This window comes from Terrimonas sp. (genome assembly GCF_003075435.1).
Taxonomy (GTDB): Bacteria; Bacteroidota; Bacteroidia; order Chitinophagales; family Chitinophagaceae; genus Agriterribacter.
This window is the reverse complement of record NZ_QCZJ01000019.1, coordinates 1-57,671: the sequence shown is the minus strand read 5'-3', so window position 1 is coordinate 57,671 and position 57,671 is coordinate 1. Positions and strand designations below refer to the sequence as shown.

Genomic DNA, 57,671 nt, shown 5'->3' with positions numbered 1-57,671 from the left:
GATGAGCTTTGTATAGTACGGTCTATGTACACAGAAGCGATTAATCACGATCCTGCATTAACTTTCTTACAAACCGGCTCACAGCAGGGTAACCGCCCGAGTATGGGTGCATGGCTGAGCTATGGTTTAGGTAATGAAAATAAAAACCTGCCTGCATTTACGGTATTGCTTTCACGCGGTATTGGCAATGGTCAGGGTGTGTATTCCAAATTATGGTCTAACGGCTTCCTGGATTCCGTTCACCAGGGCGTGCAGTTCAGTAAGGGTGAGGATCCTGTATTGTATCTGAAAGATCCGGACGGAATGAGCAGAAAAGATCGTAGGGAAATGCTGGATAATCTTTCTGAGTTAAATGAACTTTCATATAAAGAATTTGGTGATCCTGAAATTGCAACGCGCATCAAGCAATATGAAATGGCATACCGTATGCAAACCGCGGTGCCTGAAGTAATGGATTTATCAAAAGAGCCTGATGATATTGTGAAATTATACGGTCCGGATTGTTTGGTGCCCGGCACTTATGCAGCTAACTGTTTGCTGGCGCGCAAGCTTTCTGAAAATGGTGTGCGTTTTGTGCAGTTATATCACCAGGGCTGGGATCAGCATGGTAATCTACCGTTTGAAATTGCCAAACAGGCCAAGGATGTTGACCAGGCTTCAGCCGCATTGGTAATAGATTTAAAGCAACGTGGTTTGCTTGACGAAACACTGGTAATATGGGGCGGAGAATTTGGGCGTACCAGCTATACCCAGGGTAGACTTACAGAAGATAATTATGGACGCGACCATCACCCAAGATGTTTTACCGTATGGATGGCAGGCGGTGGTATAAAGCCCGGGATGGTATACGGTGAAACGGATGAGCTTGGTTACAATATTGCGAGAGACCCTGTGCATGTGCACGATTTCCAGGCAACAGTATTAAATCAATTAGGACTTGACCACGAAAAACTCATCTTCAAACACCTGGGGCGTCGTTATCGTTTAACAGATGTATCAGGTAAAGTAATAAAAGATCTTATTGCATAAACGATAGCACCATTTAATGAATACTAAACTCAGGGCCTTTGCAGAACAGGTATTAGTTGTACTTAATGTATTTATTCTCTTTTTGCTCATATTCCTCCATAAGCTTACTGTGCCATATTGGTTGCAGCCTGCAGGAAGAATGCATCCGTTAGTACTGCATTTCCCGATCGTGCTTTTAATGCTGGCAATAGGCATGGAAGTATATCGTATTGCTAACCGGAATACAAATCTCACTTCATTTTATAAAAATTTTTCAGGAGGCTTACTGCTCGCAGGTATTTTATTTACAGGCATAACTGTAATAATGGGCTTGTTTTTATCCCGTGAGGAAGGATATGGAGGTGATACACTGGAGTGGCATAAGTGGACCGGCGCAGCTGTTTTTTTTATTGCGTCTGTTATTTACTGGGTACGGAATAAACTTTGGTATTCTGTTACCGCTTCGTGGTTTTTTGCTGTACTAATGATGCTCACATTAATTGTTACCGGGCATTATGGCGCTACGCTTACGCACGGTGAAGATTTTATTATGCAGCCTATTTATGCCAATATAAAAAAACCTTCCGTTCCTATTGAGCAGGCAATAGTATATGAGCATGTAGTGCAGCCAATACTCGAAAACAAATGTGTAAGCTGTCATAACCCCAATAAATTAAAAGGTGAATTGGCGCTCACAGATTCTATAGCTTTAGCTAAAGGAGGAAAGACGGGTAAGCTTTTTGTGCCAGGCAATCCCGATATCAGTTTGCTGCTTGAACGTGTGCATTTGCCGCTGGAAGAAGAAAAGCATATGCCGCCCGAAGGCAAGCCCCAGCTTACCAGGGAGGAGATAACGTTGCTGACTTTATGGATAAGGGGAGATGCAAAATTTTCTCAGAAAGTCATAGACATCGCCGAGGGCGATTCATTACGCATACTGGCAACAGCCATACTGAAGCCGGAAGACAAAGACGAAAAATATGATTTCTCTGCTGCAGACGAAACAACGGTGGCAAAGCTCAACAATGATTACCGTACTATTGCGCCGGTGGCAAAGGGCTCACCTGCATTGGATGTAAGTATATATAATCGTGATTTGTACAGTACAAAGCAACTGGATGAACTGGATGCTATTAAGAAGCAGGTAGTATCTGTAAGCCTGAATAAACTACCTGTTAAAGATGAAGATTTGAAAAGTGTAAGCAGGTTTGAAAATTTAAGAAGGCTTGACCTGAATTTTACTGATGTAACAGAAAAAGGACTGGATGCTTTAACCGCTTTAAAACATTTGCATACACTTTCACTTTCAGGTACAAAGCTTTCTTTTGCGGGGTTAAAAGATAAAATAGCCAATCTTAAAAGTTTGAAAACATTATCTGTATGGAATACAGGGCTTACGCCGGAGGACGTAGCTCAGTTGAAAAATGCATATAGGGGCATAAGTTTTATTGAAGGGTTTAAGGATGATGGAAAGGATACGTTGAAATTAAATCCCCCGCAGGTAAAGAATGATGAAATGGTTTTCGCCAGCGCAATACCTGTACAATTGTTTCATCCTGTGCGTGGCGTTCAGATACGGTTCACATTAGATGGCACAGAACCTGATAGTATACATTCACCTGTTTTTGATAATACTACTATTATTGATAAAAAAACTACGGTTAAGGCCAAAGCCTTTAAAGATGGCTGGTACAGCAGTGATGCGGTAACCTTTGATTTTTTAAAAAATTCATTTGTGCCGGATAGTGTTGTATTACTACAGCCACTTAATAGTGTGCATCAGGCCGAGGGGGCAAAAACATTTTTCAATAAAAAGCTTGGTGCTATTGGTGCCAATAACCCGGCATGGGCAAACTTCTGGGCAGGTGTTAGAAAAAATGATATGGAACTGGTAGCCATGTTTAATCAGCCGGTAACCATCTCTTCCTATGGTTTGCACTATATGCTTGAAACAACTACCGGTATTTATCCGCCTGGGCTTGTTGAAGTTTGGGGTGGAGAAAATGAAAGCAGGGTGAAGTTACTTACTACCATAAAACCGGTAATGCCGGAACCAGGCGGTAAACCAACACTCGAAACTTTAGAAGCTTCTTTTAAGCCTCAATCAGTTTCCTGTCTTAAAATAATTGTAAAACCCCATGTAGAAAAAGACCGGAGGTTTTTGGTGCTGATAGATGAGATGTTTTTGAATTAGATTTTGAGAAATCGGAACCTCCTTTAACGAACATAAAAGTTAGTTTCTTCAATTGCTTTTGCTCTCTTCACCATTTTCCTCCAACTACTGTTATCGTTCAGCGAAACCCATCTTCGCTCTTCACTTCTATAGTGCCAATCTTTATCCTTTTGGTAAAATATTTTTAAATCTAGTCCTTCAACAATTTTTAATATTTCGTTGTCATGATAATTCAGTTCATCAAAATCAGTATATGCCAATTGAGCCATTTCAGAATAAAGCTCATTTAGTTCGAGCAGCTTATTATTTAAACCCGCCTCAAGCTCATCAACATTCAGCCCGATTTTTTTTGCCTCTTTTATCGTGATGGGATAAGAGTGAGAGGGGTAATTAGAATTGAGTGCATTACTGATTTTTTCTGCTTTTTTTAGATCCCTCATATGATAGGACAATATATCAGTTGTTAATTTAATTGAAAGTGAAGTCACTCTGTCAACAGATCCTATAACTAACGGATGAATATACTTATAGATATCCGCATAAGGATTTATATCAGAAACCTGTTTATTTGAATTCCACAAATTTATTACCCGCACAAGTTCATTTTGACTAACGCTTACCCGGTCGTTATCCTTATCAACAGGAGACAAATCGTGTGTTATAGATGTGTCAATTGCCGATAAATAGGCAAGAGGTCCCATCTTTATAGAGTCTGCACCAAGAACCAGCATGGTTGCAGCAGATGCACAATCCAGCGGCACAAGTGCAACTATGTTTTTATAAAATTTTCTCAAAAGGTTCACAATCCTTAACGATGCTTCTCCAGACCCACCATCGCTTTTTACATATAGGTAAAGTGTATTTTTCCTGTTTTTATTTTTACATACTTCATAAAAAGGAATAGTATCGTCACCTATAATTCTGCTATTTGATGAAATCCAGTAAGCAAGAAAGTCTCCATCAAGATTTTGAGAAATTGACCTGATAAGATTTTGAGTTTCATTAAAAAGCTTAGGCGGTGTCTTAATAGATTTCTTGCTTGCCATAAGAATTATCGCTTTTATATATTACACTATCTCTTTCACTACATTCTCTACCATCTTCGGTTTGCCCAGCGTATAGTAATGCAGAATAGGCACTCCTGATTTTTTTAATTCAACAGATTGCTGCTTCAGCCATTCTGTGCCTACCAGCTCTACATCTGCATCGGTTTTGCATTTCAGTATTTCAATGCTCAGGTCTGTAGGTATATCTACATTGAATGTGCGGGGTATTACGCTCAGTTGTTTTTTGGAAGAAATAGGTTTGAGCCCTGGAATAATAGGAACGTTAATGCTATTGGCGCGGCAGTTATCTACAAAATCAAAAAATTTTTTATTATCGAAGAACATTTGAGTAACAATATATTCTGCCCCCGCATCTACTTTAGCCTTAAGGTAACTAAGGTCAGTTGCAAGGTTTGGCGCTTCAAAATGTTTTTCAGGGTAGCCGGCAACACCCATACAAAAATTAGTACGGAACCCATTCCGGATATTATCTTCAAGATAGATGCCATTGTTGAGGTTAGCGGTTTGTTTTAAAAGGTCAATCGCGTAACGGTGACCTTCAGGTTCTGGCTCAAAAAAAGCCTCATTTTTGGCGGCATCCCCACGGAGCAATAACACATTGTCTATACCAAGAAAATACAGGTCAATCAGCGCATCTTCCGTTTCGCGAATGGTAAAACCTCCACAAATAAGGTGAGGCACCGCATCAACCTTATAATGGTTCATGATAGCTGCACATATGCCAACAGTACCGGGTCTTTTTCTTATCTCAACCTTTTCAAAATTTCCATCAGCCTTCTTTTTAAAAATATGTTCGGCCCTGTGATAAGTAACATTTATAAATGAAGGTTTGAATTCCATTAAAGGATCAAGATGATCATAAATAGAATTAATGGTTTTCCCTTTTAAAGGAGGAAGTATTTCAAATGATACTAATGTTTTTTTAGCCTGTTTTATATGATCTGTAACTTTCATTGCCTTAGTTTCAAATAATTTGCAAACATAATTCAATCGGGGCATACCAAAAATACCTGTTAAAACAGCCCGGCAGATATTACCAATGCTTTCTATACTGTATTTTTGCGCAAATCGTTACTCTTGAGCTTAACTATACACACAAGTAATCTGGTAAAGCAATACAGCAGCCGCACTGTTGTAAATCATGTATCTGTTGAAGTAAAGCAGGGCGAAATAGTAGGATTGCTTGGTCCTAATGGCGCCGGCAAAACCACTACTTTTTATATGGTGGTGGGGCTGATCAAGCCCGATGAAGGAGAGGTTTTTCTGGACGATAAGAATATTACAAAGCTTCCGATGTATAAAAGAGCGCAGATGGGTATTGGTTACCTGCCGCAGGAGGCTTCTGTTTTCAGGAAACTTACTGTAGAGGATAATATTTCCGCAGTGCTTGAAATAACCAGTCTCAGCAAAGCGCAGCAAAAAGAAAAGCTGGAAGCATTGCTGGATGAATTCCGTTTACATCATGTACGTAAGAACAATGGAGACTCCTTAAGTGGTGGTGAAAGAAGAAGAACAGAAATTGCCCGCGCCTTAGCTGTTGATCCCAAATTTATTTTGCTGGATGAGCCTTTTGCGGGTGTTGACCCGATTGCGGTAGAAGATATTCAATCTGTTGTGGCAAGGCTAAAATATAAGAACATTGGCATTTTGATTACCGACCATAATGTAAATGAAACGCTCTCTATTTGCGACAGGGCATATCTCCTGATTGATGGCAAAATATTTAAACACGGTACAGCTGAAGAACTTGCGGCAGACGACCAGGTTAAACGGCTCTATCTCGGCAGAAATTTTGAGCTTAAGCGCAAAGACTACCTGCATGAAGAAGCAATGAAAGGGATGAGCGAAATTCCTTCGATGGATAAAGAAATATAGCCTTTTATACCCTGGATTCCGGCGTTTTGCGTGTACGGTATAATTCAGTATTACAACCTTTAAGGAGTTGAGAAACAATAAGACCAATTAGGCGGTATCCTTAAATTGCTTAATAGGTGTGCAGAATGTGTCCGGACTAACTTCGATCGCCCTCATTTCACTTAATTTCTTTATTTTGCCGCTGCACAATGGGCATATTAAGTACAACAATATCACAACTTGCACGCATGCGCTTATGGCGCATTGAAGCGTGGATAGAAAATCCTGTAGCCTCTCAGAGGGAAGTGTTGCAGGACCTGGTTACTTCAGCGCAATACACGGAATTTGGCAGAAAATATAATTTCTCTTCATTATTCTCTACCCGCGATTTTAAAAAAGAAATCCCGATTCATGAATATGACGACCTGAAGCCTTATATACAAAGGATGATGAACGGTGAAGAGAATATTTTATGGAATACCCCTATACAGTGGTATGCAAAAAGCAGTGGTACAACCAGTGATAAAAGTAAGTTTATACCTGTAAGTAAGGAGAGCCTTGAAGAGTGCCATTACAAAGGCGCAAAGGATACCCTTACGATGTATTACAATTTTAACCCCGATTCGGAATTACTAACCGGTAAAGGGCTTGTAATAGGCGGAAGTCATACCATTAACCAGATTAATGACGATGTGCACTTTGGCGATTTAAGTGCTGTATTGCTGCAGAATTCCCCTGTATGGGGGCAGTGGATAAGAACGCCGGAACTGTCAATAGCGCTTATGGATGAGTGGGAGTCTAAAATAGAAAGGCTGGCAGAAAGCACCATCAGGGAAAATGTGACTTCTATATCCGGCGTACCTACCTGGACGCTGGTGTTGTTTAAAAGAATTCTTGAGATAACAGGTAAAAAAAACATGGCTGAAGTTTGGCCGTCGCTGGAATTATATATTCATGGCGGCGTTTCGTTTACCCCTTATCGTGAGCAATTCAGAAAGCTGATTGGTAAAGACATTTATTATATAGATTCTTATAATGCCAGTGAAGGTTTTTTTGCGGCACAGGATAATCCGGGAGCTGAGGGCATGCTGCTTTTCGTTGATCATGGCATATTCATGGAGTTTATGCCTTTTGAAGAATATGGTAAGAAAGATCCGCAGACCATTGGATTAAAAGATGTGGAGATCGGCAAAAATTACGCTCCTGTAATCAGTACCAATGGCGGGCTTTGGCGTTACCTGCTTGGTGATACCATCCAGTTTACCAGCCTGCGCCCATTTCGTATAAAGGTGAGCGGAAGGTTAAAACATTTTATTAACGCGTTTGGAGAAGAAGTGATTGTGGATAATACCGACAAAGCTGTTTCAATAGCCTGTAAAACAACCGGCGCAATTGTGAATGACTATACCGCTGCTCCTGTATATTTCGGAGAAGAATCAAACGGCGCGCATGAATGGCTGATTGAATTTGAGAAACAACCTGATGATGTTAATGTATTCTCAGCCGAACTGGATAAAGCATTACAATCTATTAACAGCGATTATGAAGCAAAACGTCATAAAAATATCGCGTTAAGACAACCTATAGTTCATGTGATGGACAAAGGGTTTTTTAATGACTGGTTAAAAAGCAAAGGAAAACTCGGCGGGCAGCATAAGGTGCCCAGGTTGAGCAATGAACGTAATTTTATAGAGGAAATGCTTCAATTCAAACCATGATATGTCAATAGCCAAAAGAATAAAACGCCTTAAGCTGGTTCATTGGTTATACAACCTCAGGCATTTTAAAGCGTTAAAGCATAACAGGAAAGCATACCGTAAATATGGCATTCATAAGCCTCTGTTTGCTTCTATTTCCAGTAAAGATTTTCCCGATAAAACTTCGAAAGCCTGGCTTGACCTTGAAGACTCTGCTGCCGCAGCTCCGTTAAAAAAAGCATTTTCATCCTTTACACCGGATATACAGGCAAAAATAAAAAATTGGTCGGCTAAAGGTTATCTTATAATAGAGGGATTATTGAAAGATGATGAGGTTGACGCGATAAATGCAGAGATAGCAGGCTTACAGCAATCAGGCAAAATAAAATTTACCAACGGCAACAAATTAATGTTTGCCAACAGGATATCATCCCTTATACAAAGTATCACCACGCATCCTCAAATTAAATCGATACTTGACTTTCTTTTAAATAAAAATGTCGTTCCCTTTCAAACCATCAATTTTATTAATGGCAGTGAGCAAAGGGCACATTCAGACAGCATTCACATGACCACTTACCCGCTGGGCTATCTGATAGCAGCCTGGATAGCGCTGGAAGATATTACACCAGATAATGGACCACTGTTTTATTATCCCGGCAGCCATAAGCTTCCTTTTTTATTAAACAGTGACTATAACAACACATCTTCATTATTAACTTTGGGAAATAAAAAATACAGCGATTATGAAGATGTGCTGGAAGATGTGCTGAATGAAAATCATTTTGAAGCAAAAACCTTTCTTGCCAAAAAAGGAGATGTATTGATATGGCATGCCAATCTTGTACATGGTGGAGCACCGATACTCAATAAAGCGTTAACCAGGAAGAGCATGGTTATTCATTATTACGCGGATGATGTAATAAAGTATCACGAAATAACCGAACGCCCCTCCTTACTGAAAGAGCATTGATCAAGTTCTTTATTTATCTTGCAAATAATATCATACTTAAAACCAGAATATAATTCATGAAATTGCTGAATAATAAAGTTGCCATTGTAACCGGCGGCTCAAGAGGAATAGGCGAAGCTATAGCATTGAAACTTGCGGAACACGGAGCAAATATCGCATTTACCTATGTAAGTGACGGCAGTGCGGCCAAAGCTGCTGCTCTTGAAGAAAAACTAAAAGCGTTTGGTGTTAAGGCCAAAGCTTATCAAAGCAATGCCGGCGATTTTGCACAATGCGAAGCATTAGTGAACGATGTGGTTAAGGAGTTTGGTACGGTTGATATTTGTATAAACAATGCAGGCATTTCTAAAGATAACCTCCTGCTTCGTCTTACAAGCGAGCAATGGGATGATGTAATAAATACCAATCTTAAAAGCGTATACAATATGACCAAACAGGTTATACGCCCGATGATGAAAGCGAAATCCGGCAGTATAATAAATATGAGCTCCATCATTGGTATTATAGGTAATGCAGGGCAAAGCAGCTATGCGGCAAGTAAAGCCGGTATTATAGGCTTTACAAAAAGTATAGCTAAAGAATTAGGTAGCAGAAATATACGCTGTAATGCCATTGCACCTGGCTTTATTGAAACCGATATGACCGGCTATCTTAAAGAAGGAGATACGGCTGATAAATACAAGGCGGATATTCCGCTGGGTCGTTTTGGGTCAGGGGAGAACATTGCAGATACGGTTTTATTCCTTGCCTGTGATTGGAGTAGTTATATTACCGGGCAGACCCTAAGCGTTTGCGGGGGATTAAATATGTAATTTTCACTGGTTTATATTTCAGGAAAGCCACATCGTACTGATGTGGCTTTTGGCTTTTAGATATTAATTTTCTGTTATGCAACTTACCGGTTTAAATTTCCGTCCTTAAGAACTATTAACTCAACCCTGCATTTTTATTAATACTTAAACAAATACTTATGAGATTTTATTTTTTGCAGGCTGAAGAGCTCGTAAACAAAGGAACAAACGTTGCTTCCAAATTTATTGATTCTGCAATTACATATGCCCCCAAGGTAATTGGTGCCATCGTATTTTATATAATAGGAAGCTGGATAATTGGCCGCCTGGGCATTTTATTGAAAAAATCCTTAAGTGCAAGAAAATTTGATCCATCATTACAAACATTTCTTGTTTCATTTTTTAAAATTCTTTGTCTTGTTCTACTCATCATTACCATATTTGGTATTCTTGGTGTAGATACTTCTTCTTTTGCTGCACTTATAGTTGGTGCCGGTGTAGCCATTGGTTCAGCATTAAATGGTACGCTTGGTAATTTTGCAGGCGGAGTAATGATGCTGATATTTAAGCCTTTTAAAATAGGTGATATTATCGAAGCGCAGGGTATAGCAGGTACTGTTACAGAGCAGGGCGTTTTTAATACTACTTTGCTTACTCCTGATAATAAAACGGTTATTTTACCCAACGGGCCACTTTCAACCGGTGTTATCACAAACTTCAATACACATGGTAATCTGCGTGTTGACATCAGCATGGCGGTTGCACCGGAGGTGTCAATTGATAAAGCCCGCGCAGTAGCAATCCAGGCTATGTTATCTCATCCCAAAGTATTAAAAGATCCTTCACCTGAGGTAAGCGTGATGAAAGTTGGTGATGGGATGACAACATTAGCTATCCGCCCCTATACAACACAAACTGATTACTGGGATGTTTTCTTCGGGGTGCAGGAAGCAGTAAAAACTGCGTTTGATTTGAATGGTATTGCGGGGCCAATCCCACATAGGGTAATAATTCAAAAATAACAAATAACGCTTATATTAAATCTAAAAGGCTGCCCCAGGCAGCCTTTTAGATTTAATATCCCGGTTTAATTTGGCCGGGATATTCAGCTATGATATCTCTTATCCTTTTGCAAATCTTTCTTCTACTTTTTTCCAATCAATCACATTCCAGATTGCAGCAAGATAATCCGGGCGCTTATTTTGGTATTTCAGGTAATAAGCATGTTCCCAAACATCCACACCTAAAAGTGGGCTTCCTTTTACCTCAGCAACATCCATTAAGGGATTATCCTGGTTAGGGGTGCTTGTTACTTCTAATTTACCATCTTTTAAAATCAGCCATGCCCAGCCACTGCCAAAGCGTGTTGCGCCTGCGGTATTTAATTTTGTTTTGAATTCATCAAAGCTGCCGAAAGCGCTGTTTATAGCTTCAGCCAGCTTGCCTGAAGGGGCGCCGCCATTTTTAGAAAGCGTTTCCCAAAAGAAGGTGTGATTCCAGTGACCACCGCCGTTGTTGCGAACAGCCGGGCTGATGGAACCTGCACTCTTTACCAGTTCTTCAAGCGATTTATCTTCATTGGGTGTGCCCGCAATTGCTTTATTGAGATTGTCAACATAAGCCTGGTGATGCTTGTCATGATGTATCTGCATTGTGAGGGTATCAATATAGGGCTCTAATGCATCATATGCATAAGGCAAAGCCGGTAATGTAAAAGCCATGATCTATAGTTTTAATTGTGAAATAAAATATTATCGGGAATAGCAAATGTACAGAGTAATATAATTTTTCTTTTGTTTTAATATTTTATGCTTGTTTTTTGTAGGTAAATCAAATCATAAATAATGCCGTAATATTCTTTTTTAAAACACCATTAAATTTCTTTGTTTTTTACAATCAAAATTCCCTATTTTTGCCGCCCTTATTGATAAGGAACTACAATCCTCCTTAGCTCAGTTGGTTAGAGCATCTGACTGTTAATCAGAGGGTCTCAGGTTCAAGTCCTGAAGGGGGAGCTTAAAAATCAACAACTTACAAAGTCGCCATTGGCGGCTTTTTCATTTTTGCCAGTAATTTGCCAGTAGCTGGGGCAATCTTGAAACAAAGAACAGTTTATATTTTAAAGTTACTTCAATTTATGCTGACTATATCCTCCTTTATTTATCAACTTTCACTTAAAAGTATAACTGAATAAAGAAGGTAAATGAATTTCGGTCGGACAATCTGCCGAAAACATCGGAAACCCATGTCCGGTTTTTAGAAGATTCAATCCGTTAGCAGCCAGAAAACCGGCTTTGGACTCATCACGCAGAAAGCATGCATTTAAACCGGAATATAATATACCACAATGGATTGGAGACGGCCGGCCTTCTGCCTGATACCGCCGGGATATTATACAGACCATAATATTTATGCGAAAGAGCAATTACAAAATCTACATTGACCTGATTTTTAAGACAAAGGCTGATATATAATAGTCTATTTGCTTTGTGAGTTCATGCCTCAACATATTTGTGTTTAATGCACCTTTATATTGACTGATCAGCTTTTCGGCAATATGAGTTAGTTGTTTTTTTAATTCCTGCATGTACCGGCCTTGCATTTGCTGAAAAACATTTTCATCCCATTGCCTGTTTAATCTTTTGGCATGCCGTACAAAGTTTTCAGCAATAGCCTGAAATAAGCCTGACGCCTCGCTCCTGAATTGTGATACAACGATTTCAATATCTTTTTCCATTCCTGCATATTTAAACGCGGTAACAAACTGCATTAATGCTCATGCCCGCTCCTACGGAAGCAAAAACAATATTATCTCCCGCTAATATTTCATGCCCGGCAATGCCTCCTTTGCGAACCATATGATACAAGGTAGGTACTGTAGCTACAGAACTATTGCCTAACCACTGAATGTTCATGGGCATAATATTTTGAGGAGATGATAGCCCGTATGATTCAAATAATCTTTTTACAATCTCTTCATCCATTTTTTCATTAGCCTGGTGTATAAATATCTTCTTTATCTGGCTGATAGCTATTCCACATTCTTCTATGCAGCGTCTTATGGCCGCGGGAACATGTGTCAATGCATATTCATACACTTTTCTTCCCTTCATTTTCATGAACAGCCTGTTGCCATTACGGGCGTTGTATGATTTGCCCATGCTGATATAGTTCAACTCATCGCCGCTATGTGTTTGAGCGCAGGTACCAAGCACGCCGGAACCCTCTTCACCTGTTTCAAGATATTCGAGCACACAGGCTCCGGCCCCGTCGGAAAAAATCATACTGTCCCTGTCGCAGGGATCAACAATACGCGACAGTGTTTCTGCTCCGATTATCAATACTTTTTTAGCCATGCCAGCTTTAAAGTACGCTTCAGACTGGATCAATGCCTGTATCCAGCCCGGGCAGCCAAAAAGAATATCATAAGCAATGCATTGCGGATTACGGATGGCGAGCCGGTGCTTTACCTTGCCAGCCAGCGACGGCACGTTCTGAGATTGGATATTCTGGTAAACAATATCACCAAAATTATGCGCAACAATTACCTGGTCTAATGTTTCAGGATCAATGCCGCTATCCTTTAATGCCTGCATTCCGGCAAAAGCTGCAATATCTGATGTGTTCAAATACTCCGGTATATAACGTCTCTCCCGAATACCTGTAATCTTCTGAAATTTTTCAACAATAATGGTTGGTTCATCTGCTATGGGCAAACCCTTGTCATCGTAGAACAAATTACTTAAAAAGTGTTCATTAGAGCGAAGCACTTCAGGAATATATGATCCGGTGCCTGTAATAACTGATTTCATCATAGTGTGCAAATAATTTAGCAGCGTATTGATTGAGTTGAATTTAATTTTACTATAAGGGGAATTTAAATTTCTTTTGTTTTTTGATGCCACTTCTTCGAATCCTAAAGTCAGTTTTTATAGATAGAGGCTACAGGCTTACGGTTTACCAGGCGGATCACATGCAGCCAATGAAGTAATTTTATAACCGGGTATACAGGATCAATTTCATGCCATTTTCTTCCAAAATTAACAGCAGAAGGGTTTTTATGATGATTGTTGTGATACGATTCTCCCAGCATAAAAATATCAATTGAGCAGAGATTGCGAGATGAGTTTTTAAGCCTGAAATTTATGTATCCGTATTTATGCGCATACCAGTTGATAATCGCTCCATGAAATGCTCCCATGATGAATACGATGGGTAGCAAAAAGAAGGTCCACCAAAATGAAGGCAGCAATATAAATACTGCAATGTAAATGAGCGCCCACAGGATTCTTGATGCAGGATGATGTCCCCACCGGTCGAGCCATTGCCAATCGGGTAAGTATTTTGTAAAGCGCTCTTCTATATCAACATTGCCGCGATAAATATTATTGTATATCTTTCTGGTACGCCACATCATCTGAAACACATTCTTTGAGAAAGCAGGAGAATGGGGATCTTTTTCTGTATCAGTATAAGCATGATGCATACGATGCATGATGGCATAAGTACGTGGGCTCATATACGAAGAGCCCTGTGTAATATAGGAAAATATGTAAAAGACGCGCTCCCAAAAGATATTCATTTTGAATGCTCCGTGCGCTGCATACCTGTGATGGAAGAAGGTTTGAAAAAACAAAGACGAATACCATAAAACGGCAAAAAAAATAATTGCGGCCATTATTAATTATTTAGTAAAAAAAATAGAAGCCGCGATAATTATTTTGACAATTTCCTGTAAAACATCATGGAGAATGTACTGCAGAAGCCGGAGAAATTTTTTCGTGTTTTCTACATATATAAAGATACATTTTTTGTTGTTAAGGAAAATACAATTACCACACTTTCATTAAGTAAATTCCGGAGGCGGGCATACAAAAATAAAAGCATTAGTTAGTTGTATACCTGTTGTACGATATTGACCACTTCCCGGTTTGATAATTTAGAATGTGAGAATTATGTAACTAACCTAAATGTTTATGTAATGCTGCGCGGCATAAGAATGCTCATCTTTACAATGCAATGAGGGTTAATAAAATTTTGTTTATCGCTACCTCAAATAGTAGCATTGGAACCACGACAGGGAAAACCGGAGTCTGGCTTGAGGAGCTTGCTACACCCTATTACATTTTCAGAGAAGCTGGTGCTGATATTAGTATTGCGTCGCCCCTTGGCGGTAAGGTGCCGCTTGATCCCAAAGGACAATCTATTATAGTTGCAACGAGACGAACAAAGCGTTTTCTCCAGGACAGGCAGGCTATGGATTTTATTGCTGATTCAGGAACATTTGAAAAAATAGAGATCAATACGTTTGATGCTGTATTTCTGCCCGGTGGACATGGATGTTTATGGGATCTTACAAACAATGTTTTATTAAAAATGTTATTAGAGGGATTTATTTTTCAGCATAAGCCCATGGCGTTGCAAAGCCAGGCTGTGGCGAGTATGTTAACATTGCAAAACCCAGATGGAGGATTGTGGATCAAAGATAAACGGGTGACCGCTTTTAGTAATAGCGAAGAAAAATCTACGGGATTAGCTTCAGTAGTTCCTTTGCTGATAGAAAATGAGCTTATTTCAGTTGGTGCATTGTATAGTAAATGTGAAGATTATGCCAGCTATGTAGTTGTAGATGGCAATATCATTACAGGTCAAAATCCGGCTTCCGCAGAAGCTGTAGCAAAACAAACACTGGCACAGCTACAGCGCAACGAATATTTTTCTGTGGTGAAACGCGAACAATTGATAAATAAAAGCAGTTCATTGTAGTGTTTCTCTTTGAACTTATTCATTATTAATTTGATCCGGCAAGCAATAATGCTTCGGGCAAATGCTGTGGAAAAGACATTTTCTCATAATATAAATATTATCATGATTATAAAATATATAGGAGCCATTTTAATAAGCGCATGTTCTGTTGGTTGCCTCCAGGCACAAATACAGAGGGGAAGCGTATTGATGGGGGGAGAGATTTCTGATCTCAACTGGAGCCTGAGTGATAAAGGGTCATTCAGTGGCAGGCTGAGTCCTAAAGCGGCATTTTTTATAAAAGATAATATAGCAGTAGGATCGTATATAAGCTTTCATGCTACAGTGTCTGAAGGTACAAGCCCTTCAACCACATATGGAGTCGGTATTTTAGGGAGGTATTATTGGGGCGATAGAAATAGCAATCTTTTCAGAAAAAGCAAATTCTTTGCAGAAGGGACTGTAGGTATTGAAGGTAATAATCCTGCTGAAGGCGATAATACGAATGGACTTGGCTTAAGCGCGGGGCCTGGTATAGCATATTTTATTTCCCCTGCAATTGGATTGGAAGCACTTGCCAAATATAAAGGTATAGCCGGATTTTGGTCTGCACCACTCTCTCATAATATAGTGATTAGCTTTGGCTTCCAGATATATCTTACCAGGAGTAGTGACAAATATGACAATAGATAACATTAATCCCTATCAAAGAGTTCTTGATAAAAAATCTTCATCAAAATATAAAATTATGCTTACAGTAATTGTACATCTTGAAGCAAAGAATGAAAAAGATACTTTGTCAATTATACATGATCTCGGAAAAGGAGTTGCATTTTTTGATCATCCCAAACTGGCTTACTTAAAACAGGAGATGCTGTTTTCCGGAACAGAAGTAAAACCCCGGCAAAGAGAAGTGGTGGCAACAGAGTACTTTTTGGAAATAGAAACAAATCCGTCTCTTGAGAAAAGGATTAGGCAGGCGTTGAGCTTATAAAGAGCCCCGGAAATACCGGAAGCACAATAGTTGCCGCAGAGATTAGTATGCAATAGTTTTTCTCCTTATGATATTTTTTATAAAGCCTGAGAGCGAATTACAAATGCAAACAAAATAATAAACTGAAAGTTTATGAAACATTATGACAAATATCTCATTCTACCTACCGATTTATTCGATCCTGCAAATTTTTCATTTGTTGCGGATGAGATCCGTCTTATTAACGAAAAAACAGAAAATGTTTCATCTGTTTTTAAATCCGATATTATTATATCATTCTTAAAAGATCATTCGCTGAAGAAGAATTGGATAGAACAGAACCCACAGTTAACAGAAATGATGACGTCGGGAATATTGTCGGCTGGCGGCACAGAAGCACTGTTTGCATCCTGTATTAACAATCCTGTATTCCGGCAAGATCTTGAAAATTATGTAAATGAGCTTATCCCGTTTGAGGAAGAGGCAGAAATTCGTTCCTGATACTGTTTCTATTGATTACTTATCTTTCGGAACGTACCTTCATATTCTATCAAGGTATGTAATACCCTGATCTTACTTATTATTTTATATTTGAAGTTACGCCGGAATTTAAATTTGCCTGTTTGAATAAGCGCTTCTTCATAAATAATAACAGCCTCATTCAAATGTCCTAGATTTTCTTGCTTTAATCCTTCCATAAATAATAAGTCGCAAGCGTTTTTCCTTGTGGCAATAAGAAACAATAGCACAATTAAAATGATCAAAACAAGGACGAATAAAAATATGTAATAATAGAATGGCATATATTTTTATTAAGTGTAACCAATTGCTAAGGTCGCGTATTACACTGTTCTCGCTGTTATAACTTATACACATTATATTGCAGGATTTACAGGTTTTCCAGCATATTGCGTCTCTTTTCTTTTAAAGCTTTAAAATGAGAAGGAGTGAGACCTGTTATTTTCTTGAACTGGTTTGAAAGATGTGAAACACTGCTGTAATGCATCTGGTAGGCAATTTCTGTAAGATTAAGTTCATTATATACCAATAGCTCTTTTACTCTTTCAATTTTATGCGTGATAATGAATTTTTCAATAGTTATACCCTGTACTTCCGAGAACAGGTTAGCTAAATAGGTGTAATCGTAATTAAGTTTTTGGCTGAGAAACGTCGAGAAATTAATAATTAACGGTTCTTCCGTATAATGAACGTGTTCAATAATTACATTCTTGATCCTTTCTATTAACACACTCTTCTTGTCATCCATCAATTCAAGACCATAGGATACTAAATCTGACTTTAACAATTCTCTTTGAGAAGGAGTGAGGATTTCTTCCACATCTATCTCCCCGAGCTCAATTGTCCTAAACGGGATACCCAATTTTGAAAGTGACTCTTTTACGACCATCTTACAACGGATACATACCATATTTTTTATAAACAGCTTCACAAAAATTCTATTAAAAATATATTCCCAACGAAAGAATTATTTTAATTATCACACCATGCTAAAGGTACTACTAAAAAATGGCAGTCTATAAAAATGATAATCAGTCATATTGTGTGAATGTTACAACTTTTACACATTGATATGTAACAAAAACAGCAATGCGCTGTGGTAGCTTTGTATCTACAAAAACAAAATAAAATGAAAACATTACTTGTAGGAATTGGCGCTTTGGCGATGGTTGTTACTACTCATTTCTCCGCATTTAGCCAGGAAGATAAAAGGAGCGCACAGGCAAGAAAAGAGTTCGCAGAGGCAAAAAAGAATTTAACAAAGGCAAAGATTGATTCGGCCGCAGATTTTGAACAGTTTAAACTCGAAGCGGAGAACAAAATTGAGGAGAATAAAAAAAAGATCACAGAGCTAAGGCTGGCTGATGCTGATTTAAGCCTGGATCTTAAAAAAAAGTATGATAAAAAAATAACGGCGCTCCAGGAGAAAAATAACAAGCTTCAAAAGCAAATAGATGAATCTGCAGATACTAAAACCAGTAAATGGACTGAGTTTAAAAAAGAATTTAACCAGGATATGAACGAACTGACAGATGCCATTAAAAACATCGGGCGGAGAAATCATACTGAATAAACAGATAATTGTTTATTCCTGACCAGGCAGATTTACAATATAGAAAAGACCAGATAATATATAATATCTGGTCTTTTTTATTGGCTGGTTTAATAATTTAGAGTAAACCAATTATTTACCATGGATCAGCGATCACAATCCGCGGTCCAAACAGCACCGTCTTTGGCATAACCAATGATCAGCTTACTGGCAGTAATACGAATAAGTTTAGCTGCATCTTCATCAATAGAAACGACAGCATTGCTTCCTTCATTTTTAAATTCAACTCCTTTTAAATCCGGGATCCCATCAGAAAACACGAAGTTGTAGTTATTGCCTACTTTCACAACAGTAACTTTCCCATCATCCGTGGATTTATTTTCCCCCTCTTTTACATAACTTATTTTTCCTTTGTAGGTGCCTACAAACAAATTGTTGTCGGTGGGATCATCTTTTTTGCTGCAAGAAGCAATCACAACAGCGCCAAGCAACAATAAGGCCGATAATTTCAGATAATTTTTCATTTTTTTATTTAAATTGTATATCTATACTTTCCAAAACACATTCCAAAATTGCCCTGTTAACAAAACTTTATTAATAGATTTTGGCATGACGATTTTCAAAGGAAAGAATAAAGCGCGTTCCAACATTTCTTTCAGATTGAACCCGTACGTTAACTTCGTTTGATGCAAGCAGTGATAGTGTTACCGGCAGACCCAAGCCTACGCCTTTAGGTTTTGTAGTGAAATACGCCCTGAAGATATTTTTAAGATTTTCTTTTTCTATTCCCGCTCCATTGTCTTCAATTACCAGGGTGCATTTTCCATCATCAGCTATCGTTGTAATAATTAACTCACCACCGGATACCGGCAAGGATTCTATGGCGTTAATAATAATATTCGTCAGCGCAGTCTTTATTTCTTCTTTATTGACCAAAACAGCAGAAGCAAGGCGTGTATAATTTTTCGTGATCTTAACATGCGACAAAAAAAACCTGTCTGCATTTGCATTTAATGTTTCTTCTACCAATTGATGTAGGGGGTATTCTTTTAACACATATATTTCGTGAAATGAAGCCAGTGCGTGTGTTATAATATCATTTATTCGCTCATTACTCTTCATGATCATTTCGAGATATCTTTTTTGCATATGATCGGTGCTGCTATTTTGTAATACTTCTACCGCAAGTTTGATAGTAGCTAATGGATTTCGAACCTCGTGAATCAGAGAAGTAAGAAACTGATCGTTTTTCCCATGAATGGATAGCACCCCAACATCCGTTGCCTTAGAAACAGAAGGAAGATAAGAAGTATTCATGCCGGGCGTTTTAGAAAATGATAAAAGAATATTATTGCTTTATTTAAGGAGTACTTTATTCATACCCGCTTTTAATCACAGTCGATATCATTTTGAACCTGCCGTTTGGCTTTATATAATTGGAGGTATGGGCGGGAATAATTATCCCCTGGCCCGACACGAGCAGATTAGAAATATTATCAATCACAATTTCAGCTTTGCCTTCTATAATCTGAACAAATGTATCAAACGGAGATATCTTTTCTGTTAAGCCTTCGCCACTGTCGAATGACATAATGCTGATATTACCGGTAGATTTTTTTATGATGGTTTTAATTACAACTGAGTTGGCCATATATTCTATGATTTCAACAATGATATGTACCTTGGATTTTTCAAATTCAGATGATTCTTCTGCTTCATTTGTTTTTTCATTCTTCATCAGTAAAGTATTTTAATGTATAATTTAAATAACATGAGATGGGGTTTTATAAATAATAAGCACAAGATAAAGGGCCGGGATAGACATCCAGCCCTGATTTTTAAATCCAATATCCTATGAAAATCCAAATCAAAGGTAATCTGGTAAAAAGTCCTGATACTTATACGTTCTATAGAATAGTTTATATAATTCACACAATCCTGTAATTTTTAATAACAGACGAGATAGTTTTAAGAAGCGAACAGTATGATACCCTTTTCCTTTTTATTAAGGTACAACGATCAAAAATATATAGAGCAGAAATATGGCTAACAGCACAATGCCTTGCAGTATGTTAGTGCGGCCTGTAGCCAGGGAAACGACAATGGTGAACTGGGCTAACAGCAATAATACCATTGCTTTCATATCTATGCCCAGGGTTATATGTACGCCGGTTATGATGGATACAGCTGCCACGGCCGGTATGGTAAGTCCTATACTGGCGAGCGCAGAGCCAAGCGCCAGGTTAAGACTTGTTTGCAGCCGGTTTTTGTTTGCAGCCCTGAACGCTGCTAACCCTTCCGGTAATAAAACAATTGCAGCAATAATAACGCCTACAAGGGATTTAGGCGCCCCGGCTTTCAATACTGTTTCTTCTATGTGCGGTGCAAGCGATTTAGCGAGCAGCACAACTACTCCCAGGCATAACAACAGTATGACGGCACTTATAAAGGTTGTCCGGGCAGTAGGCTTTTCCGGAAGAATATCCTCGTCTTTAGTTGTTTCAGGCGATAAAAAATAGGGACGATGCCTGATGGCCTGGATCATAATAAAGGTAATATAGAGCACTACGCAAAGAACTGCGACAAAACCAAGTTGAATCGTACTATACTCCGACACACCCGCACTTAGTGTATAGTTAGGTAAAATCAGTGAAAACACCAGTATAGTTGTAAGCGTAACCAGGGCTGCACTTACGCCCTGAAGCTCGAAAGCCTGCTCTTTATACCTGGCTGCGCCAACTAAAATGCATAGCCCGATGATGCCTGTGAGTATGATCATTACAGACGACAATACTGTATCTCTGGCAAGCGCCCTGGTTTCAAGCTCGCCACCTGTCAGCATAAGCGAAACGATCAGCGCTACTTCAATGATCGTGATCGCTAATGCCAGCAATAGTGTGCCAAATGGCTCTCCAACCCTGAATGCTATAACTTCTGCATGATGTACAGCAGCAAGCACAGAGCCTGCAAGTAATGTGCTTAGAAAGAGAGAATATATATAACTATCAAATAACGGAATAAAAAAATAACCGATCCAGGCTAGTAATGGTATTACAATAGTCCATAAAAGAGTAAATATTTGTTTTCGCATAAATCATAAATATCAATGTTGTTTTCATTGACATTTGCATATAAAACAGAGCTCCTTACTTTCTGAGCAAAGAGTAGAAGTAACTTATCTACATTGTTTCTTTCATTATGTTTAGCAATATTCTTTACCGTTTGTTATGTAAGGCGGGCGTATGAAAATTGTATATTCTTGTATATATGCTCAGGATCAGTTCGAGATAACGGCAATTTTTCTCAATAAGTGAAGTACAACCTCTCTTTTTTTATTAAGCCTGGTTTCCAACCTGCTTATAAGCTCATTTTCCTTTCCAATCTCAAACCGCAGGTCATTATCCGTAAGTTTTTCAAACCTCTTTTTAAGTAAAGCCGCTTGTGTATTCCAATCTCCTGTGATTTTAAACGGCATCATACTTTTCTTTTTACTATTGTTCATTATACTGAATTTTAATTTGAAATGCTTTGTTTCAGGTCAAAGGTGGTACAATTAAAAAGGTTTGAGGTTACATCATTACAGCTAATGATTACATAAATCACTGTTCCCTAACAACGCTCCTCATAGCTCCGGCTATCCTACCCGATCGAGATTATTTAATGACATAACCCAAAAATCGTTATCAAAAACATTTTAGAATAATTAAGTATAAAATCTGAACAATTCCAAATTTCAATACGGAGTTGCGAATTACCTTCCCGGGCATGTTTTTAATCCAGGGTAAAATGATAATTTAAGATTTTACTCCTGTAAGCGTGGAGAATGAGGCTCCGTTAAATATCCGCGCTAAGCTAATGTCTTTTGTTTTCTTCCACTGCTCTACCCTTGTAACATCCACAACCCGCCAAAAATTTTTCAATTTCAGTTCATGATAATCCCTGGTAAAAATAAAAAGCCCCGTCACCTTTGGGCGTCCTTTAAAATGTATATTAACTGTCGCATGTCTTTTTATTTGCTTTCTTATATATCCCTCAATTTTTTCTATATGCATGTGTGTATTAATTGTTGTAGTTAAAATTTTATTATCAGCGTTTAAAATAAACTAACCGGGTTGCCGTCAGGCTTTTACAAAGGGTTGCTAATATTTGCTCATGGACATTTACAAAAATCCAAAGCCCTGCTTTTATTGGAGCGCTTACCGGTAATTATTTGAAAACTGAAAAATATTTGAGAAAATGGCAGATGTAAAATGAAGTTGAGAAGGATGGACTGCTTACAAAAGCGATAAAACTCAAATTGTCAAGCCAAAGGTATGGAAAAATATCCGCAAAACACTTTTGATTATACGTTATTAACCTTATTGGTATTTAAATCCTTCGGAATATTATTGGCAAAGCTAAAGTGTCGCCCGGTAGTGAACAGTTCTGAAGAGAGAAATGATTGTTCTTATATGATGTATCAATTGCCGGAATAAGGGATGCTCATTTAGCTCCGAATATGTAAGTGTCATTTCCCTGTCAAGCTTAGCCGGTACTATATTTTGTATCTCCGCTATTGAAAAATTATATGCAGATAATTCAGATGGCTTCAGTTTTGCTTTGGTGTTATTAAAATGCCCTTCCATCTTGTCTATTATCTCATCTTTCAGTTTAATGGTAGCAATTCGCCCGTCGTCAGATGAAAACTGCCCGGCTAACCTTTCAAGCTCATCAACAATCAACATTGTAATATTTTAGGTAAATGTAACTATACTATCTGACGGACACGCATTTATTTAAGAAAGTGAAGATGCGTTACATTTATATACTACTACCGGTCAATGTAAATTGATGAGGCGTTCAAAAACAAAAATCTTAAGTAGACTATTAATACGGTATCTTCAATGCTTATCAATGAGAATACATATATGCCTGTACAGGTCTTGAGAAAGAACGTGCTTTTTGAACCCGATAAAAGCCGTGTTATTGCCCGGTTTTTGTACACCACTCACGAACGAAGCAGGGATTTGATCAGTAAAATAATGGCCATTCCCGAAAAGAAACAGCAGGAAATATTAACCAATATTTTAAGAGATTTTTCAAGACGGCACAGAAGTATCACACGAATTTTTACTAAACATTTCAATCGGTTATTACATGTATTAAAAGAGCTGGATATAGCTCCGGATATGATAAATGCTACGCAAAAGGCATTGATAGGAGCCTATTTTACAATGGAATATTCCATAGAAGCAGCGGCTTTTTTCAACCCGTCAATGATAGAAGCTCCCGATCAATCGGAGCTGACTGAAGGAGAGAAAAGGATTATCATCAGCTTCAGGGCAACCGGTGAAGGGCATGTATCCTCCGTTGTTTTCCGTTCAGGAATTATTGACCATAACAATGATATTGTTATAGATACGCCTGGTAAAATGCTAGAGTCTCCGGAGCATATAAAAAATCATATCTACCACAAAAAATCGTTCAGGAGAAAGCTGAACGAAATGCGGGATCGTGCGAGTGTTGCTTATGATGTTATGATGGAAAAGCTTACAGACAGCTTTACTTACGAGGAGCTTAAACGATATGTAAAAGAAACCCAGGAACTTGTACATGAAGACGCCGAAAGTCTTATTTTATTGAATGAGATTATGTGGCTTGCGTCTTCTCATTACGAAATGGATTTTTCGGCTGATACTCATATAGCAGAACGCGTAATATTTCCTATTGCTGATACCGAAATTAAAGGTATAGAAGATGCACGGTTTGTTCGGTTTACAGAAGAAGATGGCGAAATAATATATTATGCCACTTACACAGCGTATGATGGCATTTCTATTTTGCCCAAATTATTATTTACAAAAGATTTTTATCATTTTAAGGTGATACCGCTTCATGGCGAAGTAGCCCAGAACAAAGGAATGGCGTTGTTCCCCAGGAAAATAAATGGTATGTATGTTATGTTGTGCAGGGTAGATGGTATCAATAACTATATTGCTTACTCAGCAAGCATTACAGTATGGCGGGAGGCTACTCTTCTGCAAAAGCCTGAGTATGGATGGGAGCTTGTGCAAATAGGCAACTGTGGTTCGCCGATAGAAACAGAGGCCGGCTGGTTGGTAATAACCCATGGTGTTGGACCGGTGCGGGAATATGTGTTGAGCATCTCCTTATTGGATCTGAACGATCCATCGAAAGTTATAGGCCGGCTGCCGTACCCATTGATCATGCCAAATGAAAAAGAAAGAGAAGGATATGTTCCCAATGTGGTTTACTCCTGTGGATCCATGATTCATAATGAAGACCTGATCATTCCCTATGCGATGTCTGATTATGCCTCTACATATGCCACCGTAAATCTCAGGGCGCTATTAACAGCGTTAAAAGAATCAGGAGCGCCTGGTAACAGTTGATTTTTTTTGACAGCAACACCGATAGATTATCAGTGCTCTGATTTGTAAAATTCTTCAAAGGCCTCCAGTACAGTTAAATGAGCAATCAGGTAAGCTAATGTACTTTCTGCACCCTGGTTGCGGTTAATACCGCTACGCTCCAATCCATCACAGCAGCCCTTGGTTTCAAAATCATATAAACTCATGCGTAAATCATTTTCACCTAAGAACCACATGAACGATGTATATAATTTGTCTAAGTAGATTTTTTCTTTGGTTAAACGAAAAGCCTGGTGAAACATCAGTACTGTAGCCAGCACATCCAGTGGTTGCTGGGCAAACATGGAAGGCGCTCCGTTTTTTACATACCAGGTTTCATTCCCTACAACAGATAAATATCCTTCTTTGAGCGTAAGTGTTGAAAGAAAATGCATGCTTTCCATAGCGACGTTTGTAACGGCTTCATCATTTAAGAAGTTTACGGCATGCAAAAGAGACAGTGGCAGCATGGCATTGTCATACGCAAGCAGGCTTTCAAACCAATGCCAGTCATCTGTTCTGTTTTTTTTGTATTCCTCAATAAGTATATTGACCATTTTTCTCAGTCGCTCCGTCATTTCATCATCATGTGTATTATTTTTAAAATAATAGCACACACCAATAATGGTATTCGCAATGCTTCGGATAGATCGAAGATTTTCAAAATTTGGAGCAGCATCAAAAAATATTTCTTTACCGGATTGGTAGTAAGCATCATTGGGAGCATTTCCCAATAAATACCCAAGGGCCCATATGGCTCTTCCAAAAGAATCTTCTGAACCAACATCGTCCAGGAAATTACGGTTAAAGCTCAGAAAATTTCTAAACCGGCCGTCGTCCCTTTGCATATAGTGTATATAACTGAGATACACCGGCGACAGCTCAAGTGCCTTTGGGTGCTTTTTTTGTTTGTATGCCATTAACACCATTAACAAAGCTCTTGCATTGTCATCAAGGCAATATCCTTCTTTTAAATTTGGTATCCCAAATTTTGCATGTTGAATGATGCCGGTATCATCTGTCATGCGTTGGATATGATCCAGTGCAAACGGCGGCAAAATTAATGGCTCCAGGAAAACATCCGGTTGAGGCATATTTTTCGGCTGTTGTACAACCTGCTGAGCAAGATGCCTGTATTTTGTACCAATTTTAGGCCAGGTAATCTGCCTGCCATACGCGTAAGACTTATTCTGCAATTCCAACATAGTTGCAGGGTTGCCTAATAATTCAAGCAAAACAGCTGAAAGCCCGTCAGCGTCATTAAAATCAAACAAGCGCCCTCTTCCCTGATCCAGCAATTCGGCGGCATGCCAGTATGGGGTTGAAATTACTGCTGATCCTGCACCTACAGCATATGAAAGAGTGCCGCTGGTTATTTGCGCTTCATTAAGATAGGGTGTTATATAGATGTCGGAAGCATACAAATACCGGAATAGATCTTTTTGATTAATAAAATCATTCAAAAAAATCACATTCTTTTCAAGCTGTAGTTTTTTGACCAGGCGTAGTAAAAATATGCGGTATTCCTCCCCAGAATGCCTAAGCACTGCCGGATGTGTTTTGCCCAATATAATATAAACAGTGTCCGGATAATGCTTCACTACTACAGGCAAAGCCTTTATAACCGTTTCTATTCCTTTATTCCTGCTGATGAATCCAAAAGTAAGTATTACGTTTTTTGAAGCGAGCTTTAAATCCTTTTTAGCGCTTTGATGTTCAAATTGCACGTCAGGAACGCCATGCTCGATCAATGTGATCTTATCAGCAGGAATTTCGTACACAGATGTCAGGAACGCTATTGCTTTATTACTCATAACTACTATCCTGCTGGACATTTTACAAATTTGTATAAGTATAGCCTTTTCATTGTAGGAAGGTGTTTTTAATACAGTATGCAGCGTTACAATCAAAGGCATTTCTAACTTGTGCAACAGCGGAAGTATATATACGCCACCCTGTCCGCCAAAAATGCCAAATTCATGCTCCAGTATACAAACATCAGCTCCACTTAAATTAATAAACCTGGCTGCCTCGATATAGTCTTCCTGCTGCTCCTGCTGTATTTTGAATTTCACCTCATCAGGGTATAGATATGACTCCTGCCTGTCATCAATAGCTACCACCAAAGAATCCCATTGCTCTTCTCCGGCAGGAACATTTTTTATCATCGCTTCAAAAAGATCTTTCGTAAATGTTCCTATCCCACACTCTCTAGGAGCGTAGGTACTTATATATGCAATCTTCATATGAATATTTGTAAGGTAAGGTGTAAAGAGGGAGTGGACGTGCTTCGTGAAGGTAGTCAATTAAAGCGACAGATGTCCGGGAAATAAAAATGAGGCTGGCGATGATTGAAAACAAAAATGTACCTGAATGTATTCACCAGGGTACTTATACGTGTTGAATCAGCGGCTTAGCGTCATAAGGCAAAAATATTTGTAATCATCACCTAATCAACGAACTGATGCTATTTGCGCAAGCGTTTTTGTAGCGTATATTAGCGTAAATACAAACGTTGGCAGTAATATTTGACGAGCAACTGAATAATTTAAAGATATTTCATAGATCATATGCAAAATTTAGAAGTCGGACAAATTCTTTTTTTGAAGAAAATCAAATGCCTACTCTTAAACACAGTATTAATATTTACAGCTATACTATGCCATTCTGAATATGTGTATGGGCAAGGTGATGACCTTCCTATCCGAGATCAAACTAAAATCATTCTGCAATCCAAAATATTAAACGAAAAAAGAGTTTTGTGGATATATACCCCTACTAGCTATTCAACGAGTAACGAGAAGTATCCAGTACTTTATTTACTTGACCCTGATTTGAATTTTGCATATGTTACCGAGTTGGAAAAATTTCTCTCCGATAGATATCGTATTCCACAATTAATCATAGTCGGTATTGTAAACACAGACCGTGTTCGGGATTTCACACCAATACACTCGCTTATTTTTAATGGTAAAGTTGATAGCAGCCTTTTAAACACAGGAGGTGGAAATAACTTTTTAACCTTTGTGAAAGACGAAGTCATTCCCTATGTTGAAAAAAACTATCGTACAGAACCTTACCGCATTTTAGAAGGACATTCACTCGGTGGTTTGTTTGCCATTTATTGCAAAGAGAGTACACCAGAACTTTTTCAATCAGAAATAGTAATCAGCCCGGCAATATATGGTGGAAACCTGCAAATACTTAGTCAATTTGCAACATTTATGTATCAACATCCAAAACTATCGGGTTACATGCCTGTTTCTATTGGAGATGAACCCGGAGGAAAATTAGCTGTTGATTCTCTCATTCGACAATTAAAAACTTCAGCTCCAGCATCGTTCAAATGGCAGTTCACTGCTTATCCGAGTGAAGACCATTTCTCAGTTGGCTATAAAAGTATGTATGATGGATTGCGCTTTATTTATTCCGACTGGTTTATAAACCCTCAAGACACAAATGCAGTAAAATCTTATAAAGATATTGAGCAGCACTTTGCATTTCTTTCAAAACAATATGGCTATAAAATAATGCCGGGAGAAGATTTCATAAATGACTGTGGTTATCAAAGATTAAATGGAGGTCATATTGAACAAGCTATAGAGATATTTAGGGAGAACATAAAAAATCATCCAAATTCATCAAATGTATATGATAGTATGGGTGAAGCCTATATGAAAAATGGAGAACAAGACTTAGCGATAAAAAATTATGAAAAATCACTTTTATTAAATCCCGATAACGAAAACGCAAAAGAAATATTGAAAAAACTCAAAGCACCAAAAGATAAGTAATACTGCTGCCAACAATGCATTTGCATTAAGTTTACCCGAGCCTGGTACGGGAAATGCCTGGAAGCCATTTTTCTTTCCTCCTTGTTGAGAATATTCAAGCATAGGTTGTAAGGAAAACAATTTACTTATCTTAAAATCCGCGAAAATACCAAAGCCTGCACCTAACCTTGAGCTATATCCTTCATTTAAAGGATTTACATCAGCGCCACTGCCACTGCTTAAATTCGGAATGGTAAGACCTCCGCGTATACCTATGGATGTTTTCTGCGCCTGCACGTTGTACACTAAAAGCATTGCCATCAGTCCTGTCAAAAAAAAATACTTTCGTAAACCCTGCCTTCTTTTTAATCGGTGAAATGCTGAGCCGCTTATTGTTTCAGGTAATCTGTTTTATTATTATCACAGCTATCGGTTACTACGCGTTTGCTTTTACATTAGTGCACGGATGGATCACATTTATTGAAATGCTGATGTTATCTATGTTCGGACTTATCATTTTTAACGGCATCGGTTTTTTTATCAGCGGTCTTATCCGTAACGAAAGTTCCATTGCACCAATAGCCAATACGATCACTGTACCACAGATCCTGTTGTGTGGTTTGTTTTTCCCGGTGGAAAATTATCCTGGCTGGCTGCGCGGTTTCTGCGATTTGTTACCGCTCACTTTTTTAGTGGACGGACTGCGGAAAATAGCATTTGAGGGCGCACACTTGTGGCAAATACCGGTCACCATAGCCGGTCTGGCCATATGGACATGCCTGGTCATACTGGTTTGTACAAGATCACTGCGCACATCAGAATAGAAGCTGACTTTTTTGATATTGCATAAACAAAAACGCACAATAAACCTCATTAACGCAAAAAAGTCTGATACTATAAATGAACACGCACTGCATGTATGAATACAACCACCCGAAAAAAATAAATGCTAAGCCTCTTAAATTGTAAGTGACTTTAAAATTTTATCGCCTGTTCAGGCTGTTATTGATAACGGGCATATTATTGTTACCAAACCTTTGCAGTATCTTTCAACATGTAAATATAATGAGGCTCTTTATAATTTATTCTGCAAGCTGGGTAATTACTAAACATAGTTTTAGTATAATAAATCTTTTGCTGATACAAGGCATGCGCAGTACTATTGTTTGCTGCCATGCTTTGTATTATACCTTTAACAGTAATACGAGGCTGTTTCACGGCTCTAAAATGTTCATTTGAAAAATCTTAATTTGTGCGATGCAGAACCTCAATATCCTTATAGATTTTGAAGCGTCGGATAATAAACGAGGTATAAAAAGATTGATGGCCCGGCAGGATTAGAATCATATGCGGTGTATACCGGTGGCTATTTTATTTTTATTTCCAATGAAAGAAAACGTGCCGTCCGTTTCAATCTCCAAAATTTTGATACCAGTCATATTACGCCGGACGCTATATAAGCATGAATCGGAGAAATATATAAATCATATCCGGGTTTTTAATGATACCGCATTCTCTGACCAGTGATTTTTTACCGTCTTCTATAATTTTTTTTACATCAACCCGGCACCGCTGAAGCAGGCTTTTGCCGGTACTTTTTTTACATTGATCTGACCTTTAAAAGCCATTCGGATACATAGTAAGCAATCTGATGGGCAAAGTCTTGGTATAGCAAATGCTTGTTTGTTCCACCCCCATATTGGGTTAATAATTTCTCTGCCATTTGTGATAATTCCCTTTTTAGTTCATCTGCATAACGGGCGGTTAACTGCTGGAAAACATTTTCATCTTTTCGCCTGTCAAGTTTTTTGGTATTGTACTCAAATGTTTTCATTGCCCGTAAATGAATTTCCGAAGCTTCATCTCTGAATCTTGCTTTAACAGTATTGATATCGGGGTTCATAATTATTTAAATAACGTAAGTATCAAAAGGTACTATAATTCAGCCGGATAATCTCAAGCCGGATATCTTTTAAAAGTCTCCGGTCATCTGAAAAGTGTGACACTTCATGCAGGGAATGTGTTTCTAAACACGGTAACAAACAGCATTTATATTCATGCCTGCTCCTACCGAAGTAAAAACGACAATATCTCCCTTACGCACCTGGTGACCGGGAATTGCTCCTTTACGAACCATATGGTAAAGCGTTGGAACAGTAGCCACCGAGCTATTGCCCAGCCATTGGATATTCATAGGCATAACATCTTCTAAAGGCGCCGCCAGTTCGTATAATTCATACAGGCGTTTGATGATCTCTTCATCCATTTTTTCATTGGCCTGGTGTATAAAAATTTTACTGACCTGACTGATATGCATTCCACAACTGTCCAGGCACTGCCTGATGGCTGAAGGCACATGCTTTAATGCAAATTCATAAACCTGCCTTCCTTTCATCTTCATATACAGGTCCCCCTTCTGTCTTCCGACGCCATAGGATGGTCCCATGGTTATCTGCACTACCTCTTCCGCACTGAAGGTTTGTACACTGTACCCAAGTATCCCGGGGCCTTCTTCAGCGCCTGACAGGTACTCCAGTATGCAGGCACCTGCACCATCAGCGAAGATCATACTGTCCCGGTCGGCGGGATCAATTACTCTTGACAATGTTTCTGTACCAACCAATAGTACTTTTTTAGCCATACCGGCCTTAAAATAAGCTTCTGACTGGATCAGGGACTGCACCCAGCCCGGACAGCCGAACAGGATGTCATACCCGATACAATCCGGGCGCCGGATGCTGAGGGCATGCTTCACACGGCTTGCCAGTGACGGAACGTTTTGTGACTGTGGGTTACCGGAAGCTACATCCCCGAAATTATGCGCCACGATGATCTGGTCAAGCGTTTCCGGATCAATGCCGCTGTCGGTTAATGCCTGTTCCGCCGCTTTGGCGGCAATACCCGAAGCAGTTAAATGGTCCGGAACATAACGCCGCTCCCGGATACCGGTGATCTTCTGAAATTTTTCAATGATCATTTTGGAAGGTCCTGTTATAGGCAGGCCGTTTTCGCCATAGAAGGTGCTGTTTGAAAAATACTCGTTGGACCGGATTATTTCCGGGATATAGGCTCCGGTGCCTGTAATAACTGATCTAAACATTCTGTGCCCTGGTGTTCTCGTTCTTAAAAATAAAATTTTATATAAATATACCGGTAACAAGTGAAGATAAAGATATGTATCATTACCGGGTAAGCAGTGTCCTGATTACACGGTATTATCAAACACAGATCGGAGCGGGAAAGAATGCCTGATCAATTTAATAAGTGATCTATCTGAATGGCATCCAAATAGGGAATCAATTGCTTTGTATCCTGAAATACCCTGTATTCCCCGATCTCTTTACACTTATAACAGCAGTAGGTCTCTACATAGAATCCATGTAACTGATAAAGAAAAATCATTTGATTGTTAAGACATCTCTTGGCAATGGCAACACCTTCAGTCATAACGGTAGATCTTTTGTGGTCCTCTGGTAATGCAATAAATTCTGACAGTTTCATAAATAACAATTTTACAATTAAGTTAAAAATGCGATTCCTAAAACTAGATGCTGAAAACATGATAGTATGCCATCAGCTCACGATAATCAATGAACTTACGAGGCAGAGACAGTAACAAAAAAGGAGGCTGATTTCGCCGAAAACCGGCATGCTATGCGAGGCAAATATAAAAGTGATTCTGAAAAATTCAAATTTTTTCCTGATAAAATGAAAAGCTGAAAGTACAGCAGTTTTCCTGTTAAGCATGTATAGCCTGGGGGAATTGTTTTTACATGCATAGTGAAATCTTTTGAAAAAAGCTTCATTTCTAAGATGTATCCACCAACCTTTTGTGCTAACGCTCCCGGCATTTATAAAATAAAAAGGGTGCATAGACATGCGCCCCGTTTTAAATCCAATATCCTATGAAAAACTGTTGCAAAAATAATAGTTCCGGGGATTTCCGCCATCGTACAGCCTGTATATATCCTGTCCTATGCGGTGCTACAGCAGGCATATAAAAAAACAGCGCTACAGAAATGTAGCGCTGCTGCAATGTCTTTAGTTGGACGGTTTTTTAGGACAATTGCTTTTCCAGGGTAATGGATTTAGATCAAGGGTTTTAGGTTCATAGGATTATTGGGATCTGTTTTCGGTTAGTTGTCTATTGGATTTGTTACACAAAGAAACGACGCATCCGGCTTGCAAAAAATAGAAGGCTTTGTGATTGTTTTGTCATAACGATTCGACAGGATCGGAAAACTACTATCTTTAGAGAAATCATTGCATATGTCATCCAAAAAACAAAAACCCGCCGCCGCAGAGGATAAACCTTCTTTACTCGAAAAAATATCCGGCGTTGCTTCAGAACTGAAAACCGATATTGTAGCCGGCGCGTTCGCCGTTACTGAAACCGTAGCTGAAAAATTTACGGAAGTAAAGGAGGCAATTAAGAAGAAGGTTTCCGGGAAAACAACGCCCGCAAAGAAAGCCGTTAAAAAAGCAGCGAAGAAAGCAAAGCCGGTCGCAAAAAAAGCGGCAAAGAAAATTTCAAAAACGACTAAAAAAATAACAGCACCTGTTAAAAAAGCAGCAGCCAAAGTAACCAGGAAATCACCTGTCCGCAAACCGGCTGCGAAGAAGAATGCACGAAGCAAATAAGATCATGTCAGAAATTTTAAAACAATCAGAAAATACCTGAGATCCTATGTATCCTCATAAAGGATGATTTGTTTTATCGCAAAAGACAATCAATTATTATTCCATCATCAACGACACGCTTGCAAAAAGCAGAACACATTTACGGGAAATCCATTTTAAAAAAAGAAAGCAACTGGTTTCACGATTTATCAAAACCAGGTTTGAAAATCGATACTGGCGTGAGTGGTTCGATTTATAACATCTTCTCCCAAATTTGAAAGTAACACCACATCAGGCTAAAAGCATACTATTGGCAAGGCTACCTTAATTGTATTTTGGCGAAAGTTTAAGGCATGTATAGTTTTAAAAACGACTACTCGGAAGGAGCACACCGGCAATACTGGAAAGGCTGTTGAAAACCAATATGGAGCAACAGGCGGGTTACAGCGAAGATCCATAGTAAAGCTTCTTTCTGGTTTTACAGACCAATTCACCTCCGCAAGAAGTACAAGTAACTTCATCGAAAAATAATTGTTGAGACAGGGAGGAAATAAATGAACGGTTCATTTCTACGCCCAATCAAATCGCGGATTTAAAAGCCATCAATGCGTTACAGGTATTACATCTAACGTTTTCCGGAATGTAATTTTTTTGAAGCAACAATAGAGACCGGAAACATATTACTATAAAAGAAATCCAAACTTGGCGAAGCCATTTTTATCCTGCTTTAATAATATATTATAATCGCAACAACTACGTAATGTGTAAGCACGGTTGAATATTTTTTTTGCTTATTCGGTACAGGTCAGGTCAAGAAAAGAAAAAAGACCTTCTAAATTTATTTCTGAATTGAAAAAATTTTGGTTTCACCAAGACTAATTAATTTAAAAATGAATAACGATTGCAAAATTTTAAACCCTCTTATTTTATCAGCATTGTTGTTGCTGGTTTTAGTTTTCTCAACATTAAGTCTTTCTGCTCAAAATGCGCAACGGATTACCGGGCAGATAATTGATTCTGCAAGCCTGGCTGGTGTTAGCGGGGTAACAATATCTGTGACCAACACAGACGCAAGCACGGTTACGGATGCGAACGGAAAATTTGTAATAAGCGTAAAACCCGGACAGACGCTTCGTATTTCACATATTGGTTATGAGGATAATTTTTATGTTGTGGAAACAGGTATAACAAGTATAACTATAACTATAACCGCCAAATCAAAGGAGTTGTCTGATGTAGTAGTGGTAGGTTATGGCAGGCAGAAAAAGGTGAGTGTGGTGGCTGCAATATCCACTATGAGTGCAGCAGGTTTGCGGCAAACACCAGCCTCTAACATAGGAATTGCGCTTGCAGGCCGTTTGCCTGGTTTAAGTGTGATTCAACGATCCGGCGTGCCGGGTGGTGAGCAGTTGGATTTTTATATCAGGGGACGCAGTACTATCAATGGTCAGCAGCCTTTGATACTTGTTGATGGAGTCCAAAGAGATTTCACGGCTCTTGATCCGCGGGAGGTTGAATCTATTTCAATACTCAAAGACGCTTCTGCTACAGCGGTATATGGTGTGCGTGGTGCAAATGGTGTTATAATGGTTACAACACGTCGTGGTTTTTCCGGTAAGCCTGTTATAGATGTTACTGTAGAACAATCGTGGCAATCACCAACACGTTTACCTGAAATGACCAACTCTTATGATTATGCTACACTGCGTAATCAGGTGGAAATTCAAAATGGTCGTCAGCCCATTTACGATGATGTTGCTTTGGAACATTACAGACTTGGCGATAAACCTGACCTGTATCCTGTGCGCAATTTTGTGAAAGAATTCATGAGAGATGCTTTCCCTATGCAAAGAGTGAATGTAAATGTAGCCGGTGGCTCTGAACGGATGAGATATTTTACTACAGTCGGTTATCTTCGCCAGGAAGGAATTTTTAAAACCGAAAAATTCAGTGAGTATAATTATGATCCCGCATCAAAACCCAACCGCGTAAACTTCAGATCTAACTTTGATATTGATATCAATGCTTCTTTAAGCATGTTCCTTAACATAAGTGGGTATATGCAAAAGAAAAATGATCCTGTAGTTGTGCCTAATAATGGCGCTTATCTTAATGATGTTAGCGCATATTCAGTAGTAATCGGCTCTTTGCTTCAAACACCCAGCAATTATCACAATGATGTAACTCCTGACGGAGAAGTATTATCAACTCCATTAAAGGGAGGAAATATAAACAATGTGCCCTATGGAATGTTAAATCGTTCCGGCTTCCGAAACACACTTATTAACCAGGTGACTACCACATTAGGAGTAGAACAGAAACTTGAATTTTTGACAAAAGGATTGTCGGCAAAAGTTGTGGCGTCCTACGATGCTACCTCTATGAATCAACAGGTGCGTCAAAGAACATTCCAGCTTTACGAGGCCAAGCCTGATCCTGATGATCCTGACAAAGTTATTTATCAGCCAACCGGCACAATGACAAACAGTACCTTAAGTGATGCACAGGCACAATCGCAATGGAACCTCATGAACCTTGATGCTTCCATTAACTACGGGCGTAAATTTGGCTTGCATGATGTTACAGCGATGGCTTTATTCAACAGGTATCAGCGTGTTGTAAACATTGAACTTCCATATAATTACATAGGCTTTGTAGGACGTGCAACATACGGTTATGATAACAAATATCTTGCTGAAGTTAACTTTGGCTACAATGGATCTGAGCAATTTGCGCCCGGGCATAAGATGGGTTTTTTCCCTTCTTTTTCTGTAGGCTGGGTAGCGTCTAATGAGAATTTTATACAGAACAGCATGCCCTGGCTCACATTCGCTAAAATCCGCGCATCATACGGACAGGTTGGTAATGATAATATGAACGGCGCACGTTTTGCATTTCTTACGTTATGGAATGGCAGTTATGAATCACAGATAGGAAATAATAATCTTGAATGGGAGAAAGCCAACAAATACAATGTTGGTTTGGAAACACGCATGTTCAATAACTTCAGCTTTGATGTGGATGTTTTTTATGAAAGACGTAATAACATCCTGATTTCTGCCACGGGCCTGGTGCCAACAGGTGTATTTGGAACCGGAGGGGTATTTACATCCGGTATAATCCCCAGGATAAATGCAGGTGAAATTGAAAACAAAGGTTTTGAACTGGTAGGCGGTTACCAGAAAAGTTTTAATAAAACCACACGCCTTGATATCAGGCTTAACGGAGCTTTTAACCGCAACAAGGTGTTATATGTCAGTGAGGTTTTACTACCTGAAGAATATGCATACCGGCTTCGCAGCACAGGTTACCGTTTGGGGCAGCAATGGGGCTACGCAACAGCAGGTTTCTTTAATACACAAAGAGAAATAGAGGACTGGCCGGATCAATCAGGAATTGGAGCCACACCTAAATTAGGAGATATCAAATACAAAGATACCAACGGTGATGGTGTTGTAACAGAACAAGACCAGGTTCCTATTGGATTTCCTGAGGTTCCTGAGTGGACATTTGGAGGTGCAATCAGTTTTCAGATCAAAGGATTTGACATCAGTATGATGTGGCAGGGCGTGGCTAACAGGAGTTACCTGATGGTTGGTCAAAGAGTATGGGAAACAAACAATTTTAATGAATGGCATAAAGAAGCCTGGAGCCAGGAAAGATTTGATGCTGGTTTACCTATTACGTATCCACGTTTAGATCCCGGTAGCAATGCAAGCAAGTTACCATCTGATTTTTGGTATGTAGATGGCAGCTATATCCGGCTGAAAAATGCTGAAATCGGGTATACACTTCCGGGAAATATCTCCGGCAAAATCGGTGCAAAATCAGTAAGGGTGTATGCAAATGGATTGAACCTGCTCACATTTGACAGGTACCCCGTAAAATACCAGGATCCGGAACAGAACAATGAGCTGTTATATCCTGTTTTTAAAGCCTACAATGTAGGCGTGAATATATCATTTTAAAAATGCCTGACCATTAAAATATTCGAAATCATGAAGCGGATCGCCTTATTAATCATTATTACAACAACGCTTTTATTCCAGTATGGCTGTGAAAAAGCATTAGAGAAAACGCCTGACGGACAAATTACCATAGACAAAATTCTTACCAACTATAACCGGAGCAAGGGATTGCTTGATGCAGCATACGGCGAGATATACCAGGCAAGAGACCAGATTTCATTTGTAATGAGCCCTATGGAATGTCTTACCGACAATGCTTTCTGGGCTGCCACCTATAATGCATATGAGTGGCATAATGGCTCCTTGTCTTTATCTAACCCTGTTATTAATTGGCCGTGGTCGTCTCCATCGGAACAGTTATGGCCGGATTTCTGGCGCGGTATCCGGCTGGCAAATAATGCGATTAAATATTTGCCCCAGTCTACAGCTATTACTGAGCAGGAACGTAAAACCTGGATAGCGGAAGCGCGTGTTTTGCGTTGTTGGTATTATATGAACCTGCTGGAATTTTATGGAGCAGTACCCTGGGTGGAAGAACCATTTGATCCAACTTTTACAGGATGGAATGATCTTGTAAGACCTGCTTACAACGATATAGCTTCAAAAATTGAACAAGAACTGCTCGAAGTTATTAATTCCGGAATTTTACCAAACCGTCAACCTTCGCAGGATGCCCGGCGTGTTGATAAAGGGATTGCGTATGCAATACGTGCGCGTGTATTATTGTATAATGCAAGTCCGCTTAATAATTCAGATAATGACCAGGGTAGGTGGCAACGTGCTGCTGATGCAGCCCAGGATGTTATAAATATGGCAGAGTATGGCCTTGTAAGCATGCAGGACTATAAAAAATTATTCATCGGTGCATTTACTACCCCGGTCTCTGAAATCATTTGGCGCTCATGGAGTGATAACTCTCATATCAACAATACAAACGGAGTAGACGTTGGTAATTATCCTTATGCTGCTATCAACCACATGTGGAACTGTGGAGAATCGCCAAGCCAGGAGCTGGTTGATTGCTTTGAAATGACTAATGGCGCTTTACCGGTAACGTACAATGATGCCAGTCATACAAGTATTACAATAACACCCGGTGCAACCGCTGCAGGATATAGCGAAGCAACAGGTGGAGATCCATATGCTAACAGAGATGCGCGCTTTTATATAAATATACTTTACAACATGGCTGACTATGGCGTGCCTTATAATTGTACGGAACCATTTATTATTGAAACCTTTGTTGGAGGGCGAAGTGGTTTTAATGATGTGATTTCACAGGAAACACAAAGAACATGTACGGGTTATTACAGCCGCAAAGACAAGCAGATCAAGTTCTGGGGGCCTGGAGGCAGTTCAGGCAATGAACCTACACATTGGGTGTTTTTCCGCCTGGCTGAATTCTATTTGCAGAAAGCAGAAGCCTTATGTGAAGTTGGTGATCTCGCGGGTGCGAAAACTGCATTAAATGTAATCAGAGAAAGAGCCCTTCAACCGAAAATAGAGAATGTACCAGGTTTCGTAGATTCAAAAGAATTTTTACGTGAGCGCATTCGTAACGAACGTCGGGTAGAATTTTGCCTTGAAGGGCAATACCGTTTCGATGACCAGCGCCGCTGGAAAATTCTTGGAGAAACCAATAAGTTTATTACAGGAATGAGAATAACAAAAGGTTCTGATGGAAAATTCAGCTATGAGCGTAGGAAAATTCGTGACTACCAGTCTTACACAGATAAATACCTTATAATGCCGATCCCTTTGGAAGATGCAAAAAAAATGACCGGCATGGTGCAACCCGAAGCCTGGAGATAAAAAACAGCAATTGATTGTCTTACGCCGGCTCATGCCGGCATAAGACAATTATTATTTAAGGATAAATTATTTATCTCTGAAAAAAATCTCTTGAATATTTATCATTGTTTTTTAGCCAAGAGGAACTCCCATGAAATCTTTCATTCATCCTTTGTGTATTTTATGAATAAAAAATTTCATGTACGTTTGACGCATTTATTCTTGGCTACACAAATTTGAAAACTATCATGAAAGGATTGTCACTATTGCTGGGATATGTTATGCTGTTTACAACAGGTTATACTCAAAAACAATCGCCTGTTCCGCGAAAGGCTACAACTGTTTTGTATCAGAAAAAGCTGAGTGATACAGAAAAATTTCCGGAGTTGATTTTAAATGATGTTGCCTGCAATTTTACAACACAGGGACTGGTGATTACCGGAAATAAAAATACTATCCGGTTAAATAAATATTATTCGCTGGGCGAACGACTGGTGCGGTATCATGTTCGCTTTTCAAACAATACCAAGGCTGTTTTTCAAAGCAGCACAGGCGATTTTAAAGTGATAATAGATGTTCCCAAACAGAAAATTGCGATTGAAACGAACCCCGTCGTATGGAAGCGTGTTAAAATATTTCCTGACAATGAATATCTCGTAGAAATTCAGCGGATTTACCAGCAGTCGAAAGTTAAACTAACGGATCTTTCTACCGGTGTGGAAGAAGAACTGGAAATAAACGGTGATGGACCTGGCGGTGTGGGTGAAGGAGCCATGGGTAGTGAGAAAGGCCTCGTACATCAATGGGATTACTACTGTTTTGGATTGCTTGAAGGAACATCACTTACAATAAAACAAATTTGTGTACAGGCAATGGAGAGCAATCTTACTTTGCTGTTATATGGTGATTCAATAACCCAACCTGAAGGATATTTCCCTGCAAAAGACTTTCCACTATCGTGGACGCAACTTATAATGCAACATGTAAAAGGAAAATCCATGTCGAGCGGGCGTGGCGGATGCACTATAAGGGAAGTACTTGAAAGAATAAAAAATGAACTACCATATGTAAAAGCAAAATATGTAATGGTTACCATTGGTACGAATGGCGGAAATACTGAGGCGAACCTTAGTGAACTGGTGGAATATATCTTTGCGCAAGGATCAATACCTATATTAAATAATATCCCATCTAACGAACATGCCACACAGGCAGAAGCCAATATATTGATTGAGAAAGTCCGTAGAAAATATAATGTTAACGGTTGCAGGTTTGACCTGGCTACTTCGCTTAACCATGACGGCAAGGAAGTAGATAAAACAACCATGTGGCACGAAGATTATACTGCCATCAATAACTGGGGGCATTATTATCATCATCCTAATGTAAAGGGATCATACCTCATGTATCTTCAAACCTTAACAGATACACCTGAAATATATGAGTAATTTAAAAAGTACCTGCCTGCTGATCGCTATATTCATCATGCCTTTCTGCGCAGTTTCTAATAATAATACCATTGTAAACTACAGTATTGAGGAAGTTGCCAACGGTACCATTTATGTTATCTCGCAAAAAAGCGACCGTTATACTTTCGATTCGGCGAGGTATACCATTTTTATCCCGGCAAACACACCGGAGCTTCAGTCTGTATTTGTGCACCAGCATGGATGTACAATGGAAGGGCGTGGTTCTGCCACTGCTTACGATGTGCAATACCAGGCATTTGCCAAAAAATGGAAACTGGCAGTAGTAGGTGCTGACCTGTATTCAGCAAAAGGTAATTGTCATGACTGGAGAAATGCTGAATCCGGATCAGGTGAATCCCTTATAAAATCCCTGCAGGAAATTGGTACTCAATCCGGGCATCCTGAACTGGCAAAGTTTCCCTGGTTATTATGGGGGCATTCAGGTGGCGGATACTGGGCGCTGTCTATGTTAAGGGCGTATCCCGAACGTATATTAGGTATATTTGGCTACTCCCCTGCTTTTGAACCCGGCGCATATCCAAAAGCTGCCTTAAAGGTTCCGGTAATGATGCGTCATGCCGGCCCGGTTGGCGATGCCTGTTGCTGGCAAACTTCACTGAAAGAATTTCATAAGCTACGTTCCGCCGGTGGTTATACAAGTATTGCATACACACCGTATCAAAATCATAATTTCAGTTATGTAAGATATATTGCCATTCCTTTTTTTGAAGCTGTGATGAAACAAAGGCTTTCGGTTAGCGCCGGGCCTTCATATACCACAATGCGCAATATGGATTCCACAAAAGCATGGTTGGGAGACACCGTGAGTTATAATATCTATAAAGCAGCCGCTTATCCCGGAAATAAATTATCAGCAGCATGGTTACCTGACTCAATCACAGCCACCAAATGGCGGGAATATGTTATAACCGGAACCGTAATTGACAGAACACCCCCGCCTGCCCCTTACGGTGTACAAATAAGGAGAAGGCATAACGTAACGATAGAATTAACCTGGAAGGCTGATGCGGACATCGAATCAGGTGTCAGTCATTTTAATATTTATAAAGATAACCATCTTATAGGCAGATTTCCCAATGCTGGCTTTTACCAGCAATTTGATACCAATGGAGATGACGCTTACCCGTTGCAACTGCCAGCACTCAGAACAGATGTTACTTTACTTTGGAATGATAGGGGAAAGATATCGGTAAGTACTGTCAATCACTTTGGGCTGGAATCAGAGAGAACCACTATACCTTAACCTGCTTTATATGAACAGGATTCAATTTCGCCTGCTTTTATTGTTATGTTTTTTTCAAACATGTATACAAATTTCTGCGCAGAATAGTAACCCGGAATATATGTTGTGGAATCTGACTGCTACCGATGCGTTAGGCAGACGCTTTGAGCCGGCATCTGGCGAGCAGAAAGAAAAAAAATATGTAGGCCTGTTTTACTCATTATGGCTGGGACAACATAAAACCCAGCAACATGATGTTTATGATATACAAAAGCTGTTAAACAGTAATCCCGGGGCATTATATGATACAGCGGGAACACCCGAAAGCCCGCTGAAAGAATTTCATTTCTGGGGTGAGCCGCTATATGGTTACTATAGCATGAGTGATCCCTGGATTGTAACGCGGCATGTTGAGCTTTTATGTAATACCGGTATTGATTATTTATGTATTGATGCTACAAACAGAGTGGTGTATACCGAATCAATTGAAAATTTGTTTACCATATTGCTGCGGTTTATGGAGCAGGGATTTAAAATACCAAAGATCGTATTCTATACAAATAGTCTTTCCGGGGCAACAGTAGATGATTTATATAATCAGTTCTATACGTCAGGGAAATATGAAAAGCTATGGTTTAAACCTGCAGGTAAACCAATGATCATTGGCATCACCGAAAATAACAACAAAGCCTCTGATATGACGAAATATAACCAGTTTACTGATTATATAAAAGAGGATGTGAAAAAGTATTTTGATGTCAGGGAATCGCAGTGGCCTAATGGAGACTATAATCCAGCGGCTATTCCCTGGATGAGCTGGCAATATCCGCAATGGAATCATAATGGTACCGTGGCAGTGCCGGTGGCTCAACACAGTCATACTGTTATTGATGCCAGTGCTATGCATCCCGAAAGTAGCAGGGGATATAATAATGCCACTAAACAGGTAGAAAAGGATTGGACAGCAGGTGCCAGCTTTCAAACCATGTGGGACGCAGTTTTAAGAAGAAAGGACAGTGTAAATAATGTATTAGTTACATCGTTTAACGAGTGGATGGCCATCAAATATGCCAATGCGCACGGAAGAAAGCATGTCTTTTTTGTAGACGTATTCAATCATGAATTTTCCAGGGATATAGAAATGATGAAAGGCGGTTATGGTGATAATTTTTACCTGCAACTGATAAGAAATGTGAGAGCTTTTAAACTGTCGGCAGGAAAGCCTTACCGTTATGCCAACAAAACAATCAACATCCATACAGCAACAGAACAAACATGGGCTGATGTGGAAGCCACCTATACAGATGTGGCAGGTGACGCCCTCTGCAGGAATTTTTCAAACGCAACAGGCACAGGTATATACACCGACAGCAGTAACCGCAATGATATCACGGAAATAAAAGTAGCGCACGATTATAAAAATGTTTATTTCCGGATCAGGACAGTTGCAGACATTACAGCGCATAATGGCAAGGATGTGAACTGGATGAACATCCTGATTGCGGATGGCGATACATCCAGGTCATTTGCAGGATACCATTATATCATTAACCGGCATCCGGGAAGCAATGGAACAACTTCAATAGAACAATCAGCCGGTGGATACAGGTGGAAAAAATCAGGAGTAGCAAAATATACTGTCAGAGGTAATATAATGCAGGTTGCTATCCCACTCGCTGCCATTGGTATTAAAAGCACCTGTCATTTTGAATTTAAAGTATCTGATAATGTAACGAACTACGATGATATAATGGATTATTATATAACAGGAGATAGTGCTCCGCTTGGCCGTTTGAATTTTAATTATCAATAGTGGACTAATAAAGTAGCATGCGCATTTCAAAGCGATGCTCTTAAAGTAAGCCTGAAGGGAACTTTTTGTTTTTCTGTAGAACCTGATAATACAGCACGCGCTGCCATAATACCCATTTCATGGAAATCGGATGAGATTGTTGTAATACCCTGGTGCACTACTCTTTTGATGGGTGTTTCATTATAGGAGATAACACCTACTCTTTCGCCTATATTAAGCGAGGTAGGCAGGATTTTTTCGATCAAAGTAACAAGGTCATCCTCGATCATATTAATGTATACATCGCCATCCTCAACAGTTTCGTGATCAAGACTGCTGATTATTTTATATTGAAAAGCATTGTCCTGGCAAAAATGCGTAAACCCTTTTACAATTTCTTTGGGATAATAGCTGTGCTCCGGGAATATCAGTTTTATGGTTTGGTATTTCACAAGCTTTTCCAGGGCATCGGTTAACGCCTGGTAAATATCATTTTCAAAATCAATATACACGGCTCCGTATTCCCCTGTTACTTTGGGTATAAGTTTATCCATCATCAGCAATTTGTCTTTGGGAATAGTATTTACAATTTCATGCGCGTTTTCTCCGCCTTCTATAAAATGAGGTATAATTACAAAGTGGGTATAGTGATCTTTATTGCTACTCAGTATTCTTTTAAAAAGATGAAAGTCATTATTGTAAATGTAAAAATCAATACCCGCCTTATCTCCAAGTTCTGTTACAAATGCATCGTAAATTGTTTTTTTTGGGATACTTAATTTATTGAAAAGCAAAAAAACATTCAACGGTCTCCTGAATTCGGTATTCTCAATAAAATAACCTCTGCGCGGAACCGCATTGATAACACCTAACTGGCGCAACTGCTTATATCCGCGCTCAACAGTATCTCTGGCAATATCTAACTCTATACTCAGTTCATTTATCGAAGGCATGTTATCGCCTGCCTTAATATTTCCTTTTTCAATTTCTTTGAGTACTGCATTTACGATCTGCAGGTATTTGGAAGTGCTGGAGTAAGGATCAACAGAAATCAGATCAATGAGCTTTTGCTTTTTCATTATGCAAATACAATTTTTATGACAAACAATTGAGCGCTTAAATTAATGCTATTACTACTATAATCTATATTTTGAAATCATTTTTTAAATAATTTATTTATTCAGGTCAAAACAGGATAGAAATGATAGTGCACATTTCTAAGTTTGTTGAGTTAGAATTAAAACTTTTACGAACGATTATGGATAGCCTGTTGAATACGAAAACGATGCACCCCCGCGACCAGATAACTCTTGTAATGCAAAGAATTTATGAACGGGTGCTAACAACAACTTCCGGCGGAAATTTATCTATCATTGACGATAACGGCGATATATGGATTACACCTACCGGTGTAGACAAAGGATTAATGAAACCAGCTGATATCGTGTGCGTAAAAAAAGATGGAACCATTATCGGCGACCATAAACCCTCTTCTGAATATCCCTTTCATCTCGCTATATACAATGAGCGCTCCGATATTAAAGCCATTGTACATGCACATCCCCCGGGCATGGTGGCCTTCAGTATTGTAAGAAAAACACCCAATACGTACATACTGCCGCAAACGCATTTGTTATGCGGAGAGATTGGGTATGCTGGTTATGCATTGCCCGGTACGGCAGCGCTGGGGGAAAGTATTGCTGTTGAGTTTAAGAAGGGTGTATCGGTAGTGATTATGGAAAATCACGGAACCGTAATAGGAGGTTCGGATATTTCAGACGCATACCAGAAATTTGAATCTGTTGAAATTACTGCCCGTTCTATTTTATATGCCAACATGATTGGAAAACCGGTTTACCTGTCTCCGCAAAAAGTAGCGGCATATATTGAGCAATTGCCTTTGCCTGCACAGGAAATGAAAGAAGTTTCTCATCCTTCTGCTGAAAGAGAAAAACGACTGGAGATATGTAAGATCATTAAGCGTGCCTGCAAGCAGGGGCTCATGTTGGGAGCTTACGGATCAGTATCTGCACGCTGGAACGAAAATGATTTTTTGATTACACCCGAAGGTATTTCTAAATGGGATATTACAATAAATGATATTGTACAGGTAAAAGATGGCATGCGGGAAAAAGGGAAAATACCAAGCAGCGCAGCACGCCTGCACCAGGGCATTTACGAAAAGCATAAAGAGATCAATGCCATCATCATTACACAATCTCCCTATCTTACTTCCTTTGCTATTACAGGTGCTGAGTTTAATGTAAGAACAATTCCGGAAACATGGATATATCTGCAGGATGTACAAATGGTTGAATTTGGCGAACAATTTACCGGAAGTGATACAATACCTGCTACCCTGTCTGCAGAAACACCGGTAGTGCTTGTTAAAAACGAATGTGTGATAGTAACCGGTAATAAACTATTGCAGGCATTTGATTATTTGGAAGTAGCCGAGTTCAGTGCTAAGTCACTTGTATTATCTACTTCACTGGGCGCAATGGTTCCGATTAGTGATGAGCAGGTGGAAGAACTGGGAAAAGTAATGGGACGATGGAAAAATTACGAGTGGAAAATGTAATCATACACTACAATCAACTTTAATAACAAAACGATAAATTGCCATCATGGATAATAAGTATGCGATCATATTAGGAAACCTGGGCAATACCAGGGATCGGTTTTGTCAGGGGTATAAAGTGAATCCTGGCTCGGAAGAAATGTTGAAAATTGCACTGGAACGCATGCCACATATACAGGGTATTGAGCTGGTAGGCACCTGGGATATAAGACCGGATAATGTAGAGGATATGAAAAAGCGGCTGGATGATGCGGGGGTGGCATGTGCAAGTATTATACCTGATACCTTTGGCGACAAAGTGTATGGAAGAGGCAGCATAACAAGTATTAATGCCAAGGTGAGGCAACAGGCTTTAGATTACCTGCGCCGCATGAGTGAGATTGCATTACAGATGAATTGCGGTATTGTAAACCTCTGGTTAGGGCAGGATGGTTATGATTATTTGCTTGCTACCGACTATGACCAGGAGCGCAACTGGCTTACTGAAAACACAAGAACAGTAGCCGCAGAATTTCCAACATTAAAATATGCGCTGGAGTATAAACCTAAGGAGCCACGTAATTTTTCCTATCATGCCCGCATGGCAGACACTATTTTAGCGGCTAAAGAAACAGGATGCGATAATGTAGGTGTTACCATTGATACAGGGCATAGCTTTTATGCCGGAGAAAATGTAGCAGAAGCTGTAGTACTGGCCAAAAGAGCAGGCAACCTGCTTTACCACATGCATTTCAATGATAATCACGGAAGCTGGGATGACGATATGATAGTAAGCAATGTGCATTTCACCTGCTACATAGAATTGCTATTTTGGTTGAAAAAAACCGGCTATAACGGTTGGCTGTCTATGGATCAGTATCCTTACAGGGAAGACGCTGCTGATGCTATTGCAGAAAGTATTTTATGGGTTAAAAAGTATGAACAAATAGTGGATACACACTATAATGAAATAGATGCGCTGATCAAAGAAAATGATGCGGTAAAAACATCCAGGTTCTTACGCAAATTAATAGCGTAGCCAAATTTTTATCTACCTAAATGATTGTTGATATGAAAATCTGCATTTTCCTTAAAAGGATATGTTCACTGTTGCTTTTATTCTTAGCGTTAACTACCACGGTTACAGCAAAAAACAGAGATCTCAATGCTGTAACAATTACTGCTATGCAGGTAGACAATGCAGAGAATCCACTGGGCATTGATTCCCGCACACCACAATTCAGCTGGCAAACAGCGGGTGATTTGCGCAATATAAAGCAAACGGCTTACCAGGTAATTATAACAGATGCTGCAGAAAAATTGCAGCTAAATGAAGGTGATATCTGGAACAGTGGCAAAGTATTGTCGTCACAATCCTCAGGCATTTTATACAGGGGCATGCCACTGGAAAGCCGCAAAAAATATTACTGGAAAGTATTGCTGTGGAACAACAACGACTCCGGTGCTGTAATTAGTGAAGCAGCAACTTTTGAAATGGGTTTGCTGTACCAGTCTGACTGGAGCGGAGACTGGGTAGGATTTCCTTCCGGCTGGATAGGAAAGGTGCATTATTTCCGCAGGGTTTTTTCTTTTCAGAAAGAAATATCAAAGGCACGTGCGTATGTAGCAGGAATTGGTTACAACGAGTTGGAGATAAACGGTAAAAAAGTCGGAACAAATGTATTGGATCCGGCTACCAGCGACTTCAGCAAAACCATTTACTATACTACTTACGATATTAAAGATTTTTTGAATAGAGATAATGTAATGGTGATTGCTGTTGCACCAGGCTGGTATGGTATGCCGAAGCTGCGCATGCAAATGGAGTTTTATTTTACCGACGGCACTATGGAAGTGATCAATTCCTCTTCTATACGGAATGTAACATTGGGTCCCGTTGTATCAGCAGGTATACTGGATGGCGAAGTATATGATGCACGCCTTGAAAATCCGGAATGGCGATTGCCATCAGATACCATCATTAAGGGATTACCCAATCAGGTATGGGGAGTGGCACCGGTAGTAGAAGCGCCTGGAGGTAAAATGGCAGCACAGCAATTAGAACCTGTAAGGATAGTAGAAGCATTTGCGCCGGTATCGGTAAAAGAAGTAACACAGGGAATTTATGTGATGGATGCCGGACAAAATATGGCAGGCTGGGTAGCATTGAAAGTAAAAGGGAATAAAGGAACAAGGGTTACACTTCGTTTTGCTGAAACACTATATGACAATGGTTTGGTTAACCAGGAGAATCTGCGTACGGCTGCTGCAACAGATGTGTATATTTTAAAGGGAGAAGGAGAAGAACAATGGGAACCGCGGTTCACATATCATGGCTTTAGGTATATGCAAATAGAAGGATGGCCGGGTAAGCCTGCGGTGGACAATTTTACAATAAAGAAGGTGAGATCTGATGTAGCCCCTGCGGGTCAATTCACCAGCAGCAACGACTTATTGAACCGCATTAACCAAATGGTGCAGCGCACGGAAGCAAGCAACCTGCATAGCATACCTACTGATTGTCCGCAACGTGATGAACGTATGGGATGGCTGAATGATTTAACGGTTCGTATAGAACAGGCAGTATATAATTTTAACCTGCATCGTTTTTACGCAAAATACATACAGGATGTGTGCGACACGCAAAATGAGAATGGAGAGATTACTGATACTGCTCCTTATAAAGTTGGCGGCAAGCCGGCAGATCCGGTATCCGTAAGTTTTCTTTTACTTGCACTGAAGAGCTATGAATATTATGGTAATACTGAGATCATTCGCAAACATTATACACAAATGAGAGCCTGGGTAGATTATTTAACTACCCGTACTAAAGACGGTATTGTGGAATACAGCTATTACGGTGACTGGTCGCCGCCTGCAGCCTTTGGCGCGCAGGGGCATAGCTATGGCGCTTTATCTGTTAATACACCAGGCACGCTGATGTCAACCGGATATTTATACTATAGCGCATCAGTACTTGCACACATGGCAGGCGTATTGGGAGATGTGGATGATAAACAAAAATACGAGCAACTGGCAGCACGTACTATGAAAGCGTTTAATGATAAATTCTGGGATGAGCAGAAAGGTGGCTACGGCACTAATAATCAATCCTGTAATTCCTTTGCTATATTTTTAGGCGCACCGGATAAAAGCAAGCTACCAAGAGTGGTAGCCAACCTGGCGCGTGATGTAAAGGAAAGAGGATATCATCTCACCACCGGGAACCTTTGCACCAAGTACCTGCTGGAAGCATTAACAGAAAACGGGGAAGCAGAAACAGCATATAAAATAGCTACTCAAACAACGTACCCAAGCTGGGGTTTTATGTTATCCCAAGGAGCTACTACATTGTGGGAACGATGGGAATATGAAACAGGGGGTTCTATGAACTCGCATAATCACCCTATGATGGGATCCGTAGGTTCCTGGTTATATAAATACGTTGCCGGTATACTGCCTGATATCAATCACCCCGGGTTTGAAAAATTTACCCTGCACCCCTATATATTTAATGAGCTGCAACACGCAGAAGCTTCTTACCAGTCAGTAAAAGGCACTATACTTTCTTCCTGGAAAAAATCAAAAGGAAGATTGGAGTATAATGTTACAGTTCCTCCCAATTCGGTAGCAATAATTTTCATCCCTACCAGGGATGTGAAATCAATAACAGAAGGCGGGCGTCGCATAAAGGATATTAAAGATTATACATTTCTCCGCATGGAAGGCGATGCAGCCGTATACGAAATAGGTTCAGGAGTATACAGGTTCAGTTCAAAATGGTAATACTATGAAGTTCTTTTATATAGGTTTATTATGGTGTCCTTTGCTTGCTATTTGTCAAAGCAATGATTATGATGCCTCAACTGAGCAGATTGTAGGCATTGATCATTTTGGCCGTAGCTTTCCAGCTATCGGCGGTTATAAACTCGGTAAGCAGGTAGGTATATTTTACTGGCCGTGGATAGGGCAGCCATTAGCATCTGGCATATATGACGCTACTACAATCAGCGCTATGCCTGATGGTATAAAGTTGCTTTACGATCCAAAGCATCAGGATCAAACCATCAGTCCTACAGGACAGGCACATTTCTGGGGCGAACCATTATGGGGTTACTATAATTCCGCAGATGAGTGGGTCATTCGCAGGCAAATGAAAATGCTCACTATTGCGGGTATTGATTTTATCGCATTTGATTTAACCAATCGTGTTACCTATCGTTCGGTATATGAAAAAGTTTTCCGTATTATTGAAGAATTGTTTGAAGAAGGATGGTCACCACCCCGTGCTGTTTTCTATACACATTCCAGGTCGTTTGAAACAACGCAACAGCTTTATAAAGAGCTGTACAGGCCCGGCTTATATCCCAATGCCTGGTACATGGTTAATGGTAAGCCGATGATCATTGCCTATACCAACGAAACAGATGACAGAGCTGAAGCCCTTTCACGCAAAGATTCCGCGTATCACCCTGTTTCACATACGCAGGAACTGAAAAATTTTTTCTATTTCAAAAAACCGCAATGGCCGTTCGACCCGGTATTTGAAGATGGTTTTCCATGGGTGGAATGGAGCTTTCCACAGCCATTGCACGGAGGCATCATGAGTGTGTCTGTAGCAAGCCATCCCAAAGTTCCCATGTCTAGATCAATTACATCCGGTTGGATTAACTGGGGTAGGGGTTGGGATCCGGATGCAAAACAAAATAAAAAAGAAGATGTTGATAAAGGCACTTTTTTTCAACGCCAGTGGGATCATGCCATTCAAATCAACCCAGACACTATTTTTATTGGCGGCTGGAATGAATGGATAGCCTATAAGCAAATGTGGGGCGACGAATTTATGCTTTGTGATGCAGCAAATAAAGAATACTCCCGTGATATAGAACCCATGCGTGGAGGTTATGAAGATGCATTCTATATCCAGATGATTAAAAATATCCGTCGCTATAAAGGGCTCCCGGATAATTACGAAGGTAATACACCTCTTACTATTGATATAAGGGATAATATTGCGCAATGGGCAGCAGTAAAAGCAATTTACACGAATATAGATGCAAAAGCAGAAGGCAGAAATTATACCGGCGCTTCAGCTAAGATCAATTATACAACAGCAGCACCAGTCAACAATCTTCGTGAGATAAGAGTAACACATGATGCCGGCAATTTTTATTTTTTTGTAAAAGCAGACAAGCCCTTTGTGAATACAGGCAATAACAGCCTTCAATTATTGATAGGCAAAAACGACCTGTCAGTAGCAGGATGGCAGGGATATGAATATGTGGTAGAACCTGATATACAAACAGGCAAGTGTATGGTGTACCAGTTGAACAAGGAAAGGAAAAAATTAAAAACAGGAGAAGCCGCCTGTATGCTGGAGAGAAATATATTACAATTGCGCATTCCCCGCAAATCAATTGCCGCAGATAATAATACAAAACAACTCTATTTTAAAATAGCAGACGGTATTGCAAAGCCCGATGATATTATGGAGTATTATATAAGCGGTAGTGCCATGCCTATGGGAAGACTCAGCTACCTGTACCGTATGAATAAATAAAAGATGAATTGCCGTATGAAAAAAGTATTCGCTTTATTTAAAACAGCGTTCTTCGCTGTATCCTTCTCATTTGTATTACAGCAATGTGTACCGGGTAAAGGCAGCAGCCTGCAGGTAAATACACTTACCGTAGAAGGCAGGGACACACTTCTGGGCTCAGATATACTGCAACCACGGTTCAGTTGGAAAATTGAATCCGGCAAACAAGATGTAAAACAAATAGCTTACCAGGTTTGGGTATCAGGCAATAGCGATGCATTAAGTAAAAATGAAGGAGAGATATGGAATAGCGGCAAGGTAGCGTCAGATTCTTCTCTGAATATACTATACAAAGGCAAACCATTGCAAGCCTTTCAATCCTATTACTGGAAAGTAAAAATCTGGGACAATCATGGAGAAGAAGCTGAAAGTGAAACAGCTTACTGGAGCATAGGTATGCTGCAACCTTCAGACTGGCAGGCTAAATGGATTGGGCTAAATGCGTTTAATAAGAATGACCAGCCTGATAGTACATTCACAAGACTATCCGCAAGATACCTGCGTAAGGAATTTTCTGCAGATAAAAAAATTACAACAGCCACTGCATATATCAGTGGCATGGGTCTATATGAGCTCTATCTTAATGGAGAAAAAGTAGGTATTGATGTTTTATCTCCAACAGTATCTGAGTACAATAAAAAAATATTTTATAACACCTACAATATCACAAAACAGTTACAACAAGGTGCTAATGCTGTTGGGGTGATATTGGGTAATGGCCGTTTTTTTGCCGTTCGTAATTATCATGGTAGGCCAAATCCTTTAACACAAATAGCTCAGGCACAGTACGGATTGCCGCAGGTTTTGTTGCAACTACGCATTCAGTATGCAGATGGATCGGCTGCCTGGGTTAATTCGGACAAAAGCTGGAAGGTAACAGACAAAGGGCCAATACTTGCAAACAACGAGTTTGACGGGGAAGAATATGATGCTACTAAAGAATTGACAGGATGGAATAAAACAGGATATAATGACCAGGCATGGAAAGTTGCAGACCTGATGTCGCCGGGAAATGTGAGTATAGAAGCGCAGCCCAATGAGAATATCCGCGTTAAAGAAACATTGAGTCCCATATCTATGCATGAAACGCCGCGTGGCTCTTACATTCTTGACATGGGCCAAAATATGGTGGGCTGGTTGACCATAAAAGTAAAAGGAGTCAAAGGAGATACCATCCGCATGCGTTTTGCCGAAACAATGAAAGGAAAAGATGCTTTATACCTGGCGAATATGCGCGATGCGCAGGTGACGGATAAATATATACTCAAAGGTGATGGCTTGGAATATTGGGAGCCCCGCTTTACTTATCACGGTTTCCGTTTTGTTGAAATAGAGGGTTTGAAAAGCAAACCCGGCATAAAGGATTTTACCGGCAAAGTAGTATATGATAATGTGGCTACTACCGGAACTTTTGAAACATCTAATAAAACTATAAACGCTGTATTTAAAAACGCCTACTGGACCATACGGGGCAACTACCGGGGTATGCCTACCGATTGCCCGCAAAGAGATGAGCGGATAGGATGGTTAGGCGACAGAGTAATGAGTTCTTATGGTGAAAGCTTTTTATTCGACAATTCCCGTTTATATGCCAAATGGCTTGATGATATCAAAGATGCACAAAAGGAAAACGGAAGCATTCCTGACATTGCGCCAAGTTTTTGGGATCGCTATGCAGACAATGTTACTTATCCCAGCGCTTTCATCCTGATTCCCGGAATGCTGCGCAAACAATTTGGAGATAACCGCAGCCTGGAGAAACAGTATCCTGCCATGAAAAAATGGGTGTTGTATATGTGGAATACATACAGGGAAGGCGATCTTGTACTAAAAGATAATTATGGTGATTGGTGCGTACCGCCTGAATCACTGAACATGATATGGTCGCAGGATCCTAGCCGTGTTACCAATGGCGGTCTGCTGGCTGCTGCTTACTATTATTACTGTTTGGGATTGATGAAACAATATGCTATACAATTGAAGCAAACCGAAGATGCAAATAATTTTAATGCGATAGCACAAAAGGTATTGACCGCTTTCAACAAGAAATTCTATAACGCTGCTACAAAATCTTATGCTAATAATACGGTAACGGCTAACCTGCTTCCGCTTAGTTTCGGTATGGTGCCGGCAGAAGATAAGGCTACCGTGTGCAACAATATCCGTAACCGCCTCAAAGAATTTAACGATCACGTAAACTCCGGCATCATTGGTGGCATGTGGTTAATGCGGGGATTAACAGACAATGGCATGCCTGATGTAGCCTATAAGCTGGCTACCAATACTACCTACCCAAGCTGGGGCTATATGGTTGAGCAGGGGGCAACTACCATCTGGGAGTTATGGAATGGTGATGCGGCCAACCCGGTGATGAACTCAGGCAATCACCAGATGTTGCTCGGAGATCTGTTGGTGTGGTATTATGAATACCTGGCAGGCATAAAAACAGATACGGAAGAAGTTGCTTTTAAAAAAATCATCATGAATCCCATTTTCCCCGAAGGACTGGATTTTGTAAAAGCATCATTAGATACAAAATATGGAATTGTAAAAAGCGAATGGAAAAAAACTGTAACAGGCCTGGAGTGGAATATTACTATACCGGCAAATACATCAGCAGCAATTATGCTACCCGGCAATAAGAATGCAATAACAGAAGGAGGAAAATCATTGACACAACACCAGCTAAGAAATGAAGATAAAGTCGATGACAATAAAACTTTGATTACAGTAGGATCAGGCACCTACCAATTTGTAATAAAAAAATAAAACGATATGCAGGTTCTTTTTGGCATCATCTATCATTTTATTGGCGGAGTAGCCTCCGGCAGCTTTTATATACCCTATAAAAAAGTAAAAAGCTGGTCATGGGAAAGCTACTGGCTGGTTGGCGGGTTATTTTCATGGCTTATTATTCCACCCTTTGTGGCATGGCTCACGATACCTGAATTCAGCAGCATCATTGCAGGCGCCGCGTTCTCTACTTTGTTCTGGACCTTTTTCTGGGGTATACTCTGGGGCATTGGCGGACTGATGTATGGATTGGGCATGCGCTATCTAGGCATGTCGCTGGGAAACTCCGTTTTACTAGGATTCACTTCTGCTTTTGGCTCCCTGGCTCCCCCCATTTATTACGACCTTGCCGGCATAGAAGGAAAAGTAACATTTACGCAGTTATTACAAACTACCTGGGGCAATGTAATTTTATTGGGAGTAGTGCTTTGTTTGATTGGCATTTATATTTGCGGCAAAGCCGGATTTCAAAAAGAAAATGAGTTGCCGGAAGAAAAAAAGAAAGAAGGTGTAAAAGAGTTCAACCTCAGAAAAGGACTGATCGTTTGTATTATATCAGGTATTTTAAGTGCAGGATTTAATTATGGCATTGAAGCCGGCTCATCGCTGGCTGATGCTGCAAATAATTTATGGAAAGCCGCACACCCTGAAGAAAGCGTCAACTTCCTTTTCCGTAACAATGTGATCTATGTAGTTTTATTATGGGGCGGCTTAACAACCAATTTTATCTGGTGCATGATATTAAATGCCCGCAACAAAAGTTTTGGCGACTACTCCAATAAGAAAACGCCACTTGCAAAAAATTATCTTTTTTGTGCTCTTGCAGGTACTACCTGGTTTATGCAATACCTGTTTTATGGCATGGGAGAAAGCAAATTAGGTAATGGCGCCAGCTCGTGGATATTACACATGGCATTTATTATACTGGTAGCAAATTTCTGGGGGTTTGCGTTAAAAGAATGGAGTGGCGTAAGTAAAAAAACAAAGAGAACGATCATTGCCGGCATTGCAACTATTATTTTAGCGGTAATTGTAGTAGGCTATGGTAACTCGCTGAATAAATAAAGCAGCAGGAAAAATGTAGCGACATGAAAACGAAGATTCCGGTTATTGCCATATTTGATATTGGAAAGACAAACAAAAAATTACTCCTCTTTGATGAGCAATATAACCTTGTGAAAGAAGTATCGGACCGTTTTGCGGAAGTGACGGATGATGATGGCTTTCCCTGCGATGATATTGCATCGCTGAGTGAATGGATAATGCAGCAGTACAGGCAGCTTCTTCGTTCAGAAGTATATGAACTGAAGGCAGTGAATTTTTCCACTTACGGTGCATCGCTCGTGCATATTGATAAAGAAGGTAACCGGATAGGTTATCTCTATAATTACCTGAAACCTTACCCGCCTGAACTGATGCAGCAGTTTTTAAATGCAAGAGGTGGGGCAACTGTTTTTTCGCAACAAACAAGCTCACCTGTAATGGGACATTTGAATGCGGGAATGCAACTATACTGGCTTAAAGAAAATAAACCTGTATTTTTTAACAATATTGGCACGTCACTTCACTTTCCGCAATACCTCAGCTTTTTGCTAACAGGTAAACGATTTGCAGAAATGACAAACCTGGGAGCTCATTCCGCCATGTGGGATTTTGATAAGAAACAATATCACTCATGGCTGCAACAGGAGAACTTACGGCAACGGCTATGTGAAGTATTGCCTGGCGACACTGCAGTGAGCACACCCGGAACAATAACCATCGGGATTGGTCTGCATGATAGTTCTGCGGCTACCATCCCATACCTGGCCAGCTTTACAGAGCCATTTATTATTTTATCAACAGGCACCTGGACAATCAGCCTCAATCCTTTTAACAGCAGTTTACCTACAGCAGCAGAACTGGAAAAAGGATGTTTGAGTTATTTAACTTACCAGGGTAATCCGGTAAAAACTGCTATGCTCTTTGCCGGGAATGACCACGATCAGCAGGTAAAAAGAATAGCAGATCATTTCAATGTGGCGCCTGAGTTCTATCAATCCCTGGAATATGACGCCTCTCTTATAGAGAAATTACAGGCTACTCAAACAGCTATTTTGCCTTTCATCGGTAGTGCTACAACACCCAGTGTTTTTCACTCGCGTGTATTATCCGGTTTTGATGATGCAATAGCAGCATATTATCAATTAGTAGTTGATATTATAGCGCAACAGGCTCTGTCTACCCGCATGATATTACAAAACAGTTCAGTTAAGCATATGTACGTAGATGGAGGTTTTTGCAGGAATAAAATTTATATGCAATTACTCGCAAACACTTTTACAGGTATAAAAGTATACGCAACATCTATGATGCAGGGCACAGCACTGGGTGCTGCAATTGCAATTCACCCACATTGGAATACACAACCTTTATCCAAAAATCTTGTAACGCTAAGGCAATGGAAACCAATGGGCAATTAAGGATTAAAGACATAGCAAAATAATCATGTTTGCTAACTTATTTCCAACGCAAAGAAATGCCGAAACGCTATCACAGTTCAGGACAGTATTACTAAATAGCTGTTATATTTTTATGACTTAAATAACCCATGCTTGCTTTGTCTTCTTTACTTCCTGCATGGCTCCATATTACGGATCATCAGTTAAAAAATGGTTTGTTATGTTAATACAAAAAACATTTAAGCACGTAAGTTACCTGTGGGAAGAATCCAAAGCGGCTGAACTGGCAGGCGATGAAGTGGCATTATTGATATACCGTTCCAATTTACTTGGAGCAGACCTCAGGCTTACCAATTATGGTGGGGGTAATACTTCATGTAAAGTAATCAGTAAAGATCCTTTAACCGGCACGGAAACAGAAGTGATGTGGGTAAAAGGCTCAGGAGGCGATTTGGGAACATTGAAAAAAAGTGGTTTGGCTGCATTGTATGTGGATCGTTTAAGAAGTCTTAAAAACGTATACAGAGGCTTGCAGTATGAAGATGAAATGGTAGAACTGTTTAACCATTGCATTTTTGATCTTGCTTCAAAAGCGCCTTCAATAGATACGCCGTTGCATGGTTTTCTTCCGTTTAAGCATATTGATCACCTGCACCCCGATGCCGCCATTGCAATTGCTGCGGCTAAAGACGGCAAACGCATTACCAAAGAATTATTCAACGGAAAGCTTGGTTGGGTAGAATGGAGAAAACCCGGCTTTGAACTGGGGCTTGAGCTGAAAAAATGTCTTGACGAAAATCCAGGTATCCGTGGTATCATGCTCGGTTCTCATGGTTTATTTACCTGGGGTGATACTGCTT

Annotated in this window: 48 protein-coding genes and 1 tRNA gene (1 of these 49 running past the window's edge); 30 read left to right on the top strand and 19 right to left on the bottom strand. The window is 39.7% G+C overall.

The features are described from left to right. Together DC498_RS18485 and DC498_RS18480 are read left to right on the top strand one after the other, a co-directional pair. A protein-coding gene (locus tag DC498_RS18485) for a DUF1501 domain-containing protein (protein ID WP_116875637.1) crosses the window boundary here: on the top strand, positions 1–1,029 show its 3' portion. It extends 426 nt beyond the left edge of the window; the window shows 1,029 of its 1,455 coding nt (coding positions 427–1,455); its start codon lies beyond the left edge, outside the window; it ends in the stop codon at positions 1,027–1,029. A gap of 16 nt (positions 1,030–1,045) precedes the next feature. Continuing rightward, positions 1,046–3,202 carry a c-type cytochrome domain-containing protein gene (locus DC498_RS18480; RefSeq protein WP_116875636.1) on the top strand — a complete coding sequence of 719 codons (2,157 nt, stop codon included), beginning with the start codon at positions 1,046–1,048 and terminating at the stop codon, positions 3,200–3,202. Positions 3,203–3,225: 23 nt separating this feature from the next. On the opposite strand, the gene DC498_RS18475 is transcribed toward DC498_RS18480, so the two are convergent. Both DC498_RS18475 and DC498_RS18470 read right to left on the bottom strand, forming a co-directional pair. Continuing rightward, the gene (locus tag DC498_RS18475; RefSeq protein WP_116875635.1) at positions 3,226–4,227 is read right to left on the bottom strand and encodes an SDH family Clp fold serine proteinase; all 1,002 of its coding nucleotides are present in this window, start codon (positions 4,225–4,227) and stop codon (positions 3,226–3,228) included. A 21-nt stretch (positions 4,228–4,248) separates the two neighbouring features. Then, a complete protein-coding gene (locus tag DC498_RS18470) occupies positions 4,249–5,202 on the bottom strand; it encodes a methylenetetrahydrofolate reductase (protein ID WP_116875672.1) in 954 nt (317 codons plus the stop codon). Positions 5,203–5,325: 123 nt separating this feature from the next. Here DC498_RS18470 and lptB point away from each other — a divergent pair, with 123 nt between their 5' ends. The 5 genes from lptB to DC498_RS18445 all read left to right on the top strand — a co-directional run bounded on the left by lptB (position 5,326) and on the right by DC498_RS18445 (position 10,585). Further along, a complete protein-coding gene (gene lptB / locus DC498_RS18465) occupies positions 5,326–6,123 on the top strand; it encodes an LPS export ABC transporter ATP-binding protein (protein ID WP_116875634.1) in 798 nt (265 codons plus the stop codon). Between the two features lie 188 nt (positions 6,124–6,311). Next, positions 6,312–7,820: a GH3 auxin-responsive promoter family protein gene (locus DC498_RS18460; RefSeq protein WP_116875633.1), complete on the top strand. Its 1,509-nt coding sequence runs from the start codon at positions 6,312–6,314 to the stop codon at positions 7,818–7,820. 1 nt (position 7,821) lies between these two features. Continuing rightward, positions 7,822–8,772, top strand: a complete 951-nt coding sequence (locus DC498_RS18455; RefSeq protein WP_116875632.1) for a phytanoyl-CoA dioxygenase family protein — start codon at positions 7,822–7,824, stop codon at positions 8,770–8,772. Between the two features lie 56 nt (positions 8,773–8,828). Further along, the gene (gene fabG / locus DC498_RS18450) at positions 8,829–9,584 is read left to right on the top strand and encodes a 3-oxoacyl-[acyl-carrier-protein] reductase (RefSeq protein WP_116875631.1); all 756 of its coding nucleotides are present in this window, start codon (positions 8,829–8,831) and stop codon (positions 9,582–9,584) included. Between the two features lie 158 nt (positions 9,585–9,742). After that, entirely contained in the window at positions 9,743–10,585 is an 843-nt protein-coding gene (locus DC498_RS18445; protein WP_116875630.1) for a mechanosensitive ion channel family protein, read from the top strand. 99 nt (positions 10,586–10,684) lie between these two features. On the opposite strand, the gene DC498_RS18440 is transcribed toward DC498_RS18445, so the two are convergent. Next, positions 10,685–11,284: a superoxide dismutase gene (locus DC498_RS18440; protein ID WP_116875629.1), complete on the bottom strand. Its 600-nt coding sequence runs from the start codon at positions 11,282–11,284 to the stop codon at positions 10,685–10,687. Between the two features lie 220 nt (positions 11,285–11,504). Between DC498_RS18440 and DC498_RS18435 the strand changes: the two genes are divergently transcribed. Further along, positions 11,505–11,578, top strand: a tRNA-Asn gene (locus DC498_RS18435). Between the two features lie 419 nt (positions 11,579–11,997). On the opposite strand, the gene DC498_RS18430 is transcribed toward DC498_RS18435, so the two are convergent. The 3 genes from DC498_RS18430 to DC498_RS18420 all read right to left on the bottom strand — a co-directional run bounded on the left by DC498_RS18430 (position 11,998) and on the right by DC498_RS18420 (position 14,241). Then, positions 11,998–12,300, bottom strand: coding sequence for a hypothetical protein (locus tag DC498_RS18430; protein ID WP_133176894.1), 303 nt, complete (start codon positions 12,298–12,300; stop codon positions 11,998–12,000). Between the two features lie 10 nt (positions 12,301–12,310). Beyond that, positions 12,311–13,378 (bottom strand): 3-oxoacyl-ACP synthase III family protein, encoded by a 1,068-nt coding sequence (locus DC498_RS18425; RefSeq protein ID WP_116875671.1) that lies wholly within the window; start codon positions 13,376–13,378, stop codon positions 12,311–12,313. A 107-nt stretch (positions 13,379–13,485) separates the two neighbouring features. After that, complete coding sequence (locus DC498_RS18420; RefSeq protein WP_116875627.1) at positions 13,486–14,241, bottom strand: acyl-CoA desaturase; 756 nt, start codon at positions 14,239–14,241, stop codon at positions 13,486–13,488. A gap of 341 nt (positions 14,242–14,582) precedes the next feature. Between DC498_RS18420 and DC498_RS18415 the strand changes: the two genes are divergently transcribed. The 4 genes from DC498_RS18415 (at position 14,583) to DC498_RS18400 (ending at position 16,782) form a co-directional block, all read left to right on the top strand. Beyond that, positions 14,583–15,329 carry a type 1 glutamine amidotransferase domain-containing protein gene (locus DC498_RS18415; RefSeq protein WP_116875626.1) on the top strand — a complete coding sequence of 249 codons (747 nt, stop codon included), beginning with the start codon at positions 14,583–14,585 and terminating at the stop codon, positions 15,327–15,329. Positions 15,330–15,431: 102 nt separating this feature from the next. Continuing rightward, positions 15,432–16,001: a hypothetical protein gene (locus tag DC498_RS18410; RefSeq protein ID WP_133176893.1), complete on the top strand. Its 570-nt coding sequence runs from the start codon at positions 15,432–15,434 to the stop codon at positions 15,999–16,001. A 55-nt stretch (positions 16,002–16,056) separates the two neighbouring features. Next, complete coding sequence (locus tag DC498_RS18405; RefSeq protein WP_133176892.1) at positions 16,057–16,302, top strand: hypothetical protein; 246 nt, start codon at positions 16,057–16,059, stop codon at positions 16,300–16,302. Between the two features lie 132 nt (positions 16,303–16,434). Then, positions 16,435–16,782 (top strand): hypothetical protein, encoded by a 348-nt coding sequence (locus DC498_RS18400; RefSeq protein WP_116875623.1) that lies wholly within the window; start codon positions 16,435–16,437, stop codon positions 16,780–16,782. 388 nt (positions 16,783–17,170) lie between these two features. On the opposite strand, the gene DC498_RS18390 is transcribed toward DC498_RS18400, so the two are convergent. Continuing rightward, positions 17,171–17,731 (bottom strand): helix-turn-helix domain-containing protein, encoded by a 561-nt coding sequence (locus DC498_RS18390; protein ID WP_206197689.1) that lies wholly within the window; start codon positions 17,729–17,731, stop codon positions 17,171–17,173. Positions 17,732–17,929: 198 nt separating this feature from the next. Between DC498_RS18390 and DC498_RS18385 the strand changes: the two genes are divergently transcribed. Beyond that, positions 17,930–18,373 carry a hypothetical protein gene (locus tag DC498_RS18385; protein ID WP_116875620.1) on the top strand — a complete coding sequence of 148 codons (444 nt, stop codon included), beginning with the start codon at positions 17,930–17,932 and terminating at the stop codon, positions 18,371–18,373. 125 nt (positions 18,374–18,498) lie between these two features. Here DC498_RS18385 and DC498_RS18380 read toward each other — a convergent pair whose 3' ends face one another. The 7 genes from DC498_RS18380 to DC498_RS18350 form a co-directional block, all read right to left on the bottom strand. Beyond that, positions 18,499–18,876 carry a hypothetical protein gene (locus DC498_RS18380; RefSeq protein ID WP_116875619.1) on the bottom strand — a complete coding sequence of 126 codons (378 nt, stop codon included), beginning with the start codon at positions 18,874–18,876 and terminating at the stop codon, positions 18,499–18,501. 70 nt (positions 18,877–18,946) lie between these two features. Beyond that, on the bottom strand, positions 18,947–19,669 hold the full coding sequence (locus tag DC498_RS18375) for an ATP-binding protein (protein WP_116875618.1): 723 nt from the start codon (positions 19,667–19,669) through the stop codon (positions 18,947–18,949). A 55-nt stretch (positions 19,670–19,724) separates the two neighbouring features. Next, the gene (locus DC498_RS18370) at positions 19,725–20,090 is read right to left on the bottom strand and encodes a cupin domain-containing protein (RefSeq protein WP_116875617.1); all 366 of its coding nucleotides are present in this window, start codon (positions 20,088–20,090) and stop codon (positions 19,725–19,727) included. 267 nt (positions 20,091–20,357) lie between these two features. Further along, positions 20,358–21,443, bottom strand: coding sequence for a calcium:proton antiporter (locus tag DC498_RS18365; protein ID WP_116875616.1), 1,086 nt, complete (start codon positions 21,441–21,443; stop codon positions 20,358–20,360). 186 nt (positions 21,444–21,629) lie between these two features. Beyond that, complete coding sequence (locus DC498_RS18360) at positions 21,630–21,854, bottom strand: hypothetical protein (protein ID WP_116875615.1); 225 nt, start codon at positions 21,852–21,854, stop codon at positions 21,630–21,632. 292 nt (positions 21,855–22,146) lie between these two features. Beyond that, entirely contained in the window at positions 22,147–22,404 is a 258-nt protein-coding gene (locus DC498_RS18355) for a short-chain dehydrogenase (protein ID WP_116875614.1), read from the bottom strand. Positions 22,405–22,749: 345 nt separating this feature from the next. Then, a complete protein-coding gene (locus DC498_RS18350; protein WP_116875613.1) occupies positions 22,750–23,076 on the bottom strand; it encodes a hypothetical protein in 327 nt (108 codons plus the stop codon). Positions 23,077–23,235: 159 nt separating this feature from the next. On the opposite strand from DC498_RS18350, the gene DC498_RS18345 reads away from it, so the two are divergent. Continuing rightward, entirely contained in the window at positions 23,236–24,744 is a 1,509-nt protein-coding gene (locus DC498_RS18345; protein ID WP_240628048.1) for a glycoside hydrolase family 130 protein, read from the top strand. Positions 24,745–24,773: 29 nt separating this feature from the next. Here the strand turns inward: DC498_RS18345 and DC498_RS18340 are convergent, their stop codons facing one another. Next, positions 24,774–27,008 carry a glycosyltransferase family 4 protein gene (locus DC498_RS18340; protein WP_116875612.1) on the bottom strand — a complete coding sequence of 745 codons (2,235 nt, stop codon included), beginning with the start codon at positions 27,006–27,008 and terminating at the stop codon, positions 24,774–24,776. 324 nt (positions 27,009–27,332) lie between these two features. Here DC498_RS18340 and DC498_RS18335 point away from each other — a divergent pair, with 324 nt between their 5' ends. After that, positions 27,333–28,556: an alpha/beta hydrolase-fold protein gene (locus DC498_RS18335; RefSeq protein WP_116875611.1), complete on the top strand. Its 1,224-nt coding sequence runs from the start codon at positions 27,333–27,335 to the stop codon at positions 28,554–28,556. On the opposite strand, the gene DC498_RS26225 is transcribed toward DC498_RS18335, so the two are convergent. Further along, a complete protein-coding gene (locus DC498_RS26225; protein WP_165813890.1) occupies positions 28,491–28,868 on the bottom strand; it encodes an outer membrane beta-barrel protein in 378 nt (125 codons plus the stop codon). The two genes, DC498_RS18335 and DC498_RS26225, sit on opposite strands and share 66 nt — an antisense overlap. Between DC498_RS26225 and DC498_RS18325 the strand changes: the two genes are divergently transcribed. After that, positions 28,814–29,359, top strand: coding sequence for an ABC transporter permease (locus DC498_RS18325; RefSeq protein ID WP_116875609.1), 546 nt, complete (start codon positions 28,814–28,816; stop codon positions 29,357–29,359). The two genes, DC498_RS26225 and DC498_RS18325, sit on opposite strands and share 55 nt — an antisense overlap. Positions 29,360–30,135: 776 nt before the next feature. On the opposite strand, the gene DC498_RS18320 is transcribed toward DC498_RS18325, so the two are convergent. After that, positions 30,136–30,438 (bottom strand): hypothetical protein, encoded by a 303-nt coding sequence (locus tag DC498_RS18320; RefSeq protein ID WP_116875608.1) that lies wholly within the window; start codon positions 30,436–30,438, stop codon positions 30,136–30,138. A 123-nt stretch (positions 30,439–30,561) separates the two neighbouring features. Beyond that, on the bottom strand, positions 30,562–31,635 hold the full coding sequence (locus DC498_RS18315) for a 3-oxoacyl-ACP synthase III family protein (RefSeq protein WP_116875607.1): 1,074 nt from the start codon (positions 31,633–31,635) through the stop codon (positions 30,562–30,564). A 1,169-nt stretch (positions 31,636–32,804) separates the two neighbouring features. Here DC498_RS18315 and DC498_RS18300 point away from each other — a divergent pair. From DC498_RS18300 to DC498_RS18270, 6 genes are all read left to right on the top strand, one after another. Further along, positions 32,805–33,176, top strand: coding sequence for a histidine biosynthesis protein HisIE (locus DC498_RS18300; RefSeq protein ID WP_116875604.1), 372 nt, complete (start codon positions 32,805–32,807; stop codon positions 33,174–33,176). Between the two features lie 869 nt (positions 33,177–34,045). After that, positions 34,046–37,123 (top strand): SusC/RagA family TonB-linked outer membrane protein, encoded by a 3,078-nt coding sequence (locus DC498_RS18290; RefSeq protein WP_116875603.1) that lies wholly within the window; start codon positions 34,046–34,048, stop codon positions 37,121–37,123. A gap of 30 nt (positions 37,124–37,153) precedes the next feature. After that, positions 37,154–38,935, top strand: coding sequence for a RagB/SusD family nutrient uptake outer membrane protein (locus DC498_RS18285; protein WP_116875602.1), 1,782 nt, complete (start codon positions 37,154–37,156; stop codon positions 38,933–38,935). A 227-nt stretch (positions 38,936–39,162) separates the two neighbouring features. Further along, on the top strand, positions 39,163–40,362 hold the full coding sequence (locus DC498_RS18280) for an SGNH/GDSL hydrolase family protein (protein WP_206197688.1): 1,200 nt from the start codon (positions 39,163–39,165) through the stop codon (positions 40,360–40,362). Continuing rightward, complete coding sequence (locus DC498_RS18275) at positions 40,355–41,647, top strand: hypothetical protein (protein WP_116875600.1); 1,293 nt, start codon at positions 40,355–40,357, stop codon at positions 41,645–41,647. The genes DC498_RS18280 and DC498_RS18275 overlap by 8 nt, the downstream gene beginning before the upstream one ends. A gap of 100 nt (positions 41,648–41,747) precedes the next feature. After that, positions 41,748–43,439 (top strand): hypothetical protein, encoded by a 1,692-nt coding sequence (locus DC498_RS18270; RefSeq protein ID WP_133176891.1) that lies wholly within the window; start codon positions 41,748–41,750, stop codon positions 43,437–43,439. Positions 43,440–43,465: 26 nt separating this feature from the next. On the opposite strand, the gene DC498_RS18265 is transcribed toward DC498_RS18270, so the two are convergent. Next, complete coding sequence (locus tag DC498_RS18265; RefSeq protein ID WP_116875598.1) at positions 43,466–44,497, bottom strand: GntR family transcriptional regulator; 1,032 nt, start codon at positions 44,495–44,497, stop codon at positions 43,466–43,468. Between the two features lie 122 nt (positions 44,498–44,619). Here DC498_RS18265 and DC498_RS18260 point away from each other — a divergent pair, with 122 nt between their 5' ends. From DC498_RS18260 to DC498_RS18225, 8 genes are all read left to right on the top strand, one after another. Next, positions 44,620–45,999 (top strand): class II aldolase/adducin family protein, encoded by a 1,380-nt coding sequence (locus tag DC498_RS18260; RefSeq protein ID WP_206197687.1) that lies wholly within the window; start codon positions 44,620–44,622, stop codon positions 45,997–45,999. 46 nt (positions 46,000–46,045) lie between these two features. After that, a complete protein-coding gene (locus DC498_RS18255) occupies positions 46,046–47,017 on the top strand; it encodes a sugar phosphate isomerase/epimerase family protein (protein WP_116875597.1) in 972 nt (323 codons plus the stop codon). Positions 47,018–47,049: 32 nt separating this feature from the next. Beyond that, the gene (locus DC498_RS18250) at positions 47,050–49,764 is read left to right on the top strand and encodes an alpha-L-rhamnosidase (protein ID WP_165813888.1); all 2,715 of its coding nucleotides are present in this window, start codon (positions 47,050–47,052) and stop codon (positions 49,762–49,764) included. 4 nt (positions 49,765–49,768) lie between these two features. After that, positions 49,769–51,538: a hypothetical protein gene (locus tag DC498_RS18245; protein ID WP_206197686.1), complete on the top strand. Its 1,770-nt coding sequence runs from the start codon at positions 49,769–49,771 to the stop codon at positions 51,536–51,538. A 15-nt stretch (positions 51,539–51,553) separates the two neighbouring features. Next, positions 51,554–54,346, top strand: a complete 2,793-nt coding sequence (locus DC498_RS18240) for an alpha-L-rhamnosidase (protein ID WP_165813887.1) — start codon at positions 51,554–51,556, stop codon at positions 54,344–54,346. Positions 54,347–54,352: 6 nt separating this feature from the next. After that, positions 54,353–55,435, top strand: a complete 1,083-nt coding sequence (gene rhaT, locus DC498_RS18235) for an L-rhamnose/proton symporter RhaT (RefSeq protein ID WP_116875594.1) — start codon at positions 54,353–54,355, stop codon at positions 55,433–55,435. Between the two features lie 23 nt (positions 55,436–55,458). Then, positions 55,459–56,832 (top strand): FGGY-family carbohydrate kinase, encoded by a 1,374-nt coding sequence (locus tag DC498_RS18230; RefSeq protein WP_116875593.1) that lies wholly within the window; start codon positions 55,459–55,461, stop codon positions 56,830–56,832. Positions 56,833–57,031: 199 nt separating this feature from the next. Further along, positions 57,032–57,671, top strand: a 640-nt coding sequence (locus DC498_RS18225; protein ID WP_206197685.1) for a class II aldolase/adducin family protein, incomplete at its 3' end; no start/stop codon positions are given.

Excerpts from the sequence above, each read along its gene's own strand:
- DC498_RS18480 (WP_116875636.1), top strand. The coding sequence starts at position 1,046 with ATGAATACTAAACTCAGGGCCTTTGCAGAACAGGTATTAGTTGTACTT.
- DC498_RS18475 (WP_116875635.1), bottom strand. The coding sequence starts at position 4,227 with ATGGCAAGCAAGAAATCTATTAAGACACCGCCTAAGCTTTTTAATGAA.
- DC498_RS18470 (WP_116875672.1), bottom strand. The coding sequence starts at position 5,202 with ATGAAAGTTACAGATCATATAAAACAGGCTAAAAAAACATTAGTATCA.
- DC498_RS18460 (WP_116875633.1), top strand. The coding sequence starts at position 6,312 with ATGGGCATATTAAGTACAACAATATCACAACTTGCACGCATGCGCTTA.
- DC498_RS18455 (WP_116875632.1), top strand. The coding sequence starts at position 7,822 with ATGTCAATAGCCAAAAGAATAAAACGCCTTAAGCTGGTTCATTGGTTA.
- fabG (WP_116875631.1), top strand. The coding sequence starts at position 8,829 with ATGAAATTGCTGAATAATAAAGTTGCCATTGTAACCGGCGGCTCAAGA.
- DC498_RS18445 (WP_116875630.1), top strand. The coding sequence starts at position 9,743 with ATGAGATTTTATTTTTTGCAGGCTGAAGAGCTCGTAAACAAAGGAACA.
- DC498_RS18440 (WP_116875629.1), bottom strand. The coding sequence starts at position 11,284 with ATGGCTTTTACATTACCGGCTTTGCCTTATGCATATGATGCATTAGAG.
- DC498_RS18430 (WP_133176894.1), bottom strand. The coding sequence starts at position 12,300 with ATGGAAAAAGATATTGAAATCGTTGTATCACAATTCAGGAGCGAGGCG.
- DC498_RS18425 (WP_116875671.1), bottom strand. The coding sequence starts at position 13,378 with ATGATGAAATCAGTTATTACAGGCACCGGATCATATATTCCTGAAGTG.
- DC498_RS18420 (WP_116875627.1), bottom strand. The coding sequence starts at position 14,241 with ATGGCCGCAATTATTTTTTTTGCCGTTTTATGGTATTCGTCTTTGTTT.
- DC498_RS18415 (WP_116875626.1), top strand. The coding sequence starts at position 14,583 with ATGAGGGTTAATAAAATTTTGTTTATCGCTACCTCAAATAGTAGCATT.
- DC498_RS18410 (WP_133176893.1), top strand. The coding sequence starts at position 15,432 with ATGATTATAAAATATATAGGAGCCATTTTAATAAGCGCATGTTCTGTT.
- DC498_RS18405 (WP_133176892.1), top strand. The coding sequence starts at position 16,057 with ATGCTTACAGTAATTGTACATCTTGAAGCAAAGAATGAAAAAGATACT.
- DC498_RS18400 (WP_116875623.1), top strand. The coding sequence starts at position 16,435 with ATGAAACATTATGACAAATATCTCATTCTACCTACCGATTTATTCGAT.
- DC498_RS18385 (WP_116875620.1), top strand. The coding sequence starts at position 17,930 with ATGAAAACATTACTTGTAGGAATTGGCGCTTTGGCGATGGTTGTTACT.
- DC498_RS18380 (WP_116875619.1), bottom strand. The coding sequence starts at position 18,876 with ATGAAAAATTATCTGAAATTATCGGCCTTATTGTTGCTTGGCGCTGTT.
- DC498_RS18375 (WP_116875618.1), bottom strand. The coding sequence starts at position 19,669 with ATGAATACTTCTTATCTTCCTTCTGTTTCTAAGGCAACGGATGTTGGG.
- DC498_RS18370 (WP_116875617.1), bottom strand. The coding sequence starts at position 20,090 with ATGAAGAATGAAAAAACAAATGAAGCAGAAGAATCATCTGAATTTGAA.
- DC498_RS18365 (WP_116875616.1), bottom strand. The coding sequence starts at position 21,443 with ATGCGAAAACAAATATTTACTCTTTTATGGACTATTGTAATACCATTA.
- DC498_RS18360 (WP_116875615.1), bottom strand. The coding sequence starts at position 21,854 with ATGAACAATAGTAAAAAGAAAAGTATGATGCCGTTTAAAATCACAGGA.
- DC498_RS18355 (WP_116875614.1), bottom strand. The coding sequence starts at position 22,404 with ATGCATATAGAAAAAATTGAGGGATATATAAGAAAGCAAATAAAAAGA.
- DC498_RS18350 (WP_116875613.1), bottom strand. The coding sequence starts at position 23,076 with ATGTTGATTGTTGATGAGCTTGAAAGGTTAGCCGGGCAGTTTTCATCT.
- DC498_RS18345 (WP_240628048.1), top strand. The coding sequence starts at position 23,236 with ATGCTTATCAATGAGAATACATATATGCCTGTACAGGTCTTGAGAAAG.
- DC498_RS18340 (WP_116875612.1), bottom strand. The coding sequence starts at position 27,008 with ATGAAGATTGCATATATAAGTACCTACGCTCCTAGAGAGTGTGGGATA.
- DC498_RS18335 (WP_116875611.1), top strand. The coding sequence starts at position 27,333 with ATGCAAAATTTAGAAGTCGGACAAATTCTTTTTTTGAAGAAAATCAAA.
- DC498_RS18325 (WP_116875609.1), top strand. The coding sequence starts at position 28,814 with ATGTTTTCTGCGCCTGCACGTTGTACACTAAAAGCATTGCCATCAGTC.
- DC498_RS18320 (WP_116875608.1), bottom strand. The coding sequence starts at position 30,438 with ATGAACCCCGATATCAATACTGTTAAAGCAAGATTCAGAGATGAAGCT.
- DC498_RS18315 (WP_116875607.1), bottom strand. The coding sequence starts at position 31,635 with ATGTTTAGATCAGTTATTACAGGCACCGGAGCCTATATCCCGGAAATA.
- DC498_RS18300 (WP_116875604.1), top strand. The coding sequence starts at position 32,805 with ATGTCATCCAAAAAACAAAAACCCGCCGCCGCAGAGGATAAACCTTCT.
- DC498_RS18290 (WP_116875603.1), top strand. The coding sequence starts at position 34,046 with ATGAATAACGATTGCAAAATTTTAAACCCTCTTATTTTATCAGCATTG.
- DC498_RS18285 (WP_116875602.1), top strand. The coding sequence starts at position 37,154 with ATGAAGCGGATCGCCTTATTAATCATTATTACAACAACGCTTTTATTC.
- DC498_RS18280 (WP_206197688.1), top strand. The coding sequence starts at position 39,163 with ATGAAAGGATTGTCACTATTGCTGGGATATGTTATGCTGTTTACAACA.
- DC498_RS18275 (WP_116875600.1), top strand. The coding sequence starts at position 40,355 with ATGAGTAATTTAAAAAGTACCTGCCTGCTGATCGCTATATTCATCATG.
- DC498_RS18270 (WP_133176891.1), top strand. The coding sequence starts at position 41,748 with ATGTTGTGGAATCTGACTGCTACCGATGCGTTAGGCAGACGCTTTGAG.
- DC498_RS18265 (WP_116875598.1), bottom strand. The coding sequence starts at position 44,497 with ATGAAAAAGCAAAAGCTCATTGATCTGATTTCTGTTGATCCTTACTCC.
- DC498_RS18260 (WP_206197687.1), top strand. The coding sequence starts at position 44,620 with ATGATAGTGCACATTTCTAAGTTTGTTGAGTTAGAATTAAAACTTTTA.
- DC498_RS18255 (WP_116875597.1), top strand. The coding sequence starts at position 46,046 with ATGGATAATAAGTATGCGATCATATTAGGAAACCTGGGCAATACCAGG.
- DC498_RS18250 (WP_165813888.1), top strand. The coding sequence starts at position 47,050 with ATGAAAATCTGCATTTTCCTTAAAAGGATATGTTCACTGTTGCTTTTA.
- DC498_RS18245 (WP_206197686.1), top strand. The coding sequence starts at position 49,769 with ATGAAGTTCTTTTATATAGGTTTATTATGGTGTCCTTTGCTTGCTATT.
- DC498_RS18240 (WP_165813887.1), top strand. The coding sequence starts at position 51,554 with ATGAAAAAAGTATTCGCTTTATTTAAAACAGCGTTCTTCGCTGTATCC.
- rhaT (WP_116875594.1), top strand. The coding sequence starts at position 54,353 with ATGCAGGTTCTTTTTGGCATCATCTATCATTTTATTGGCGGAGTAGCC.
- DC498_RS18230 (WP_116875593.1), top strand. The coding sequence starts at position 55,459 with ATGAAAACGAAGATTCCGGTTATTGCCATATTTGATATTGGAAAGACA.